This is a genomic window from Empedobacter falsenii, from assembly GCF_019308355.1.
GTDB lineage: Bacteria > Bacteroidota > Bacteroidia > Flavobacteriales > Weeksellaceae > Empedobacter > Empedobacter falsenii_B.
In genome coordinates this window covers 1-57671 of sequence record NZ_JAAGKM010000011.1, presented here as the reverse complement: position 1 = coordinate 57671, position 57671 = coordinate 1, and the positions used below count along the sequence as shown (strand labels likewise).

Sequence of the window (57671 nt, the reverse complement as noted above, 5' to 3'; positions counted from 1 at the left end):
AGTTGACACTATTAAATTAACTTTTGATTCAAAATTTAATAATATTGATGAAGAAGATTTGATACAATCTGAGATTCTTAGACAAATTGATAAATCTATAAACAATTCTATCGGAACTTTTCATGAACAAATTTTAGGTGGAATAAAAGGTTATGAAATTGGAAATTTAAGTGGATTTGATATAAAAGCAAATGATGACACGTTATTTGCAGATATCAAAAACAAACATAATACAATGAATAGCAGTTCTTCGGAAGCTCTTTTTCAAAAATTGGCTCGATATGCAGATGATTACAAGAAAGCTAAATGTTATTGGGTTCAGATTTTAGCGAAAAATAGTTTTAACGAAAATTGGAAAGGCGAAATTAATAGCAAAGAATATAGTCATTCAAGAGTTTTTAAAATCTCTGGAGATCAATTTTATGCTTTACTAACTGGAGAAGAAGATGCTTTCTATCAACTTTATAAAGCGCTTCCTATTGCAATAAATGATTTTTTAGAAACCACAAAAAAAGAACAAAACGAAAATGAAAATTCGGCTTTAGAAGAAATTACTTCAGAAACCGAAAATTCAAAACGTTCTATTCTTGATCAAATTTCCTTTGATAATTATTCTTATTATTCAGGTTTTGACAAACTATAATATTGATTCAAAAAATTAATTATTGAATAACCAACCTCTTTTCCTAAATTAACGGGAACTGCATTACCAATTTGCTTATATTGTTGTGCCATAGGCCCTGAAAATTCCCATTCATCAGGAAAAGTCTGAATACGAGCATATTCTCTTACTGTAAAAGGACGAGTTTCATCTGGATGACAACGCTCTGTTTGTTTTTGAGCAGGGCTGCATGTTAAAGTTAAACAAGGTTCGTCCCAGCCTATTCTTCTTGCCATTCCTGTTTTTCCTCCACCTAAATAAAAACTTGCTCCCATAAATTCTTTCTGAATATCAAGAGGTAAATCTCTCCAATAGCCTTTTGGAGGAACTAAATCTAATACATTTTTCTTGCTTTCAGGATATTTAGCTCCAGTAGATTTCGGAACATTACAATCGAACAATTCTCCTTTTTTCAATGCATCAGAAAGATTATATATTTTTTTATACGGCGTTGGATAATGATAATCTATTGGAATATCTTTACGAATTCCTACTAAAATTAATCGTTCTCTTTTTTGTGGAACATTATAATTAATTGCTTTCAAAACCTCTACTGGAACTACTTTATACCCAATTTCATCTAAAATTGAAATCATTCCACGTAAAGTATTACCATTATCATGATTCAATAAACCTTTTACATTTTCTCCAATACAAATAGGTGGATTAACTTCTTTTACAGCTCTTGCAAATTCATAAAATAAAGTTCCTCTTGCATCTTCTAAACCAAGTCTTTTTCCTGCGTAACTAAAAGCTTGACAAGGAAATCCTCCTGTTACAACATCAACTTTATTATAATATTCAAAAAAATTAAAATTCTTAATATCACCTTCTAAGACATTCCAATTTGGTCTATTTTTTCTTAAAGTTTCACAAGCGTGTTTATCAATTTCATTTAATGCAACACATTTCAACCCTGCTTTTTCCATACCAATTGCCAAACCTCCAGCTCCAGCAAATAATTCTAAGACATGAAAATCTTGCGTTGGCTTTACAAAATTTGAAACAGTTTCTTCAATATCTGTCTGCAAAAATTCAGCAAACAACGTCTCTACATCTCTTCTCCTATAAACTCTATAATAACTTATAGGTTCTCGAACAGCCGATAACTTCCCTTCTTCATCCCAACGACGAAGTGTTTTTGTACTTTTATTAAGTAATTTCGCTGTTTCTGAAATAGTTAAATATTCACTCATAACCAAATTATACAACATTAGACATTGGTTACAAAATAAAAGAAAAAAAATAGAATTTCAAAGAAAAAATTATAAAAAAACAAACCCCAATATTCGATGATATTGGGGTTTGTTTTTTAAAATTATAATCTTCCTTTTTCCGAACTACTTTTTGATTGTTCTATCGTAAATGATTTTCCGAAATTGTATCGAATTCCAACACGATAATAGCGAGCGGATTGTCCTGTATAAACAAATTTTGTATCGTTACTAAAGCTTTGATCTTGCCAAGCTCTATCTTTAAATACATTGTTTACATTAAACGAAACTTCGATTTTTTTATCCAAAAATAACGCTCTCAAACCAAAAGCTGTACTCCAATTAGCGCGACTTCTTGACATGGCATCAATCGTTTTTGTTGTATAATTTGTGGTATGATTAAATAATAATGTTTTTGATTTATTCAGTTCCAAATTATTTGTCAAACGAAATTCTCCATTAAATCCATCCAATACATAATTGTATTCAGGAATAATTCCTTTTGTTTTCTTGTAATACAAATCAATCGTTCCATTGACTTTCCACCATTTTACAAGCTTGAAATTTAGATTTTCACTAATTCCAAAACTCTCCGAATCAGCATAATTATATGGAATCCAATTTTGTGTATTTTCTGTTGGATTTACAACCACAATTTGATTGATTTCATCCGTAGAATTTCTGTAATATAATGTTGTAACTGCCAAATCTTTGTATGCATATTCCAACTCATAATTATACGAATAAGAAGGTTTTAATTTCGGATTTCCTTCGGCAAAAGAATAAGGAGAATAAATGGTACGAAACGGATTCAATTGTCCCATAAAAGGTCGATCAATACGACGCCCAACATTAATACTTAACGAATGATTTTCAGCAGGTTTATACATCAAATAAGCGGTTGGAAATAATCCATCATATTTATAGGTATCATGTTGATTTTCTTGCGGAGAAAAACCTTTTGCATCTGTATTTTCGTATCTCAAACCAACTTTTGCAGACCATTTTTCTGAAATATCTTTTTCAATACTCGCATAAAAAGCCAAAATATTTTCGTCATAATAAAAACCATTACTCAACTTTTCATCATAAACAGGCGACCCAGAAGATGTGTTGTAAAATAAATTATCGCTATTATTTTTCGTCCAACTATAACGTCCACCATAATTTAGTTTCCAAGTATTAACGGGATGTTCCATATCAATATTCAAACTATAATTATTTGCTTTTTGGTCGGACAAACTTTTATTTCCTTGATATTCTGTTTTATTTTCAACATCTTCTGAATTAAAAAATCGGTTTGAAGTTACACTTGTATTGTTATTATTAAAATTTACCCAATCAAAATCAAATGTCAGTTTTTTTCCGATCGTATCCATTTTATAAATCACATGATAATTCAGCGTATTGTATTTCGTGTTTCCTTTGCTTCCATTTCGATCATTCAGAATATAACTCAACAATTCATTTTTATCCAAACTATTTATCGTTGTTTTCGTGCCACCAGTTCCTTTTCGATTTCCAGCATATAAATCAACCGTAAAACCAGTCGTCAATTTATCTGAAACTTTATAATCCAATCCTAATTTTCCGCCAATATTTCTATTTTTTCCACTATTTTTTTCTCTTTCAGTCCAAACTTCATTAGTCTTTCTAAAATAAATATCAGATTGTCCAATTCCATCATATTCACCAAAACCACCAAAAATATTCGAAACTAAAGTCCATTTATTTTTTCGGTAATTAAACGATGCACTATTGTTCCAATATGGTTTGTTATAATGTTGCAATGAAGATGACAAACTCCCATTCCACGAGTCTTTTTTGCCTGATTTCAGTACAATATTGAGAATTCCACTATTTCCTATTGCTTGATATTTTGCGGGTGGATTTGTAATTACTTCAATTTTCTCAATATCATCTGCACGAAGCGTTTTTAAATAATTTGTCAATTGATCACCAGACATTTCCAATAAACGATCGTCCACCATCACACGCAAATTACTTTTACCAATTATCGAAACTACATCATTATCAACCTTTACACGAGGCGCCAATTTTAGCAAATCTAATGCATCTCCACCTTTTGCTCCTTCCGCTAAATCAGCATTAAAAACAAGTCGATCAACTTTCTTTTCTATTAATTTTTTCTGACTCTTTACAACTGTTTCATTTAATGTAATATTTTCAGTTTTAGGAAGAATAATAACGCCTAAATCCTGATTTTTTCCACATAAAATCGTTTGAGTATGAAGCAAAACACCAGCTTCTTCTATTCGAAACATATAACTTCCTTCGGCTAAATCAACTGTAAAACTTCCTTTATCATCAGTTGAAATTTCATCGATAATTTGATCATCTTTCAGAATAATCACATCTGCTAGACTAACAGGTGTTTGATTCGTATATTGTAAACTTCCTTTATATTGTTGTTGCGCAAAAATAGAGGTCGACGCAAATAATAGAATTGGAATATATAATTTAGACATATTAGGTTTGTTTACTATATGACGTACGAATTACAGAAAAGTTACATGGAAAATGAAGAATAACAGAATTTGTCTTAAAAAAATAAATTAACAATGATTTAATATTTAAAGAATTTTACTACATTTCAAAAAATAATTATAACTGATTAAAAAAATATAAATGAATGGATTTTAATGTATTAAAAAACAAATTAGTGCAATCAACCAAACAAGCCTTTTTGAAAATTTATAACGAAAATCCTTCCCAAGACCTTTACGCTTTTGCCTTGTGCAATAACGACACGAAAATAGCTATTCATCCTTCGGCAAATTCTATCGAACATTTGGAAAAAGTATCGGATGAAGACGATTTTTGTTACTACAAATACGAGCCTTCTGAATGGAAATATGATTATTTAGGAGCTGAAAATTCTTTTCAAGAAATCAATCAAATGTGCAAACAAATAGTTGATGAACACGACGATGACGAAGATTGGTTTTATCAATTTCAGAATAAAATTAACGAAAAATGCATCGAAGTGTTGGAAGAATTAAAGAATGAAAATTTCTTTTCTAAATTAATCGGTAAAGATATTTTCTTAAACTTTTCTGTAATTGATGATGATTTGAACAAAGAAAAACAACAAAAAATTATTACTCAATTGAATGATAATTCATACAAAGAAGATTATTTTGAATGGATGACAACTTGGGGTAAAAATAAAAAAAGAGCTTTATAAAAAGCTCTTTTTTTGTTTGATTATATTTCTAAAAATTTTAGATTTCTTTTCTCAATCTTGCAACCGGAATATTTAATTGTTCACGGTATTTTGCAATTGTACGACGAGCAATTGGATAACCTTTTTCTTTTAAAATTTCAGTTAATTTTTCGTCTGTCAAAGGTTTACGTTTGTCTTCATCTGCAATTACATCTTGCAAAATTCGTTTGATTTCACGTGTCGAAACTTCCTCACCTTCCTCATTTGTTAACGATTCTGAGAACAAATCTTTTATCAAAAATGTTCCATAAGGCGTTGTCACATATTTTGAATTCGCAACACGAGAAACTGTCGAAATATCCATTCCAATTCTGTCTGAAATATCTTTCAAAATCATCGGTTTGATTTTCGTTTCATCTCCTGTTAAGAAATATTCTTTTTGAAATTTCATAATCGCTTCCATCGTGTACAAAAGCGTATTACGACGTTGCTGAACCGCGTCAATAAACCATTTCGCAGAATCTAGCTTTTGTTTGACAAACATTACAGCTTCTTTCTGTTGATTCGATTTATTTTCGGTTTTTTTGTATGTATCTAACATTTCTGCAAACGCACTCGAAATTTTCAATTCTGGTACATTACGTCCATTTAACGACAATTCTAAATCGCCATCGTTGATATGAATTGTAAAATCTGGCGTTATTTGCTCTACAATTTTACTACTGCTAGAAAATGATTTTCCTGGTTTTGGATTCAAACGTTCAATCTCCGAAATTGCATCACGCAACTCATCATCATCCACATCATATTTTGCCATCAATTTAGAATAATGCTTTTTCGTAAATGCATCAAACGATTCTGAAATTAATTTTTTGGCTAACTCTACTGCTTCTGTTTGATTTTTATTTTCTAATTGAATCAATAAACATTCTTGTAAATCACGGGCACCTACTCCAACTGGGTCCATTCGTTGAATATAATTAATCAACAAATTTTCAACCTCTTCTGGCGAAGTGTAAATATTTTGCGAGAATGCTAAATCGTCAACCAACGATTTTATATCACGACGCATATAACCATCATCGTCAATATTTCCTAAAATAAATTCAGCAATTTGAAATTGTTCCGAAGTTAATCGATTCGTATATAATTGTGATGTCAAAAACTCGATAAAGCTCTCTCCTTGCGCGTAAGGAACAGATTTATCTTCATCATCATCACTATAATTATTCGTATACGTTTTATAATTTGGGATATCATCATCACTCAAATAATCATCAATATTGATATCACTTGTATCAATAACTTTTTCGTCTCCAAAATCATCACTCTGATTGTCCCATTCATCCTGCTCTCCTCCGTAATCTTCATCATATTCAGAAGATTGATCATCCAAAGCAGGGTTTTCTTCCAACTCTTCCTTTACGCGTTGTTCAAAAGCAACCGTAGGAAGCTGAACCAACTTCATTAATTGGATTTGTTGTGGCGATAGTTTTTGTTGTAATTTTAAATTTAATTCCTGCTTTAACATATTTTTGGGTTTGGCTTATATAAAAAACGGATTTAGCTTAAAGTTACAATTTTTAAGCATAAATCCGTAAAAATATTTTGATTAAAATTCAGCGTTATTCGGTGTTCTAGGGAAAGGAATCACGTCACGAATGTTACCCATTCCAGTAACGAATAATACCAAACGCTCTAAACCTAAACCGAAACCAGAATGTGGCACAGAACCGAAACGTCTTGTGTCGCGGTACCACCATAATTCTTCTTTATCGATTCCGAATTTTTCCATTTTTTCGTCTAAAACTTCTAAACGTTCTTCACGCTCAGAGCCTCCGATAATTTCTCCGATTCCAGGGAATAAAACGTCCATTGCGCGAACTGTTTTTCCATCGTCATTCATACGCATGTAGAATGCTTTGATTTCTGCTGGATAATCAAATAAAATAACTGGTGTTTTGAAGTGTTTTTCAACTAAATAACGTTCATGTTCAGATTGTAAATCTGCTCCCCAACCTTCAATTGGATATTTGAATTTACCTTTTTTATTTGGTTTAGATTCTTTTAAAATATCAATTGCTTCTGTATAAGTTAAACGAATGAATTTGTTATTTAAAACATATTCTAAACGCTCTATTAATCCTAATTCAGAACGTTCAGCTTCTGGTTTTTGTTTTTGTTCTTTGTCAAAACGTTCAGCTAAGAATTTCAAATCATCTTTACAAGTTTCCATTGCATAAGTGATAACAGATTTCATGAAATCTTCAGCCAAATCCATATTTTGATCTAAACGGAAAAACGCAACTTCTGGCTCAATCATCCAGAATTCAGCTAAGTGACGAGAAGTATTCGAGTTTTCTGCGCGGAAAGTAGGTCCAAATGTATAAATTTTTCCTAATCCCATTGCTGCAGTTTCTCCTTCTAACTGTCCAGAAACCGTTAAGTTAGTCGATTTACCAAAGAAATCTTGTGTATAATCTACTTTACCTTCTTCATTTTTAGGTAAGTTTTCCATATCCAAGTTTGTGATATGAAACATCTCTCCTGCTCCTTCAGCATCAGATCCTGTAATAATTGGCGTGTTGATGTAAACGAATCCATTTTCGTTGAAATACTTGTGAATCCCGAACATTAACGCGTTACGAACACGCATAGTTGCAGCAAAAACATTTGTTCTGAAACGTAAATGTGCTTGCTCACGCAAAATCTCTAAACTGTGTTGTTTTGGTTGTAAAATTGTTCCTTTTAAATCATCAGATGGCGCAGTTCCTAAAATTTTGATTTCTTTCGCAACAATTTCAATCTCTTGACCAGCTCCTTCACTTTCTACCACTTCTCCTTTTACTTGTAAAGAAGCTGCTGTAGAAATTTGTTTTATAATTGATTCGTCAAAATTTTCGAAATCTACTACTACTTGAATATTATTAATTGTAGAACCGTCATTCAACGCGATGAAACGATTACTTCTGAACGATCTTACCCATCCATTTACAACTACTTCCTGTAGCAACAAATCCTTGCCTTTTTCTAATAAGGCTTTAATTCCGTACGATTGCATAATTTTTTAATTTATCCTTACAAATTTAGTTATTATTTAAAGTTATAAAAATTATAGGCATAATTTTTGCGAATATTTTTCAACCAACCTAAAAATCCTTTACAATTTCAATGAAAATGTAAAGGATTTTTGATTTTAGTTTATTTTTTGAAGTAAAATTATTCTATTTTTCTAGATTCAAAACGCAAAAGAATTTCATTTATTCTTTGAATAAGATCTTTATCAGAATTATTATCTTGAACTAAATAATCTACATAATTTTTTAATTCATGGAATTGACTCTCTGTTTTGATAAAACCTTTTTCAACTAATTTTTTAATTCTTTTGAAATATGATTCAAAAATATCAATTTCATAATGTGTTGTTTGCTTTAAATATTTATTAAAACCAAAATCTCTATCTTCTATAAAATCAGACGTTAAATCTTTAAACCAGTTTTTTAAAATAGTTAATTTTCTTTTTGAATAATACTCCTCTGTTTGAATTTTTAAACGAATAAATTCATCTTTCATTTCATTATTAAACGCAAGATGAACAATATAATAATCTAAAGTCGCAAGTACTAAATCTCTATATTTTTTAAGTTCAAACTCTTTATTCATAAATTTAAATCAATATATACGATTCTGAAACGAGTCCAGAATGACAAAATCTAAATACCTACAAAAAATTCAAATTTACAGTTAATTTTAAATAGAAATTATCTTGGAATTTTTCTTCTGAATAAGCACCTAAACGGTAAAATGCTCCCAATCCAAATGTTTTGAAAATTAAATTATTTACTTCAACTCCTGTTTCGTGGTAATAATGATTCAATGTTTTGAAATCTAAATTTTGATGATCTGTTTTATCTTTCATATCACCTAAAACTCCACGGTAAACGAATTGTGGGAAAATAATTTTGTTTCCGACTTTAACGCCAGCAAAAATATGTTTCAATTGAAAGGATACAAATCGATCCGAATAAAATTCTCCAGGACGCATTGTTTCGAAATTTGTTAAACCTCCTACTCCAAAGTTTGCAAAATCATTGCGTTTTGCGTTTCCTTGTCCTTCGAACAAGTTCATCAACGGCATTTTTCCTTCAACCCAACCCGCATTTACATTGAAATTTGTTTTACCAACTCGCGTATCGAACACATCAAAATAAGAAATATTGAAACGAAGTGGATCATAATCAGAATTGAAAATATCCCAATATTTCGTCAACATTGCATAGAAAACAGATTTCCCGCTATTCACCGTCACTTTTCCGTAAGGCGTGCGGATAAACTTGTCTTTTGGCGCAAAACGGATCGCTAATTGCGTATTATACAAATCGTACCAACCTATATTATTCAGGAAAGAATAATCAAATTCTGCTTGTTGTTTTTCATAATTTGCCGAAATATTGAAGGTTACATTCTTAAAAATATCTTGCTCATATCCAAAAGAATAATGTTTATACGAAAAATATTCGTGATTATAAATATTACTAAAAGCTCCAGAAATTAGACGTGTATAATTCGATTGTAATAAAATTGGCGTTTTCCCAGAAGCCGAAACATCTTGCGAGTATTTTGCAAAAATTCGACCCGAATAAGGCTTATTTACATAATAATCTCCACCAAATCCAAACTTGAATGTTTCATCTTTGAAACCATAAGCTGAATACGCATTCAACGAATATTTATCGCTCCAATTTTCGTTTGTATTAAACGCGGCACCAAGTCTAAAACCCTCGTAATCATTAAACGCTAAGATTTTTGTTAAATCTAAATCAACTTTTCCTAATGATAATTTCCCACCAGAATTGATGATTCTCATCAATTTCATTTGACGTTCTAACTTATATTTATCGCCAATACTATCAATTGTCGTATAAGTATTTCGTTCTTTGTTCGATAATGATGAATCGCGGTAATCTTCCATCACATTGTCCCATTTCTTTTCGTTCATATTTTGAAAAGAAATTTCGTCTTCGTAACCTAAAAATTCGTTGCGTTTGAAATGTGCTGGATTTTGAATATCCTTGAAAGTTGTTTCAAGATTAATCCAAATTTTTTCTTTTTTATCAATAAAATCATCATCGGATAATTTCTCTGTAATCTTAAAATTACCAGCTTCCATGCGATATTTTTGTTGATTTGGAATCCAAGAACCATTATTCAATTTCCAATCTGCTTCTAATTCTGCAACATAATTTGAAATCGTATTTTCTGCTTCAATTTTGATTAAAGCATACGTTCTATCATCAATCCAAAGTGTTCCTTTAATTTGTCTTTTATCCGTTTTGATTGAAGGGAAAAAGCTAATAACAGCCGTTTTTCGCCCATCAATAAAAATATCCTCTTTGAAACCATAACGGTAATGCGAAAGACCTTCTCGACTTACTGGATTAATAATTCCTTTGAAGAAAAAATTGATTTTATCTTGATCAAAATTGAACGCAATTGGTTGCATCGCCAAATATTCGTACAAAGGCGAACGCATTCCAGAAATACGAGAAGATTGCACGATATTTTTTAGTCCAAAACGCTTCGAAACTTTATGATCCATTGCACGTTCTCCCAAAAATAAATGACTGTTGTCTAACAATTTTTTCCATTGATTATTGACAGAATCTTTGTGATTTTGAGGTTGAATGATAAACGGAATCGAATCGTTATTTACTGTACTCCAAAATTTAGTGTATGATTTTAGGAAAATATTTCCTCCGTTTCTGATTGTATTTTTGGATTGATTGCGAATTGCTTTGATAATCAAATTACGACCAACAGAATCATTTGTCGTAAAACTAACCTCATCCAAACTAATGAAAGAAGGTTTCATCATAATTTCCACCAACTTTTTACCATCAGTCTGAATACTTTCTGAGAAATATCCGTTTTTGATTATATCAATAAAATGAACAGAATCATTGATATCCAATTCTCCTAATTCGTCTGTTTGACCAAGAAATTGTTTGGTATCGCTGTAAACATTAGCACCAGTTAAACGAAATTCGTCTTGAGCATCGAATACTCTCACTTTAATTTGAGCAAATGTGGCAATTGAAATACAGAAATTTAGCAGGAATATATAGTTCTTCATCTTTTGAAATTGATTATGCAAATAAATAAAAAAAGCAGCGAAACGCTGCCTTAAAATATTTTTTTTTCAAGAAAGATTAAACTTTCATGATTTCAGCTTCTTTTTTCGTTAAAGCTTCTTCTAATTTCTTAGAAAACTTGTCTGTTAATCCTTGAACACGTGTTTCGTAATCTTTCACCATGTCTTCAGAAGCTTCTTTTACAGCTTTTAACGCTTTGTTCGCATCTTGACGTGCATTACGAAGAGAAATTTTAGCAGTTTCCATATCCGATTTGGCCATTTTCACCAACTCTTTACGACGTTCTTCTGTTACTGGAGGAATACTGATAATAATTGTATCTCCATTGTTAGAAGGTGCAAAACCTAAATTAGCATTGATGATTGCTTTTTCAATTTCATGAATTAAATTTCTCTCGTATGGTTGAATGCTCAATGTCATTGCATCTGGTGTATTTACATTTGCAATTTGAGTTAACGGAGATAAACTTCCGTAGTAATCAACACGAACTGAACTTAACATTGCAGGAGTAGCTTTACCTGCTCTTAATTTGTCGAATGCAACCTCTAAGTGACTTACAGTTCCCTGCATTTGCTCCTTAGCCGTTTCTAAAATAATATCTAATTCTTCCATTTCGGGATTTATTTATTTGTTACTAGAGTACCTACGTTATCTCCTAAAATTAATTTTTTCAAGTTACCATCTGTATTCATATCAAATACAATAATAGGTAAATTATTTTCTTCACTCAAAGTAAAAGCTGTCATATCCATTACTTTTAAGTTTTTATCGTAAACTTCTTGATAAGAAATTGTTTCGAATTTCTCTGCTGTTGGATCTTTTTCTGGATCTGCAGTATAAATTCCATCAACACGAGTTCCTTTCAAAATAACATCAGCTTGCGTTTCAATTGCTCTCAAAACGGCTGCTGTATCTGTTGTAAAATATGGATTTCCTGTTCCTGCACCAAAAATTACGACACGACCTTTTTCTAGATGACGCGTAGCTCTTCTTTTGATAAATGGTTCTGCGATTTGCTCCATACGAATAGCCGTTTGTAAACGTGTATTAACACCAGCATCTTCCAAAGCTCCTTGCAATGCCATACTGTTAATCACAGTTGCCAACATTCCCATATAATCTCCTTGTACACGATCCATACCAGAAGCAACACCTTGTACACCTCTAAAAATATTACCACCTCCGATTACGATTGCCACTTCGCAACCAAGTTCAGCAACTTCTCTAATTTGTTGCGCATATTGTTTCAGCATATTTGGATCAATACCATATTGTAAATCTCCCATTAATGCTTCACCACTCAATTTAAGTAATATTCTTTTGTATTTCATCTTGTCAAAGGTTTTCTTTTGCAAATATAATTTTTCTATTCTGATTTATCCTAACGTTCGAAAATGTCAAACGCATTTTTTGTTGTAATTGCTGCAATTTCAGCTGGTGTTTGATGGTAAATATCAACCAACTTATCGCAAACATGTGTCAAATAACTACTTTCATTTCGTTTTCCACGAAACGGAACTGGCGCTAAATAAGGTGAATCTGTTTCGAGAACGATATGTTTGATATCAAAATCACCTAAAAATTGATTTATTATACCATTTTTAAAGGTTACAACTCCACCAATTCCTAATTTCAAATTGAAATCAATTGCGCGTTGTGCATCTTCTTTTGTTCCTGAAAAACAATGAAAAATTCCGAATAATTTTTCATCTTTCACTTCTTCTAACACTTCAAAAACTTCGTTGAATGCATCTCGACAATGAATGACAATTGGTAAATTCTTTTCTTTTGCCCATTCAATTTGCATTTTAAATGCATCTTGTTGCGTTTGTAAAAATTCTTTTTCCCAATACAAATCAATTCCGATTTCGCCAATTGCTTTAAATGGTCGTTTATCAATCCATTCGCGCACATGAGCCAATTCGTCTTCTATTGTATCTGGATGAACCGAACACGGATGCAAACCCATCATCGCAAACATCGAATCTTGGTGAGCAGCTTCTAACGCCAACATTCTATCCGTGTAACTTTTATCAATTGCTGGCAAATAAAATCGCTCTACTCCATTTTGCTTTGCTCGCGCAATTACTTCATCTATATCATTCTCAAATTGCTCCGAATATAGATGTGTATGTGTATCAATTAACATGTTTTATTTTTGATTTCAAAAGTTAATTTTTCAACTGAAAAATCAAGTTGATTTCCTTTTTCTAATTCATTCATCAATGTAATCGTTTTTACTAAAAATTGTTGATAATTGTCTGATTCTTCATTAAAAGGGCGATGATTAATTGCTGAAATAACTTTATTTATTTTTTGAATAATTGTTTGCGTTGATTGCTCGAAATAAGTTTCTGAAAACTTTTCCCAAATATAATCAACGGCTTGTTTCGATGGATGAATCAAATCTTCTTTGAAAAAACGATAATCTCTCAAATCATCTAAAACTAATTCATATGACGGGAAATATTCAACTTGATTATTTTGAAGACTTAATTGATATAAAGCATCCAACAGTCTAGCTTTACTTACATTATTTTCGATCATTCCATCTTTTGTATGACGAACAGGACTAACTGTTGTAATGATGCGAATAGTTGGATTAATTTTCTTCAAATCTGAAACAATCAATTTCAACGATTTTAGATTATCTTCTGTTGTTAATAATCTTTTTTCAAATTGTTTTGCCTCAACTTTATGACAATTCGCGACAACTTGATTTGAAGTTTTCCATTCATAAATCCACGATGTTCCCAATGTAATCATCAACACATCACAAGAATGAATGTAATCATGAACCTGATTGATTGTTGAATTTAATTCCTCTAAAACAGCTTCTTTCGTCAACGCATTAAACGACGAATGTACATCGAAACAGAAAAATTCTTCTCCGTTTTGATGTACATCAGTTATTGTAAAATATTTTTTATGAATGCTTCTTTCTATTAAATTTTGAATGGAATATGAATTAAAAATCACTCCAAAAGGATTAATTAATCCATCAAACTTTAAATCGGTCAAACGCTTTCCAATTTCATCTGAAAAACAAGAACCTATCGTCAATATTTTGTGTTGATGATTGAGTTTAAAATCAGAAGATTGAATTTGAAAAGACGTTCGAAATTGCATTTTTTATCTTTGTCGATCAATTAAAACTTCGCTTAATTCTCTCAAATAAGATTTACGTTCTTCTGGAACATCAATTTGATCCAAATAGCTATGCGCTTTATTCGTATATTCTCTAATTAACGTTGAAAGTTTACGGTTAACATTCAGTTTTCTGAATAATTTTTCTACCGCATATACCTTATCGATATTATCTGTATTTGAACTATACCAATATAATAATTCCTCTTTTTCTTCTTCGTTTGCCGCTTCTAAAGCAGAAATGTAAAGAATCGTTTTCTTATTCTCGAAAATATCTCCAGCGTGTTTTTTACCTAAATGTTCAAGGCTACCAAAAACATCCAAATAATCATCTTTCAATTGATACGCGATTCCTAAATTCAAACCATATTGGTACAATTTATCTGAATCCTCCTCCGAAGCATTTCCAATCATTGCGCCTAATTTCAAAGCACAACCAAGTAAAACACTCGTTTTTAGAGAAATCATTTTGATGTAATCTTCGTATGAAACATTCAATTTTGTTTCATAATTCACATCCAATTGCTGTCCTTCACAAACTTCTAAAGCAGTTTTAGAAAATAATCTTGTCGAACGTTTAAATAATTCTGGTTCTAAATCTTCTAAATATTGATATGCTTTTACCAACATCGCATCACCAGAAAGAATCGCTGTATTTAATCCAAATTTTTCGTGAACTGTTGGTTTACTTCTTCTTAATGAAGCATTGTCCATAATATCGTCGTGCATCAACGAAAAATTATGAAAAAACTCAATCGCTAACGAAGGTTTCAACGCTTTTTCAACTTCACCATCAAACAAATCAGTTCCCAATAAAGTCAAAATTGGACGAATTCTTTTACCACCAATATTCAAAATATAATCCATCGGTTCGTATAATTCTTCTGGATTTTTAGAAAATGGATTTTTATCGATTGTTTCGGCAATTAATTCGTGAAATTTATCAAATGAGTACATAGTTTGATTTTTGTAAAAATTAAGTTTTGGCAAATATAACTAAGAATGATTGATTTTGGGTTGTTTTCTTTTATTTTTGATTGAACCTAAAAATTCGTTTCCGACAATCAAATACAAAAGAATTTGACCAATAATCGCCGCAATAAAATAAGGATGACCTTTTTGTAAAACAATCTCAGCACTTTGCAGCAAAGGAATTGTCCAAAAATAAGTGGAAACAATTACTAAAAGCAACGCATTAAGCCTAAAAATCCAGATTTTATTCATTTTATATGTTCCGAAATGGATAAATAAAGCGCCCAAAAAAGTATAAGCCAATACCTCAAAAAATTCATTCAGCACAAATTGTTCTCTAAATAAGCCAAAAATATCTTTGTGACTTACAAACAAAAATTCTTCAGGAACAAGATAACTCCAATGGTTTGCAATAAAAAATAAAACAAGATTTAGCATCAAAACAATCGTCAATTGATCTTTGAATTGATCAACAAACATTGAATAATACTTGAACTTTGAGATTGATTTCTTTGATTTCATTTAACGAAATAATTCACTTACAATTTGATACGATTTTCGTTTTGCTTTTTGATCAAAAACATTCGTCGAAACCATAATTTCATCAATTTTAGATTCAAAAATAAATTCATCTAAACTCTGCGCCAGAGCACCTTTACTTCCAATAAAAGACAAAGCTGTCATTCCTTTTAGCATATATTTTTGCTCAGGCGAAGCCAATTCTAACTGTGTTTTTTCGGGTGGAACAATTGGTTGGCGTTTATCGGTAATAATATTCAAGAATCCTTGGTACATCGACATCGATAAATAATGCGCTTCTTCGTCTGTATTCGCCGCAATTGCATTGACGCAAGCAATCGTATAAGGTTCTTGCAAAAATTCTGAAGGTTGAAATTGAGAACGATAAATCTCTACCGCATTATAAAATTGTTGTGGCGCAAAATGCCCCGCAAATGCATAAGGTAAACCTAATTTAGCCGCCAAAAAAGCAGAATCTGTACTTGATCCCAAAATATAAATCGGCACATTTGCTCCTTCTCCAGGAATCGCACGCACTTTACTTTCTTTATTATCTAAACTAAAATAGTTTTGTAGATTTTTGATTTCAGCTTCGAAATCGTAATTCATAAAATTATCTCCTCTACGCAAAATAGAAGCTGTTAATTGATCAGTTCCTGGCGCACGACCTAAACCTAAATCGATACGATTTGGATAAAGCGCATCCAAAGTCCCAAATTGTTCTGCAACTGATAAAGCAGTATGATTAGGTAGCATTATTCCTCCCGAACCAACTTTAATTCTTGAAGTTCCATTTGCTACATAGCCTATTAATAAAGAAGTTGCCGCGCTCGCTACATTCTGCATATTATGATGTTCAGATAACCAATAACGGCTATACCCTATTTCGTCTACAAATTTTGCGTTATCTAACGTGTTTTTGAACGTTTGATTTAATGTATCTCCTTCTCTTACATAAGCCAAATCCAACACTGAGTAGTTTATTTTTCTCATCCGTTCTTTTCTAATTAAAATATTAAACTAAATTACAAAGAAAAAAATTCAAAAAAAATTCCCCCATAACATACATTATGGAGGAGATAATTTTGTAATTGGATTTATAAATAGGTTTAAGTAGTTGAAGAGTCTAAAATTTTTAATTAATAGTTTGATGATAGATTAGTAATCTTTCGAGATACTTAATTCAAAAATAGATAATTAAAAAAATAAATACTCAATTTAGAGGGGGACAACTGGGGGGACATTTCATATTTATCTAAATATCAATATTTTGAAAATAAAGTGAAACATAAAAATAATTCAATTTTTTGTTAAGATTTACAATTTTTTCGGTCTATATTTGAAAAAATAATATATTGAAAGTTTCTATTTTTTTTACGCTCCTACTCTTTCCTTTTTTATTTTTATCATCATTTAGTTCTATTAGTAAAAATGATGAACATATTCTTATTGAAAAAATCATCGAACAGAATAAAAATGTGACAGATTCTATTCAATTGCAAAATAATTTCAAGAAATTAGATATCTCATCAACTTCTTTTTTATCAAAAAGTCTAAAATCAATTTATCAAGTTTATTTAGCTAATCTTTATGCACAAACCAACGATAAATTAAACAAAAAAAGTAATTCGTTATTTGAGTCTGCATTAAAAGTTTCAAAAAATGTTAACTCACCAGAATTACAAATTTGGGTGAACACACAATACGGGTATTACTATTATAATTTTAGCCAATATCAAAATGCTTATCCATATTTTATGGAAGCATCAAAACTTCTCGACTTAACAAAAGATGAGGATATTTTTTCTAAAAGTGATGTTTACAAAAAGAATGCATTTTACTTTATGAATGTAAAAGAATTTGATAAAAGTGAAAAATATCTTTTGTTAGCTTTAAAATATACCAACAAAAAGGACCACGAATATGGAACAATTCTGAATGCGATTGGTCATGTTTTTATGAATAAAAATAATATTAATAAAGCAAATAATTACTTCGAATTAACAAAAGAATATGCAATTCAAAATAAGGACGAAATTCGATATGCAAAAGCTTTAGGTGATATTGCCTCTATAAATATTCTCAACAAACAGTACAATTTAGCGATTGATAATTTGAAAAAAGATATTGAAATTTCTAAAAAATTAAAAAACGCTCGAAATTTAATGTACGCTAATATTCAATTGGGAAAATTGTACTTGCAATTAAATCGAATTGATGATGCTAAAATAATTTTGAATGAAGCAAAAGAATATGCTTCTCAGAAAATTTATTTGAACAGTTTTGAATATGACATTTATAAAATCTTATTAGAAATTGCTGTAAAAAACAATAACACCAATGAGGAGTTAATTAGTCGAAGAAAATTGGATGAATTGGAAATAGAGTTGCAAAAAACAGATGGTCAAAATGTGATTAATGAAATTAATTGGAAAATTCAACAAGATAATTTCAACTTTAAATATGAAGCAGAAAAAGCAGAACAAGAGAAAACAACCATCCTAAAAAATGCATTATTTCTTATTTCTTTTCTATTAATCATCATCATTTTATTTGTAATTATTTCTTATCGTCGAAAAATAAAAATACAAAATTCTACTTACGACAATAAAATATTATCTATTCAAAATGAAAAACTTAAATCTGAAAATAAATTAAATAAGACCGCTCAAACTTTAGAATCTTATAAAACTTATTTGTCTGAAAAGAATAAACAAATAATTACATTAAAAAATGAAATCAATTCTATTTCTAATTCAAGTACCATAAACAAAGAAAAACAATATAACGAATTAGTTAATCTCTTAGATTCGCATTTAATGACAGACGAAAGTTGGGGGAATTTCAAAAATATTTTTGCTCATGAGCAAAACGATTTTGTAAAATATCTTTCTCAAAATTTTCCATCTTTAACCGAATCTAATTTGAGAACTATTTATTTGTTAAAATTAGGCTTGAACAATTTAGAAATTTCGCAAATCTTAGGAATTTCGGCTGATTCAGTCAAAAAAGCGAAACAACGCTTAAAAAAGAAATATAAAAATTTTGATCAAATTTTTCAAGATTAAGAAAATAGGAGATAAAAAAGATGATTTACTAAATAGTAAATCATCTTTTCACTATTACTTCAACTCGAAGAAATCTCGTTTTCCTATTTTAATTTTAGTTTCGGTTTTTAATTCAAAATCATCAAAAGCATCCATTTTTTTCTCTCCATTAATTTGTACTGCACCGCTTTCTATCAAACGTCTGATTGCATTTCTCGATAAATCTTTCTTTAATTGATGACAAACATCTAACAATGTAATATTATCATTCTCAAAGTTTAAAGAACTAATTTTAACAACTTCGAAAACTCTATTTTCATCATTTCTTTTCTGAAATTGATTGTTAAAAAATTCTTCTGCTTGTTCAGCTTCATTTACAGAATGGTATTGAATAATAATATTTTTTGCAACTAATTTCTTAATTAACATTGGATTATCTGTTTTTAATCGCTCATTCAAATTCATTTTTTCTTCAATAGAAAAATCCGTTGCTAACGCAATATATTCTTCTAATAAATCATCTGGAATAGACATTGTTTTCCCAAACATTTCATTTGGTTCATCCGTCAAACCAATAATATTATTCAACGATTTACTCATCTTTTCTTTTCCATCGGTTCCTCTCAAAAGTGGCATACACATTACAATCTGAGCAGCTTCTCCATTGGTTTCTTGCAATTGTCGTCCCATTGTACAATTAAATAATTGATCCGTTCCTCCCATTTCGATATCAGCACTTATCTGAACAGAATCGTATGCTTGTAAAATCGGGTAAACCAACTCATGCATTGCAATCGGCGTATTTTCGGTGAAGCGTTTATTAAAATCATTTCGATGCATCAGTTGTGCAACCGTAACTTTTGACAACAACTGAATAATATCCGAAAAAGGTAAATGATCTAACCAGTCTGAATTAAACACAATTTCAGCCTTATTCACATCAATAATTTTTGACAATTGATTAATGTAGGTTTCCGCATTGTTCTGAACTTGTTCTGCATTCAGCGGTTGACGACTTTTATTTTTTCCTGTTGGATCTCCAATCTGAGCTGTAAAACTCCCAACCAAAATAACTATTTGATGTCCCAAATCTTGAAATTCTTTCAATTTCTTCAATACAACGGCGTGACCAAGATGTAAATCTGGTGCGGTAGGATCAAAACCTAATTTGATTCGTAATGGTCGATTTTCTTTTTCAGCTAATTTTAATTTTTCTTCCAATCCATTTTCTGGTAAAAAAATAGCTACATTTTCCTTTAAACTTTTTAAATTTTCCATGATTTTTTTTTTAAATAAAAAAAGCCCGAGCAAAACTGCTCGGGCTTGTAGATTATGATTAAATTTTTGACGTACAAAATTAATACGAAGTATACACATAGTCTACCCGAGCAAATATTGTACGATAATAAGTGCTAAAAAACGGTAAACGTAATATGTGTTGCAAAAACTTCATTTATAATGCAAAGGTAAGAATAGTTTTGAGAATAGAAATTTTCGTTCAAAAAATTATCTTAGACAATAATTCTATAGAAAAACCTTTATAAAAGTTTTTCGTAATAACTTTGTGTAAATTATTATAGAATGAGCAATAAAACTGCTAAAACAAATGTAGTACGAATTTTAGACACACACAATATTTCGTACGAATTGCGCGAATATGAAGTTGATGAAGAACATATTGATGCTTTGCATGTTGCAAATTCATTGAACGTAAATCCGGAAGGAATTTATAAAACTTTGGTTTTGAAAGGAAATATAGAACCATTTTTAGTTGCCGTAATTCCTGCAAACACACATCTTGATATGAAAAAATTTGCGAAAATTTCTGGTAATAAAAACTGCGAAATGCTTCCTTTGAAAGATTTGCTGAATGTTACAGGTTATATTCGTGGTGGTTGCTCACCTATCGGAATGAAAAAGCAATTTCCTACTTACATAGAAGAACTGGCTGTTTTGCAAGATCAGATTTGTATTAGTGCAGGAAAAAGAGGTTTACAAATTATTCTAAACCCCGAAGATTTAAGAAATTTGATTGAGGCTAAATTTGAAGATATTACACAATTTGATTCATAATTTATTTACTATTCAGAATGATTTTTTCTAAAATAGTTGGAAATTTTGCTTCATCTTCAAACGTCAAATCTGGATTTGCATACACAATAATTCCATTTTTATCAATCACATAAGTTGCTCTATTATTGTAACCTAAACGATTATAAGAATTATACATCAACGAAATTGCATAGTTTTCGTCATTCAGATACGTAATATTATTTGTTCGCAAAGCTGATTTCCATAATTCTAACAACGGATTTGTAGAACTAGAAACTGCGTAACTTTTTACATTTTGTAACAATGGATTATGATCGATTAATTGAATTTGAGCAGCACAAGTCATTGCTGCTTTCGTATCAATTGACGTAAAATCAGGCAAAATTTGTCCACTAAACGCCGCAGGATAAAACGTTAAAACTTTAAAAGTCGATTTATCATCCAAAAATTTATCTGTCGAATTAGTCTTATAATTCGGTCCATTCAAAATAAAATCTGGTGCTTTATCACCAACCTTCAAGGTTTTATTTTCTGTGATATTTACTTCTATGTTATCGATTTTAGACGTTCTTTTAATCAATCTTTCCAAAGGTTTCAGATGTTCGCCTTGCGCACGATAATCATTATCTCGCATCAAAATTTTATTGTTTTGATCCACTAGAAAAAGAATCGAACTTTCTACTAAAACATTGTTAGAATTTGACGTTGGAATTATACTCGAAATTGAATTTTGCTTAAAAGGTTTCAACCCTATTGCATTGTAAATTTTTCCAACTTCATCATAAATTACCTTCGTTCCATCCAACTTATTTTGATTAGTCGTTTCATTAAAAGCAAACGTTTGCTGCGGTTCTTTACTCCATTTATTATCTTCATTTACAATATAAATCACATCAATTTTTGGTGGATTTTGAGACGAAAATGCCAAATTCTTCACAAAATAATAATTCAGCGAAGTTGTCATCATGCTCGCATACGGATTCGTTTTGTATAAACTTGGCGTAAATACAATAATTTTAAAGTTTGAAGATTGATTGATATTTTCAATTTTATTAATCGGAAACTGAGCGCCAACATTCAAATTTTGAGCTTTTGTAAAACAAAAACCACATATAATTAGTACTATCGAATAGATTCGTAACATAAAACGTTTATTTTAAATAAACTAATAAAAACTACCACAAGATAACTAAAATTCTACTTTCTCAAAAAAACTATTCATTAAATTCTCATTAGAATTGACGATTAACTTTTGAAATTATCAAGTTTTTTTTGCAGTAAATCAGTTACCTTTGTGTTGATTTTTAATTTAAAATTTACACAAATGGAATTCAATGTTAGCAATGCTTTGAAACAATTAAATAATGATTATTCAGAAGATAAGGCGTCAGAAATTATCGAAAATCTATTGTATAATTCAACTGATTTTTCTGATGAAGACCATGAAATAATCGATCAATTGGGTGATAAATTTCTACGAATTGCTGCACAAATTTTTGTGGAAGATTTGGCGTATGATTTCAATACTTTGGTGAATTATTGGGAAGCTTTTATTGGACAATTAACAGAAGAACAATCTCAAAACTTATTGAATTTCGCTATTGAACAAACAGATACAGAATTTGTAGAAGATTTTATTATTGGATACCGAAAATTTTATTCAAATCCCAAAGAAAGTATTACATTTTTCAATAAACTGAATGAAGACGAATTTTACGAAATTAAATTCTTCAAAGCACGTTGTTATGAGGTTTTAGGTGAAAATGAAAAAGCTGTGGAAGCTTATAATAGTTACTTAAATTTTGCACATTTCAAAAAAGAAGAAAATGCTGAACAAGCTGCTGTAAACGAGTTTTATATTAGTCATAGCATTGCGCCTTTGTTAGTGAGCATGAAAAAATATGATGAAGCCAAAACTTACTTTGATCGTGTTTTAGGAAATATCGATTTCGAAGATTATTTAGCTAATTTTGAAGGTTCTAATCAACAAGAAATCAAAAGTTTCTTAGAGGATTATGTAACAACTTTGGAAGAAACTGAAGATAAAACAACTGCTGAAAAAATTTCAAAAAAAATAATGCAATATTTTTCTTAGAATTACAACATTCGGAAATGTAGTATTGATTTTTTAGCAAATATTCATAAATAGGTAAATTTAATATTTTCTTAACATTAATATAAATTCTATCTATTTGAGTATAAAAAAATAAATATAAATTTATTTATCAAATTAAGAAATCTACCTACCTTTGTACCATAAATAATTTATTCATAGTTGTTAAGGATAATGAAGTTGATTTTCTGAAGAAGAATATCCTTAATCAAATAGAGTTTTTTATAGTATTTTTAGGTTGGTTAGTGGTTCAATGTAAGTTGAACCATTTTTTATTTCTTATAACCATAAGCACAATGTCTGCAACCATTTTGGCAACATTTTCCTTTCTGATAATGGAAAAATTCTGTAAAAACCCAATACCCATTTTCGATATAATAATGTATATGAGGAACAAACTCCGAAGGCATTGTTGGATGTGGATATTCTTGATCTAATTCTACAAAATAATTCAGTTTTTCTATACAAGAATTACACAAACATTTGTAATGCGTTTTCTTCAAAAACTCTTTTATTTCATCTTTTATAACAATTGTAGTACAAGCACAATTCGAAATATCATCTACCTTACACTCCATTGTTTCGTTACAACGCGAACAATTTTCGATCATTTTTTTGGATTATTTTTTTGATTTTTCAAAATACGAAAAATTCATAAACTTATCTTAAATCATGTGATTGAAATTCTCTATAACCATCATAAATAAATAGTTATAAATTAATTCTATCTAGACATAAAAGAAATCATTTAAGAATAATAGATTTAAAGTCAAAACTTTAAGAAATTTGTAAAAGAATAAAAGATAGACATTATCATTATTCAATTAGTGTTTTTATAGTAGTTTTGATTGGTTAAAATCCTCGGAATAATTTTCCGAGGATTTTTTTTTATTTTCTTAATCTATCAACTAATAAACCAATTACAAAACCGATAATCGAAGGTGCAATCCAACCTAAATCGTATTCGAAAAATGGAATTTTATTCAGATTCTCTATAGTCGATTCATCTAACTTTCCTAATAATTTCAATAATCCTAAAATTGCGATGATTGTAGACGCTATTAATGCAAAAATATAAGGTGTTTTACTTTTAATTGTTTTTCCAAACAACACTATATAAATAACTAATGTGATTGTAATTGGATATACGAAAGCCAAAGGTGGATATGCAAAATTAATAATTTCGTCTACACCTTTTATTGATAAACCAAACGATATTACTGTACATAAAATCACTAAAACAGTGTAACTTACTTTTCCATTTGTTAAACGTCCAAAAAATGTACCTACCGCAGATGTTAATGCGATTGAAGTTGTAAGACAAGCAAACGCCATACATAACGCAATTGCAATTAACCCATACTGTCCTAATGTATTTCGAGAGATTTCTATTAATAATTCTGCACGAGAAATTTCTGGATTTGTAATTCCAGAAGTAGCACCTAAATAAATCAATCCACCATATACAAATAACAAACAAGTTGTAGACAATAAACCTGATATAATTACAATTTGAGATTTACTTTTTGTATCAATATACCCTTTATCTCGTGCTGCTGAAATAATAATTCCAGCAAAAATAACAGAAGCCAAAACGTCTAATGTTTGATAACCTTCTATAAAACCTTTCGAAAAAGATTGCATCATCGTTAAGTCTGAAGGTAAGAAATCAGCGGTTGGGTATATAATTCCAATGACTATTAATAAGGTCAATAAAATCAATAATACTGGTGTTAAATAATTTCCAATAACGTCTACCACTTTTGAGGGACGAATCGCTAAAATAAGTGTTACTGCAAAAAATAGTAACGATCCCCACATCGGATCCAATGTTGGAAAAAATGGTTTCAATCCCACTTCGAATGTTGTTGCAGCAGTACGAGGAATCGCAATTAACGGTCCGATACAAATCATAATAATTGTACCTAAAATAGCCGCCAAATGTTTGTTCACACGATGCCCTAAATCATTAAAATTATCACCCGAAAAAACAACAGATAAAATACCAGTAAATGGCAATAAAATACCAGTTAACCCAAATGCTATCATCGCGACGAAATAATTTGAGCCCACTTCTAATCCTATCAAAGGAGGTAAAAGAAGGTTTCCTGCACCAAAAAACATCGCAAACAACGCAAATCCAAGTGTTAATACATTGGTTAACTTTTTACTTTTCATATATTTAATAATTCTATCTGTTTTAAAAAACGGTTCGCAAATTACTACAATTGCATTTTCAAGCCTTAAACTTAGTAGAATTATTCGATAATCACACAGCTAATTTATAAATTTGACAGAATTGAATAATAATTTTTATATTTATCAGAATTTAATCTTTATATATTATGAATGTTTTAATCATCAATATCAAATCTTAATTGATTTGAAATTTTATCTAAAGTGATAATTCGATTCGTTGGTGTATAACCTTCTCCTTTTGGCTGAAAATATTGAATATCTATCTTCATAGTTTCAAAGTAAACATTCATAACAAAAATTTTTAAGCTTTTAATTTTAAAATTTTTGTAATAATATTTATGAGGTAAATATTAAACATCATAAAACAGATTGATATTGAAGGATACTCAAAAACAGCGAAAAGTATTATAATCAAACTAAAAAATAGTATTAAAACTACCGCTAAAAAAATCGAAAAATAATTAAGATAATTAAAACCTATCGTTTCTTCATCATCAAAATTAGTGTAGAATATTGCTGCAAAAAAATCGACTATAATTAAAAGAAACAATAAATAACCTAAAAGCGGCAAATAAAAACTTAAATCATGAAATCCTCGAATAATTGTTACATCCAAAACAAAAGCTACTGGAATACAAAGCCATGTAATGTTGGTCCAAACAAATATTTGTCCAGAATTAGAGAAAATTTTTCCTAAAAACAACTCCGAAATCTTATCAATTTTCAAATAAAATGACATTGCAAATAAGCAAATCACAAGCTCTAAAATAAGAATAGAAAAGCTGAAAATTGTATCATTATTTTTAATCACAATATCCGTAAAGGAAATTGCCATCAGTACAAGACCGATGACAAAAATCCCAAAAAATAAGTGTGCAAATGTTATTTTGTTTTGTTCCATTCGATGTTTTTTGAATAGTACATTAGGATTGCAACAATGATAAATAATCCTATACTTCCTACTAATAACGCGTGTTCTTTGAGTTGTAAAACACTGTAAATAAATGTGTATAATAAAATTAACATTAATGTAATTTTGAATGTGAAACCAAAGGATTTTAGGAAAGAATTAACGAAAAATGTAATCAATAAAATAGTTGCACCAGATGAAATAAAGTAAGCGATGTCAAATCCTAAATATTCTGACAACGATAACAATAACACAAAATTGACACAGATTGCAAATCCAACTAACGCATATTGTACCAAGTGAATATTAAAATTATTTCGACTTTCGATAAAGAAAAATGCCACAAATGTTAATCCAATGAACAGAATCGCATATTTTGTCGAACGATATGTTTTGTCATAATGATCGTTCATCTGTAAGAAATTAACGCCAAAACTATAATCAGAAAAGTTAGAAGCGTCTTGCCAAATCTGTCCTTGCAAAGGATTTTGTTGATAAATAGACCATTTTACATTGGTTTTTCCATTCTTTGTTTCGGGATCAGAATTAGGTAAAAAATTTCCATCATATTTCAAATCTTTCCAATTTGTAGTCAAATCAACTTTTGTATTAATCGCCGATGGAATGATATTCAACATTTGTGAACCTTTCATCACCAAATTGATTGAAACTTGATTAAAATCGAATGTAGAAGGATCTATTTTTTGAGACATCATTTGCACAGGCATCACTTTTTTAGTGGTACTCACTTGTTCCAAATATTCTCCATTTTCTACTCTAACTTTTGGTTGAATAGTAATTGTAGAAGTTATATTATCCATATTCAATGGATAATTTTTGTTGTTAGATTGTACAATTACTTTGTTCTCATATCCTTTAGAATCAGAGATTCCAAAAACAATTTTAGTCGAAACTACATTTTCTGCACTTACTTCCACTTCATTAAGCATATCGCTATAATTCTTAAATTTCGAATTGATATTCAGTTTCGAATTGTAAACTACTGCTTCATAAATACTACGACTTTTTAACTGCGTATCAATCGTTCCATTTATATTTAAATCATTAGCAGAAATATACTTTTTCACTTGTTGCTTCACAACTTTTCCTTGTCCATCATTTACATTTTCCATGTAAGTAACCTCGATAAAAGGACCATAAATCGTCTGTTTCCCACTCCATTTATCTGAAATTTCGGTAATTACTTTTTCCTTGTTTCCTTGTCGTTCTTCAATTAAATTTAATATGAACGGAATCGGAATTAAAAGTCCTAAAACTAAAAGACATACCAAAAATCCTTTTATCATTGTTTTGTTTTGTGAATAAACTGATTGATTTTCAGGTTGATATTCATTTTTTAAATCATTGTTTTCCATAAGTTTGAATTTTATTATTTATTTTAAAAAGTACTTTGTTTTTCAAAGTTTAAATGCAAAAAAAATTATTTTATATTCTTTATTAATTTTTCAAGATAGTTCAAATGCTCCTGAAAAGCTTGTTTTCCAAGTGCTGTTATCGAATAAGTTGTATTCGTTTTTCGACCTATAAATCCTTTGTGTACAGTAATATAATCGTTTTCTTCTAGGTTTTTTAAGTGCGAAGCCAAGTTACCATCAGTCAAATCTAAAAAGTCTTTCAAATCCTTAAAAGAAATTTCTTCATTCATGACCAAAGCACTCATAATTCCCACACGAATACGATTATCAAAGACTTTGTTTAATTTATTAAGATTAAAATCCATGTTGCAAATTTAAGCTTTGTAATCATATTTTCGTACCATCCAAATCCCAAAAATTAGATGTAAAAGCCCGAAACCGATAAACCAAAACAATAAACCATTGAAAATAAAATAGAAAGCCAATAACCCTAAAAATATTTCGCACATTGCCAAATATTTTATTTCTACAATTGTGTCACGTTCTACCGTATACAAAGCTAAGCCGTAAAACAAAAGCGTTGCTGGAGCTACATAAGCAAAACTAAAATTATTGATAAAAATCAAACTTACTATTCCTCCAACGATTAAAACAAAAAGAAATTTACGCAATATTCGTTTTGTAACTGGATTTATAAATTTAACGTCATCTTTTGTCGATTTTCTGGTCATAAAAAAGAAACCTCCAATACATGCAACCATTAAAGTTACAATTCCTAAAATGAATAATTTAATTTCTAAATTATTCATTAAAATAGGTGTCAATGTCCCTCTATAATTTACTTGAAGTGCATCTTGTAGAATCAAAACATAAGCGATAAAAGCAGAAATCATTCCCACTACTCCAACCCAAACACCACTCCATCCACTAATACTTGTGAATTTTGATGTGCGTTGCATCATTGATTTGATTTCGTTTAAACTTTCTACAGGATTATTTGTGCTCATATCAAAAGTACTTTGTAATTCAAAGTTAATATAAAAAATGATTCCTCAAAATATTTTTTCAAAAAAAATCCAATTTCTAAATGAAATTGGATTTTATAAATATGATTAATTAATCAATTTTTAAGGATTTGTAGACCACAAAGAAGCTGAAGCCAGCATTGCGCGTTTATCTAATTTTAATAAATCGACAATTAATTGAGCAAAATCTTCAGGCTGAAGCACTTTTTCTGGATTTCCATCTGTGATTTTCAACACATCTTTTGACATCTCAGATGCAATTGTACTTGGAGTTAAAGTCGTAACACGAATGTTTTTCTTTCTCAATTCAAACATTAATGATTCTGATAAACCTATCAATCCCGCTTTTGAAGCTGAATAAGCAGAAGTTACTGCGTTTCCTTTTAATCCTGCTGTTGAAGATACATTGATAATATCACCACTTCCTAACTCTACCATCGAAGGAATTACTGCTTTAGAAACATAATATGGTCCAAATAAATTCGTACGCACAATCTCTTCCCAATCATTTTCTGGCATTTCCAAAAAACTTCCGAAAGCCGCAATACCGGCATTATTAATCAAAATATCAAACGCTCCAAAACTCTCAATTAATCGTTCAAGTTGCATTTTCACTTCAACTTTTTCGACTACATTAAAAATCGAATAATCCGCTTTTACTCCAAAACTTTTGATCTCTTCTACAGTTTCTTCTAATGTCTTTGTATTTCGTCCTGTCACAGCTACATTAACACCTTCTTTAGCCAATGCCAAAGCAACAGCTTTTCCTAAACCTCTACTACCTCCTGTGACTAAAGCATTTTTCCCTTTTAAATCTTGCATAATTATTTTATAATTAAAATTTTACAATTTATTTTTTTGAAGATTTTTTATGATTTTGAAGTACAAAGATAAACAACACAGATTTCTAAAAAAATATTTTTTATCTACTTAATTATAAGTATTTTTACTACTTAATCACACACTGAATGGATAAATATTTATTTTTTACTCTACTCCTTATCAACGTTCTCTCTTTTTTTTTATTTAAAATAGATAAAAAAAACTCAATTATTGGTAAAAGACGTGTATCTGAATTAGCACTTTGTTTTGTGACTTTGATTGGTGGAACAATTGGTTCTCTTATGTCAATGCAGATTTATCGTCATAAAATAAGAAAAAAGTCTTTTATTTTTAAAATAGTAATGATTATAGCAATACAATGTAGTTTATTATTTTTTTTAGTTGATCGAATTTAATTGTTCTAAAATTTAAATCTACGACCGTCTTTTTTCTCAGCTTGTTGTTTCTTTTGATTCAGTCTTTTTTGTTGAGAAGCTTTAGTAGGTTTAGTCTTTTTTCTAAACTTTGGAATAATCAATGCTTTTTCAACTAATTCTAACATTTTCTTTGTTGCAGATTCTTTATTGTCCAATTGAGAGCGAGATTCTTGCGAATTGATTTGTAAAAATCCTTCTGAATTAATCTTATTTTTTAGCTTTTCTGTGATTAATGCTTTTTCTTCATCAGAAAAAAATTGGGAAACTTCAACGTTCCATTTTGCTAAAACCATCGTTTCAACCTTGTTTACATTTTGCCCTCCTGCACCGCTACTTCTCGCTGTTTTATATGTTATTTCATAAGAAAAATCTTTCATCACTTATTATTTTTATTGAATAAAATATGAGAAATCAAACAGATTAAAGTAAAAAAAACGCCAACAGCAACCACTCCATTCCATTGAAATTTATCCCACGCATTTGCTGCAATAAATGTTCCTAAAGATCCGCCAATAAAATAACTCGTCATATAAACTGTATTCACTCGATTTCCTGCTTTGGCATCTAATCCAAAAATAATGGTTTGATTAGAAACGTGCATTGCTTGTAAACCTAAATCGATCAAAATTACACCAACAATTAATCCCCAATATGTATAGCCAAATTCATAGAAAAATCCCCAAGAAATTAGCATGATCATGATGGAGTAAAAGATAATTTTCGAGGTTGATAATACTTTCGAAACTTTTCCAACTAACGCTGCAGCCAAAGCACCTACAGCTCCAATTAATCCAAATGCGCCAGCAACATCGCTTCCTACAAAAAATGGAGCTTCTTCTAAATGAAAAACCAATGTTGTCCAAAATGCACTGAATGCTGCAAAACCTGTTGCTCCACGAAAAGAAGCTAATCTTAATTGCGGTTGAGTTTTCACTAATTCCACAATAGATTTCATCAGATTACCATAAGTTCCTTTGAAATTTGGCTGTATTTCTGGTAAAAATATATAGATGAATATCCATAGTACAAACATTAAAATTGCACCTATCAAATAAACTTCTCGCCATCCTAAATATTCGCCAATAAAGCCACTAAAAACGCGAGAAAGTAGAATACCAACAAGCAAACCACTCATAACCATTCCGACAGCTTGTGCTTTGTTTTGAGGTTCTGCTAATTCAGATGCCATTGGCACAAAAACTTGCGGAATAACTGAAGTGAAACCGATAAGGAAACTTAATGGAAAAAGCCAACTTACAGATGGTGCAAAATACATTCCCAAAAGAGCTGCAATAATAAAAACAAAATCGATTAAAATCATTCGTTTTCGTTTCAATAAATCTCCTAAAGGAATAATAAATAACAATCCACAGGCATAACCTATTTGTGTTAGCATTGCAATATTAGAGACTTTACTTTCGGAAACATTAAAATCTTTTGCAATTAATGACAATAAGGGCTGATTGTAATAATTATTCGCCACAACCAAACCACTCCCAATGATCATTATCCATAAAATGATTGGAGTTAATTTGGGTTTCATTTGTAAATTTTCCATTCTAATATTCGCTTGCTTCGGTCAAAAGTTTCACATCATCATGAGATAATTGCACATTTACAGCTTCTACAAAAGCATCAAGATGTTGTTCCTTAGTCGCACTCGCAATAGGAACTACAACTGTTTTCTGATCCATTAACCAAGCCAAAGCAACTGCTGAATAAGAAATATTATATCGCGTAGAAATAGTTTGTAAAGCGTCCAAAATTTTGAATCCTCTTTCGTTCAAATATTTTTTGATTCCTTCTCCTCGTAAACTTTGTTGTAAATCTTCTTCAGTTTTATATTTACCTGATAAAAATCCACTCGCTAAACTATAATAAGGAATAACAGCTAAATTGTATTTCTCAGCAACAGGTTGCAAAAATTCTTCAAAATGCTGACGATCATACAAATTATATTCAGGTTGCAAGGTTTTGTATTGCGGCAAATTGTAAAGTTCTGATTTATCCAACGATTCAATCAATCGCTCCGAAGAAAAATTAGACGCACCAATATATCTCACTTTCCCTTCTTTTATCAATTGATTATAAGCGGATAAAGTTTCTTCAACAGGTGTATTTACATCATCATAATGTGTTTGATACAAATCAATATAATCTGTTTGTAAACGGATAAGTGATTCTTCTACTTCTTTTAAGACATGAGCTTTTGTAGTATTTGGCTTATCTTGAATCATATTTCGTCCACCAACTTTCGTTGCCAAAACGATTTGATCTCTCACTCCTCTCGATTTTATCCAATTTCCGATAATTCGTTCAGATTCTGTTCCAACGTTACCATCCACCCAATACGAATAGTTATTTGCAGTGTCTATCGCATTAAATCCTCTGTCCAAAAATCCATCTAAAATTCGAAAAGATTCTTCTTCATTCAATGTCCAACCAAAAACATTTCCTCCGAAAAAAATTGGTTTTATCTCTAAATCTGTATTTCCTAATTGTACATTTTTCATGGGTATAAAGATAAAAAAAAAGCTACTTTGCAGTAGCTTCTTGTTGTAAAATTTTTTGACTCACACGTCGAAAAATGTAACTTTTAAGATACTTTATGGTGTCTTCATAGGTTTAGAAAACAAAGCATCAAAGTTTAATACTTAGTTTGAAATCGATACTGCAAATATATATACTGAATAATATCTATCATTAAAATAGAGTTTAGATTTCGTTAATTCACGTTTCAGCAAGGTGAATTGTAAATTTATTCAGGTGAAATTTTAATCAACTTTCAAAATCATTCGAACTTTTGTTCCTTTTTCATGAAAATCTATAAAAATATTTTCTTCAATATTATGATTAAGCAATTGTAAACGCTCATTAATAATTTTAAGTGCTTTCGAATCGTGAGTTTTATTTTGCGTAATTTGTGTTGTATTTCCTTTTCCGTTATCTTCAATAATTATTTCTAAATAATCAATTTTTATTCTAATAATCAATTTGATAATCGGTTGCAAATGGTTTTGATCAAATGCGTGAACAAAAGAATTTTCGATAATTGGCTGAATCAACATTGGCGGAATTTTGATACGATAAATATCCAATTGGCTATCAATTTGAACATCAAATTCTATTTTATTTTTCCATCTAAAATTCTCAACTTCAACATATAATTTCAAAAAATCAATTTCATCTTTCAAACTAATTTCATCTTTTGTTGAAAGATTTAACATCTGACGAATCAAATGAGAAAAACGTCCCAACGAATTTAACGCATTATCAATATCATTATCCAAAATATAAAACTGAATAGAATTCAACACATTGAAAATAAAATGCGGATTCATTTGAGATTGTAAGGCTGTTAACTTCGTTTCGGTTAATTGTCGCTCTAATTGCAAACGTTGATTTTCTTGTGTATTTTTCTCATTTAATTGACTAATTTTTAATTGATTAAATTTATTTAACGTCTTGATTTTATTTGTATTATAACGATAAACAATCAAACCTAAAGTTAAGACTGACAACAAAATAAAATAAATGTTCAAGTAAAAAGGTTCGTCAACATTCAACGAAACCAAATCAATAATTTGTTTTTGTCCATTGCTTGTATCTGTTATTTCTAATTGAATACGATATTTACCATATGGTATATTCCGCAAATAAATAGATGGGTTATAAAAATACTCATTCCACTTTTCATCAGGATTTACACGATATCTGTACTTATAACTTTGAGCGAAATTAGCATCAACGACAGCAAAATTTAGTGTAATATTGTTCTCATTATTTTTTAAATTCAAATCTTTATCAATCAAATCAAACCACATAAATTTATCTATCCCAAAAGATTCATCATTAATTTTAAAACTTGTAATAATAATCTCTTTCGACTGATTTTTTTGCTTTAATAAATTCTCGAGATTTAACTTATAATAACCATTTTCAACACCAATTGTAGCCGTTTTTCCGTCAAAAATAGACGAATGTATATCCTTATTCACAAAACCTTGTTCATTGCCAATCATATATGTTTTACCATTATTGAAAACGAGTAAATTACGATTGGTTCCAATTAAAATTGAGTTCCCAAAAATGTCAATTGAACTAATATTTTCTCCACCAATTTCACGAATATTAATTACTTTTTTTGTGATTAACTCATCTCCCTTTATCTCTAAAATATAAACTTTCGCAAATTCTGTTGCAACCAACAACTGATTATCTCCAACACATTTTATCATTTTAATTTTAGATTCTTTAAACTGATTATTTTGCAAATACGAAATAAAATTTCCATTTTCATACTTGAATAATCCATCTAAAGAAGATCCAAAAAATACAGCTTTTTTATTTTGACAAATCGAAACAACATCTTTCGGAACATTGGCTTGCGCAGCGGAATATGCGTGATATTTTAGGTTATTCAAATCATCAAAAACCAAAATTCCTCCAAAAGGATTTGTTTGAATAAATTGATTATTAAAATACGTAAATTGACTTGTTCGATTAGGTAAATAATCTTTGAATTCTCCATTAAAATCTAACTCGAAAAGTCCTAAATTAGTTGCTATAATGAACGAATTGTGACGGATAATCATTTTATAAAAACGAAGGTTTTTTTCTTTCAAATCAAAATCAATTTCATAAAAATCTTTATTTGATTGACTTAAAAAATCTTTGAATTTTGACTTATTTCTAAGCATATATTGATAAAAAGCATCTCTCTTTATCTGCTTATTGAATATATTATTCTCCTGAAAATAAAGTCCATCTGGCGTTAAAAAATATTGTGTATTCGCAACTTTTAAAATTTCAATAACCCTTTTATTATCAATCGTATAAAAATCTAAGAAATGATTAAAATGAACTTCAAAAAGTCCTTTATCAGCACTTCCAACATAAATTAAATCATCGGTTTTACTACTAAAAACTCGATATGGATAATCCGAAGTGATTTTAAAATTTTCTGTTTGATCTGTTATTTTATTATTCTTTAACTCCGCAACCATACCATTTCCCGCACCCGTTTCGTAACCAGCTAATAAAAGAGAATGACGTTTATCTGAAATGTTGTGATTTCTAAAAACTGGAAAATCATACGTTTTAAAATTCAATTTTTTATTCAAGAAATCGTTTATCGGAATAACATTAAGACCTTTAGACGATGACAAATACAAATCATTATTATACAAAAAACTATAGTTAATTCGATTGAAAGGATTGACCAACTTCAACTTATCACGATGAACTTCATAAACACCATGATCGATTGTTGCAACATAAACCTTATTTTGATATTCGAAAAAAGATACCGTTTCGAACACAATATTGTTATTTTTTTCGAAAGAAGGATTGTAAATTTTCTTTGATTTTGTATCAATAATCGAAACGCCTCCTTGCGCTGCAACATATATTAAATCATCTAAGTAAAATAAATTTCGAACACGATCCGAAACCAACCCTTTCGCTGTATTAATTTGTTCAAAACGTTGACCAGTAAATTTCAATATTCCTTGTCCATAACTTCCAAACCAAATATTATGCTGACTATCTTCTATTATTGTCCAAACATTATTGTATTGTACTTTCTCGAAGCGTTTCATCATTTTGAAATTATCCATGTCCTTCACAAACACGCCAAAACGAGTTCCAACCCATAAAATTTTGCGAGAATCTTTGTAGACACTCAAAATCTCATTGGCAGGCAAACCATTTTCGTACGTGTATTGTTTTGTCAAAACATATTGCGCAGAAAGTTGATGTGAACAAAGAAATAAAACAAGTAAAAAAATGAAGTTACGCAACCACATTCGATAAGATTTTATACCCCAAAGAAGTCACAGGAAGATTTGATTCGCCGTCTTTTGGATGACAATTAAGAATCAATAAATTGTTTCGTTTATCAAATTTTTTAGCAAAATTAATGTTGACTAAATATGATCTATTGACACGGAAAAAATTGGTTTGATCAATCAAATTTTCTACCTCTTTCAGTGTTTTAGTTACCATGTACGCCTCTTTTTCGGTAAAAATTGTACAATAACTATCATCTGCTTTACAGTAAATAATATCTTCAATTTTCAGTACCAAAACCTCTGTTATAGATGGAATAAAAATAATTCCATGCTCGTTTTTGAAAACATCTTTCAGATTATCAGCTTCAACTTCATCTTCAAAATCATCTGCAATATTGACAATCTTTTTTGTTGTTTTTGTTTGATTTTGACGTTCTACAAAACGATTCAATAATACTTTTAAGTCAGAAATTGAAATAGGTTTCATCAAATAACCCAAACATCCCCATTGATTTACGGCTTCTAAAATATAATCTGAATGAGCTGTTGTAAAAATGACATCAAACGTAATATCATCAAAATAATCAAATAATTTAAACCCAAATTCCTCTGGCATCTGAATATCCAAAAAAACTATATCTGGTTGATTTTCCTTAATTTTTTCTACACCTTCTTTTACAGAATTCGCAGTATCAATGGAAACAAAAAAATCTGGCAAAGCATGTTGAATAATTTTCTTTAAACCTTGTTGAGCAAAGTGTTCATCGTCTATAATAAGAGCTTTGTAATGATTCATTTTGAGTTTAATTTGTTACAAATATAAACTAAAAAAGGATGCTCTAAGCGAACATCCTTTGATTATGATTGAAGTAATATTTTTAAACTCTTTTCGATTTTAATTGTAAAAAGATTGCTGCAATTATTGATCCGACCGAAGCCATAATAAAGCCAACCCATAATTGCGAATTAAATCCTAATCCCATTGCAATTGGAATTCCTCCTAAAAATGCACCTAAAGCATTTCCGATATTAAAACTTGCTTGACCAGCCGCTGCTGCTAAAGTTTCTGATCCTTTTCCATTATTAATCAACATCATTTGAATTGGCGAACCAATTGTAAACGCAATTAATCCTGTAATAAATGACATGATGTACGCCATAATTTGTATGTGAGAAGTGAAATAAACAATCACTAAACAAACCGCCATCGACGCAAAAGAGATGATTGCAGCTTTATTTGGCGACATGGTATCTGCCAATTTTCCACCTATAAAATTACCGACAAACATTCCTAAACCAATCAAAGTCATAATTATTGGAACTTTTGTTTTAGGTAAATCTGCCACATTTGTCATTAATGGAGAAATGTAACTTATCCACGCAAATAATCCTGAAGTTCCAATAGAAATCATCACAATTAATACCCAAGCTTCCCATTTTTTGAAGAAACTTAATTGTTCTACTAAACTTCCTTTGTTTGTATTTTTAAGATTTGGAACCCAAAGCGAAATTGCTAACATCGTGATTAATCCTAAACTCGCAATAATCCCAAACGTTAATCGCCACGAGAATACTTGTCCTAATTTTGTTCCTAATGGAACACCGACCAAATTCGCAAACGTTAATCCTGCAAACATAATCGAAATGGCTTGCGCTTCTTTTCCTTTTGTTGCTAATTGTGCAGCCACAACAGATCCTACACCAAAAAATGCTCCGTGAGGTAAACCAGACATAAAACGAGCAATTAATAAGGTATTGTAACTTGGCGCAATGACAAAAAGTGAATTAAAAATGGTAAACAATAACATAAAAAAGATTAATACTTTTTTAGGCGAATATTTACTTGTAGCCATGATCAATGTTGGAGCTCCAACCATTACGCCCATTGCGTACATTGATATAAAATTCCCTGCTGTTGGAATTGAAATATTCAAATCTTTTGCAAAATCTTCTAAAACTCCCATCATCGAAAATTCCGTCATTCCGATGGCTAAACCTCCCATTGCTAAGGCAAGTAAACTCTTTTTTACCATTTATTCTTCTATTCTTCGTATAATTCTATCGGCAAACCATCGGGATCTTCAAAAAAAGTGAACTTCTTTTGCGTGTATTCATCCACACGAATTGGCTCTACCGTTACATTTAACTGCGTTAGTTTTTCTACTTCATTTTCTATATTTTCCACAGCAAAAGCAATATGTCTCAATCCAGAAGCTTCTGGTCGAGAAACACGTTTTGGTGGATTAGGAAAAGAAAATAATTCGATGCAGTAATAATTTTGCAAAGCTAAATCTAATTTATAAGAATCACGTTCTTTTCTATAAACTTCTTGCACAATTTCGAAACCTAAAATTTCTGTGTAAAAATGTTTTGATTTTTTATAATCTGAACAAATAATTGCAATATGATGGATTTTTTTTAATGCTAACATGGTTTATGCGTAATGATTATTTTTTGCTCTTTCATATTGTGGCAACCACTTAATATCTTCGTTTAACTCTTTTGCAGCACGCAACGCAAAATATGGATCACGTAATAATTCTCTTCCTAAAAATATTAAATCAGCTTCATTATTTTGAAGAATTTCTTCGGCTTGTTTTGGTTCAAAAATTAATCCAACAGCTCCAGTAATTATTTCAACTTGATTTTTAATTTCATTTGCGAATGGAACTTGATAATTTTTTTTGACATCAATTTTTTGATGACTTACTCCACCTCCAGACGAAACATCAATCACTTCTACTCCATTTTGTTTTAAAATCTTACATAATTTGATCGTTTCATCCAAATTCCAACCATTTTCTGCCCAATCCGAAGCTGACAAACGAACCCAAAGCGTTTGAGTTGTAATATTTTTTTGCATTTCAGCAACAATTTCCAACACAAAACGAATTCTATTCTCGAAACTTCCACCATATTCATCAGTTCGATTATTAATTAAAGGCGAAAGAAATTGATGAACCAAATAACCATGCGCTCCATGAATTTCTAAAATTTCAAAACCAGCTTTTATGGCACGTTCAGTTGCTTTTCCCCATTCTATTATAACATTTTCAATTTCAGAAATTGTTAATTGATGTGGAATTTCATCTGATTCATTAAAAGGTAAATTAGAACTCGAAACTGTTTTCCAACCATTTTTTTCGTTAGATTTTATTTGATTGTGTCCCAACCAAGGCTTTTCTGTACTTGCTTTTCGTCCTGCATGCGCTAACTGAATTCCAGGAACGCAATTGTATTTTTTGATTTCGGAAGTTAATTTTTGATACACTTCAATGTGCTCATCTTTCCAAATTCCTAAATCACCATATGAAATTCGACCTTCTGCAACAACCGCGGTAGCTTCTTGTATAATTGCCGAAACATTGCCCACAGCACGCGAAACATAATACTGAAAATGCCAATCATTTGGAAAACCATCTTCCGAAGAATATTGGCACATTGGCGACATAATAATTCTATTTTTTAATGAAATAGATTCATTTATATTGATTGATTCAAATAATTTGCTCATTACTTGTTTTTTTGACTTGATTAATTTGGAATAAAATTCGTGAATTTGATTGATTTCTTAAAATGATTCAGCTTAAAAATAGTTTAAATTCTAATCTTTCAGAAAAATTAAAAAAGCGTCGAAATACACAAAATCATAAATAATTTTAACAATTTATTTAAAACTGACAAAAAACATAAATTTAAAAAAATCTAATAATCAATCCGATATCATAGTAAATATCTAAGGTTCAGAATAATTTTTAATAAATCTTTCATTGTTTCTTAATTTGTTCGTAATTTTACAAAAAAGTGAATTTTGGAAAAGAAAAAGATTGTCATTTTAGGTGCTGGATTTGCCGGACTTAAATTAGCCCGTAAATTAAATAATAACCCACACTTTTCTGTTACACTTATTGACCGCTATAATTACCACCAATTTCAACCCTTATTTTATCAGGTTGCAACTGCAGCGATTAACGCAAGTGATATTTCGTTCCCTATTCGAAAAGTATTTCAAGGGAGTAAAAATGTGAGCGTTCGTTTAGCCGAAGTTACAGCAATTAAGAAAGATCAAAATATTGTTGAAACCACAATCGGGGATTTTTCCTACGACTATTTGGTTGTTGCCATGGGATGTACCACAAATTTCTTCGGGAACAAACAAATTGAGGAATTATCATTCCCAATGAAATCGACAAATGAAGCTTTAACGCTTAAAAATCGATTATTAACAAACTTCGAGAGTGCATATTCTGCAGAATCTCCAGAAGAATTGGAAGAAATTATGAATATTGTCGTTGTAGGTGGAGGACCAACAGGAGTTGAGCTTTCAGGTGCAATTGCGCAAATGAAAAAATTCATTCTTCCGAAAGATTATCCAGATTTAGATTTCTCTAAATTGAATATTTATTTGATTGAAGGAGGTCCAAATTTATTAGGTCCAATGTCTGAATTGGCGCACAAAAAGTCTTATGAATATTTGACAAATATGGGCGTAAATGTTTGGACAGAAGGTCGCGTAACTGACTACGATGGAAAAACAATTTCTTTGGCTGATGGTCGTACAATCAATACTCGAAATTTGATTTGGGCTGCTGGAGTTATGGGAAATGTGCCTGAAGGAGCAGTAAAACAAGAAGATTTGCAACGAGGAAATCGTTTGAAAGTAGATCGTACTTCTAAAGTTTTAGGAACTGAAAACATTTATGCAATTGGAGATATTTCTTCGATGGAAACACCGAAGTATCCTCATGGACATCCACAATTAGCACGTGTTGCAGGAGATCAAGCTGAACAATTGGCGAAAAACTTTGACAAATTAGGACAAGGTTTATCTGAAGATAAATTGACATTGTTCGAATACAAAGATCCAGGTTCTATGGCAACAATTGGTAAACGCAAAGCAGTTGTCGATTTACCTAAATTCTCTTTCTCTGGACGTTTGGCATGGTTTACATGGATGTTTTTGCACTTGATGTTAATCTTGACTGTACGTAACAAATTAGCTATTTTCTTAAACTGGGCACAAACTTATTTTACAAATGATTCATCATTACGTATTATTGTTCGTCCAACGAAAAAAGATTTTAGATTTAATTTGAAAGGTTATCGCCGTTTCCCAAAGAATCGTGATAAAGAAGTAGAAGCTTAATCAAAAAAGTATATCAATAAAAAACACCGCTAAAAATTTAGCGGAGTTTTTTTTATCTATAAATTGAAATTTTATTTTCTTGCAGAAGGTCTTCTCACTCCTGTTTTTACTCTTTCTGTTGTTGCTGATTTTGCATTTACAGCACCTTTTGCAGATTTGTTGTATAATTGAATGAAATCAAACAATCCGTCAAAATCACCCGTCAATGTTTTACCATTCGAAACTCTCAAAGCAAAGTTTGTAGACAATAAACTTCTGTTATAAGGATCAAAATAATTTTTTAAGTTAATAGATCCTGAAGAGAAATCTGTATCTAATAATGCAAATGTTCCTGAATTAAGAACTGGTACATAATTTTGCATAATAGGATCTTCGTAATATTCGATATAATCCAATCCTCTATCATTATTTTCTGTTACGTAAGTTCCATTAAAATTTAAATCACCTCTTTGAAAGATTTCTAAATACAAATAAGAGCCATATAATTTTCCATTTTTAGGAACCGGATTCGTCGATAACTCTACACTATAATAATATCCTCCATCTGCTTTTTCAATATCAGCTACAACTGCATTTCGAAGCGGAAAAGAAACGCCATCATAATTGATTTGTCCAACATTTACAATTTCTGGTCCGTTGTCATAGTATCCATCATCATTATTCACACAAGATGTTAATGATATAGACGAGACCGTTAACATTGCTAAAAATATAATTTTTTTCATAATTTCTAAATTTTCAAACTAATTATAATGCCAATATTACAAATAGCGTGCTAAAAAATAACAACAACCAGTTTTGGCATAAAAAAAGTGTCACACAAACGTGCAACACTTTGATATTAAATAAAATATTTTTTAACAGAAAATTATCCTTTGATAACGATTTCCATTTTTTCTTGCTCTTCTAAAGCCAATTCCAAATCAACCAAGATACGTCCTGAATGTTCATCAGCGATAATTTTTTTACGTTGAGCGATATCCATCTGTCTTTGTGGTGGAATTGTAAAGAAAGATCCCGCAGAAGCTCCACGTTGTACAGGAACAACAGCTAAACCATTTTTCACAGAATTTCTGATACGGCTGTAAGCATCTAATAATCTTTGTTCGATTTTAGCAGAATATTCAGAAGATAATTTCAATAAATTACTTTCTTCTTTTTCTGTATCTTTTACAATTGTATCCAACTCAGCTTGTTTGTGAGATAAATGCTCTTTCATTGAATTTAATTTTGCATTAAATTCTTCAACTTGTGCATTTTTTTGAGAAATTTTAACTGTAAACTCGCGAATACGTTTTTCAGATAACTCAATTTCCAAACCTTGATACTCAACTTCTTTAGCTAAAGCATCAAATTCTCTGTTATTTCGTACGTTATCTTGTTGTTTCGTGTATTTTTTAATTAAAGCTTCAGCATTTTTGATTGCTTCTTTCTTCAATTTAATTTCTTCATCCAAACCTTTAGTTTCGTCAACTATTTTTTGGATTCTCGTTTCTAATTGTGCAACATCGTCGCTCAAATCTTCAACTTCTAAAGGTAATTCACCTCTTGTGTTTCTGATTTCATCTAAACGTGAATCAATTAATTGCAAGTCGTATAACGCGCGAAGTTTTTCTTCTACGCTTAGTTCTTTGATATTTTTTGTTTCAGACATAGTTAACAATAATTAACAGGATTGGTATTAATTCCAGAATTAAAGACCACAAAATTAGTAAATTTTTCTTTAAGATACGAAGTTATTAAGTTTTTTGTAAACTGTTCCGATTCAAAATGCCCAATATCTGCCAAAACAAGCTTATTTTCAGCAGTAAAAAAATCGTGATATTTCAAATCTGCCGTGATATAAATGTCCGCTCCAGCCGAAATTGCATTTTTTATTCCAAATGCGCCAGAACCTCCAAGTACAGCAACCTTCTTTATTTTTTTGTTTAATAATTTCGAATGACGAATAACGGGTGTATTCATTTGAGTTTTTAGATAATTGAAAAAATCGAGTTCTTCCATTTCATTTTCCAACTCTCCAATCATTCCAATTCCAATATAATTATTTTGATTATTCAACGAAATAACAGAATAAGCAACTTCTTCGTACGGATGATTTTTGAACAAAGCATTCATCACATCACCTTCCAAATGTTGCGGAACAATAACCTCTATTCGCGTTTCGTTTACTGCTTCCAATTTCCCTATTTCGCCAATAAACGGATTTGCACCAGCAGTTGGTCGATAATTTCCTTCGCCTTCTATCGCAAAACCACACGAATCATAATTCCCAATTTTTCCTGCACCCGCTTCATACAACGCAAATTTCAATTGCTCAGCATGTTCTGTTGGTACATAGGTAATTAATTGTTTGATAGTTTGCAATTTTGGAATAAGAATTTTCGTATTCAATAAAGCTAATTGTTCAGAAATTTTGAAATTAACTCCAACTTTCGAATTATCTAAAGCTGTATGCGTTGCATAAATATTAATTCCATTTTTGATTGCTGTCATCACAGCTTTTTCAACATAATTTTTTCCGTTCAATTTCTTTAAACCAGAAAAAATAATTGGATGAAAACTCACAATCAAATTACAATTTTTCTCAATCGCTTCTTCCACAACTTCTGGTGTTGTGTCCAACGTTACCAAGATCTCTGTTACCTCATTATTGTAATCACCAACTAGCAATCCAACATTGTCAAAATCCTCTGCATACGCCAAAGGCGCTATTTCTTCCATCGCCAAAGCGACATCTTTTACTCGTATCATTTCTCTTTTAAAAGCAATTTTTCTGTAGGCAAATCATTTTCGATGCCTTTCCAATACGATTCAAAATTAAACTTTTCTAACAACTTTCTTGAAGCAACATTATCAGGATCGATGACAGCCATTACTTGCAAATCAGGAAATTTTTCTTTTGATTCTGCTAATAAATGTTCGCAAATCATTGATCCAAAACCTTTTCTCCAAAATTCTTTTTTCAATAAATAACCTATTTCAAGTGAATTTTCGATATGTTTGTTATACACCAATTTACAATCACCTAAAAGTGTGTCGTTTTCGTCATAAACCTTAAAAAAACCAAGGTTTTCGTTAACGCTACCTTTTTCTAAGATTGATGTAAATTTGTGATTTGCTTGCTCTTCATTCAAACCTTTTCCAGAGATATATTTCATCACTTCGTCGTCCTGAACAAGTTTAAAAAAGTTATTAAAATCTATAGGTTTATATTTTTCGAACCGAATTTTCTTCATGAAATTTTGTTAATGCTTTTAATAAATTGATTTGATTAATCGTACGATTTAGATTTTGTTTTGGATAAGAAATCGAATAATAAATATCGTTTTCTAAATAATCTGCCAAAAATCTAACCGCCTGAATATAAATCACAATATACGCAACAAAATCCATATTTTCGATCTCTATTGGTTGTAAATCATATTTTAAATGTTCTAAAAACCCATTTTTAACCGCTTTATAATAATCAGGTTCAAACAATTTTTCAGGATTAGGATCGTCTTCAGCTTTCAGGTTTGCGTATGTACGAATCATATCTCCAAAATCGCACAAAATATTCCCTGGCATTATTGTATCCCAGTCTATCACAGCGATTGCTTGCGAATGATTATCATTATTAAATAAGAAATTACTGATTTTAGCATCAGCATGAACGACACGCTTTGGGAAATCTATTTCTAAATACTTTTCAACTTGATACAGATTATCCAAAATATAAGCAACTTCTTCTTTCGTTTCTTCTAAACGCTCTGTTGAAGCATTTTTCAATGCATTTTTGAAATCATTTACACGTTTATGATAATCTAAAAACCCGACAATCGAAGGATAAATTTCATCAACATTAACATCTAACAAATACGAATGAAATTCACTAATTGTTTTCGCCGCTTCATACGCTTGTTCCGCAGATTCCACTTTCTCAAAACAAATAGAATTTGGAATAAAAGAAGTCATTCTCCAAGTTTCTCTATCTTCTTTTGCTAATAAATTTCCTTGCAAATCTTTTACAATTTCGATTACCGAATTTTGATAATTCTTTGCTTTTAGATGGCGAGAAATGATGTCAATATTGTTCGAAATTACTTCTGGTTGAGGAAAAACGTGCGTGTTTATTTTTTGTAAAATATATTTTTTTCCTTCATACTCAACTTCATAAGTAGAATTAATCCAACCAGAACTGATTGGATTAATACTAACTTGATCTATATTTTCGAAATAATGTTTTAATATTTTCTCCATTATATTTTATGTCCAAAGAGAATTTGGATATTTTTGATCATTGATTAAATTGTGAATAGAATTTACTACAACTTCTCTATCTTCTGGATAAGTCATTCCGAACCAATTGTCATCCGATTTTTCTACAATCACTTCCAATTGATCTTCTTTGATCATATCATTTACAACTTTCGGCAAGAAAAATTCTGCTTTCAATTGAGAAGCATTTTCGTGAAGAAATTCCTCAAATTTATCTTCTAATTTTCTGAAAATAGAAGGATGTAAAACAAAGAAATTCATCGATACAGCCGTATCTCCATCTAATGGTAAAACGTTATCATCTTCTTCGAAAACAATTTCTCCATTTTCGTTAGAATAGATATTTGTACGTTCTACAACATTCTCCAAATGACCGTTAGTTACAGTACATACTCCGCGAGAAACAGAACCATTTTCGCTAATCGTATTGGCCAATTTGTACGCAACCATACCATAAGTATTTGCAGTGATTTTTTCGTTTTGAACCAATTCACTTGCTTTTTCAAATGCTTTACGACCATAAAAATCATCTGCATTAATTACAATAAATGGATTGTTTAAATGATTTTTTGTAATCATTAACGCATGTCCAGTTCCCCAAGGTTTTTCACGTTTTTCTATTGTATCATAAATTCCTCTCGGAACAGATGTATACGTCGTTTGAAGAACAAATTCTACTTTACCTCCATTTTTTTCAATTAAATTTTGAAAATATTTTTTAGTTTCTGCATTAAATTGTTCATTAATAATGAATACAAAATGTTTTATTCCGCAAGAAAAAGCATCGAAAATTGAATATTCCATCAACGTTTCTTTACTTGGTCCAATTGGATCAATTTGTTTTTGTCCTTTGTAGCGGCTTCCCATTCCACCTGCTAAAATGACTAATGATAAGGTTTTAGAATCCATAATCTTCTGTACCAAAAACTGGTTTTCTTGTTTTATATTTTCCTCTTGTAAAGTCTGGCATTTCTTGAGAAGTACCATTTCCTTCGATAGATTTTTCACTTAATGGTGTTACTGCATACCAAGTTGCTAAATCATATACATCGAATGGGAATTCTTTGTTTGCTTTAATACATTCGATAAAATCATTCATTAAGAAGAAATCCATTCCTCCGTGCCCAGCACCTTCTGCCTGAGTTTCGTATTTTTTCCAATATGGATGATCGTAAGTTTTTAAATGATCTTCTGAACTTGCCCATTTGTGAGAATGTTTCATTTCATCTTCGAAATAAATGAAACCTTGACTAAATCCTCCTGAACCGATATCTTGCCAAATACCATCAGTTCCTTGAATACGGAAACCTAAGTTATATGGACGCTGTAAAGATGTATCGTGCGTTAATAAGATTGTTTCTCCGTTTTCACATTTTAACATTGTTTGAACGATATCTCCTTGTTTGAATTTAACTTTTGCATTTGGATGATCTGCACCTCCATTCTTCACGATATAATCAGTTAAACCAGCTTGTTGAGAAGCCATAGAAGTTAAATGTGTAATTCTATTTCCACGGTTAACATCCATCATTGTACCGATTGGTCCTAAACCATGCGTTGGATATAATTCTGCATTACGTTTTACATAATGATTTGTACGCCAAGCAGCTTCAGAGAAACCTTTGTCTCCAAATTCAACTCCACCACCATAAGGTTGTTTACCATCATTAAATAATACATTTCTTAAATCGTGTTGGTAACCACCTTGTCCATGAACAATTTGACCAAACATTCCTTTACGAACCATATTCATTACAGCCATAACATCGCGACGGTAACAAACATTCTCCATCATGAATACAGGAACTTTCGTTTTTTCGTATGTATCTACGTAATCCCAACATTCTTGTAAATTCATCGCTCCACACACTTCTAAACCTACAATTTTACCCGCATTCATTGCTGCAATTGTTTGCTCAGCGTGAAATTCCCATGGCGTAGCTATAATTACAGCATGAATTTTCTTATTCTTATATAATTTTTTATATCCATCTAAACCTTTAAAATACTCTACAGGTTTTTTATTATGTTTTGCAAAAATTTTGTTTGAACGATCAATCATTCGTTGATCTGGTTCAGCGATCCCAACAACTTCTACATCATTTCTTTTTAATAACTCATCTAAATGTACCTGCCCTCTCATTCCACAGCCAACAATTCCTACTTTCACCTTATCAATTTTTGATGAAAAATCAAATAATGAATCTGGTGATACTAATGCTACCGTAGATGCTGCAGCAGTCGATTTAATAAAATTTCTTCTGTCCATAGTTGTATTTAATTGTTTGCTTTATTTTTTAAAAATGCAAAATATGAAAAATAATCAATAAAACTTTCTGCTTATCAGTAAAATTAGTAGGTTTTAGGCGAATCCTTAGGAAATACTATAATAAATTCTGTCGTAGTAACATTTTCGTTTTTTGATTTAATTGCAGATAATTTTTCATTTAAATCTTCACTTTCTAGAATTTCAATTACAGCGATTTTGAGCTCAGGTCGAAAAAATTTCAAATACCAATAAATTCCGCCATAATTTTTAGAATGATAATCACCATTGTAATGAATGAATAGATTATTTTTCTTCAAATTATTCAAAATTGATTCTGCCATTGTTGCATCCTTTGTAGCTTGTGCTGCAACAAACTGTTTTGCCTTCACTCCAGCATGATCTCCCATCATTTTAATCATCTCAGGATAACCAGGCGCATCATAATCTATCGTAATAGGAAGTTTCGCAATAAAGACTTTCTCATTATTTGGAACTGTATCCAAAGCTTCAAGTCCATTCTTAGCGACATACGAAGCATATTTGCGTGATACATTAGTTGCTACAAAATCTAAATTCTTTTCTTTCGCAAAATCAACAAGCGGTTTGTAATCTGTTTTGTAATTATTCCAAAGCTTTGTACTCTTTTGAAACTCATCATCCGTCGTTTTGCTTTTCAAATAATTCGTTAAATCATTTTGTTGATGACGCTCGAACATTTCTGCTCCAAGAATCAGTTGTTTTCCTTTTATCTTATACAATTCTTTTGTCGTTTGCAATTGCAACCAATGATTTACCGCATTATTATGATGTTCACCAAATAAAACAACATCATATTTTGCTAATTCTTTAATCATTTTATCAAAATCAACTTTCTTTTCTTGTTGATTATAAATTTGATAAGTTTTTCCGTTTTGCGCTTTAGCCTGGATTGTTAGTACAATTAATAAGGTATAAAGTATCGTTCTCATGTTATTTAAATTAATTCTAAATTGTAACAAATTAACAAAAAACTCTACATATAAAGAAAACAAATTCAACTACTATGAATAAAGTTCTTGAAATTAATCAACTTACTAAAAAATTTGGCAGTTTTACAGCGGTCAACAATGTCTCTTTTTCGGTAGAAAAAGGAAACGTTTATGGATTACTTGGTCCAAACGGAAGTGGAAAATCGACAACATTAGGAATGATTCTTAATGTAATCAATCCTACAGCGGGTTCGTGGAAATGGTTTGATCAAGAACCAGATAACGATTCATTAAAAAAAATTGGTGCAATTATCGAAAGCCCAAAATTCTATCCTTATTTATCAGCAGAAAAAAATCTTGAAATTGTTGCTGATATTAAAGAAGTTAATTATGGAAAAATTGACGAAAAACTTGAATTAGTTGGATTACTTTCTCGTAAAAAAGATAAATTTCAACAATATTCGTTGGGAATGAAACAACGTTTGGCAATTGCGGCTGCGTTATTAAATGATCCTGAAGTGCTGATTTTAGACGAACCTACTAATGGTTTAGATCCACAAGGAATTATTCAGATTCGTGAATTGATTATTAAAATTGCTCAACAAGGAACTACAATTATTCTAGCAAGTCATTTATTAGACGAAGTCGAAAAAGTATGTTCGCATGTAGTGGTTCTGAATCAAGGAAAAATGCTTTATGCGGGTTCTGTAGATCAAATGAATTCAAGTTTTGGAAGTATAGAAGTTGCTGCGCAAAATATGGAAAGTTTGGAATATACACTAAAAACGTTCTCATTCGTTTCAAAAGTTACCAAAGAAAACAACAAACTTTTTGCTGTTTTATCAGAAGAGAAAGATCCAGCAGAAATTAACAAAATGCTTTATGAACAAGGAATTATCGTGAATCATTTGGTAAAACGTAAAGAATCTTTAGAGCAACAATTTTTCCAATTAATCCAAAAACAGAACTAACATGAAAAGATTATTTAGCATAGAATGGAATAAATTATTCTACAACAAAGGAACACGAATTTTCATCATTTTATATTTTGTGATGATTCTGTTAATGGGAATTACGTTGCCGAATTTCAAACCAAATATGAATGGAATCGAAATTGATTTAATCAAATTAGGTGCATTAGAGTTTCCTGTAATTTGGCATAATATCACGTGGTTAATTGGTTTTGGAAAATTCTTTTTAGCTATTATTGTTATTAATAATATTACAAACGAATACTCTTTCGGAACTTTCAAGCAAAATACAATTGATGGTTTATCTAAAACTGAATTTTTAAACACAAAAGTTTTGATGAACGTTGTGATAACTTTGATTTCTACACTTTTAGTTGGCGTTTTAGTTTTTGCATTAGGTTCTATTTTTAGCGAAAAGTTTGATTTTGTAAACGGAATCGAATTCTTAGGAGGATATTTCGTCGAAATCTTCGCTTATATTGTATTCGCCATGTTTTTATCATTCCTATTAAAGAAAAGTGCTTTTGCGATTTTATCTTTAATTGTTTTGAATATTATAGAATCTGTTGCTAAAGTTGTTGAATTTTTAGTTCGTTTTGGTAAAAATCCTCCAAAAAATCCTAATGAAATTAAAATCTTAACTAATTATTTACCACTTAACTCGAACGGAAAAATAATTGATTATCCTTCTGTAGATATACAAAAAGCAATTATGGAAGGAAAATTATTTGTTGCGGATCATGTACAATGGGAATATTTTGCTGCAAATGTTTTCTACATCATTTTATTTCTTGGTTTATCCTTATTAATTATCAAAAAAAGAGATTTATAAATTATAAATATTTCATAAAAACAAGAAAACCTCCAAATTTGGAGGTTTTCTTGTTCAAAGCAATTTACAATATCACTTGTTTGTTTATCTTTGCAACTATGCAAATGACAAATTTCGAAGAGCTAAAAGCTCTGTTAAAATCAACCCCAAAGAAAATTGCAATTCTACCGCACAAAAATCCTGATGGAGATGCGATAGGTTCTACATTGGCGATGTTTCATTATTTGAATAAATTGGGACATACGTGTAACATTGTTTCACCAAACGATTTTCCGAAGTTCCTAAAATGGATGCCTTCAGCAAAAGATATTGTAATTGCAGATTACCGACCAAAAGTTTCTGAAGCAATTATACATCAAGCTGAGTTGATTTTTATCTTAGATTTCAATACTATAAAACGAATTGATGACTTAGGAAACTGGGTTGAACGTTCGAAAGCTCCAAAAATATTAATCGATCATCACCGCGAACCAGATACATTTGATTTTATGTATTCGGATATCGAAATGCCTGCGACTTGTCAAATGGTTTATAATTTTATCGAAGCGATGAATGATTTAGATAAAATTGATAAAGGCATTGCTGAATGTATTTATACTGGAATAATGACGGATACAGGCGGATTCCGTTTTCGTAATACATCGGCAGATACGCATAGAATTGTAGCAGAGTTAATTGATAAAGGTGTAGAAGTAGATAAAGTTACTTCTTATGTAAACGATTCACAAACACAAGGACGATTAAAGTTATTATCATTAACTCTAAATAATCTAACTTTTTTACCAGAATATCGAACAGCTTTCATGTTTTTAAAACGTGAAGATTTACTAGCAAATGGTTTTCAAAAAGGAGATACAGAAGGTTTTGTAAATTATGGTTTGAGTGTAGAAAATTTTATCTTTTCTGTAATTTTTATTGAAGACACACATCATAATTTCATTAAAATTTCGTTACGTTCGAAAGGTGATTTTGATGTGAATGAATTCTCTCGCAAACATTTCAATGGCGGCGGTCATATGAATGCTTCTGGAGGTCGTTCGGATATGAATATGGAAGAAACAATTGCTTATTTCCAATCCCTTTTACCAGAATATCAAGAAAAATTAGCTAGTATCGTTATCTAATGAAAAAAGTTATTTTATTCACTTTCGCTGTTTTTGCGTTAATGAGTTGTGATCAAAAAGTCATACAATATCCCGTTTCATATTCCAATGACGATTTTATGAAACGTTCGCAAGAACGTGGAAAATTATTGCATCAAGAAGAATTACAATGGTTTGATGATTATATGAAAACATCTGACCTAAAATTTGTTAAAACGAGTTCGGGCTTTTGGATTTCAAATAGTGGTCAACGAACAGCTTCTACAGCAAATAATGGAGACTACATCGAATTTGAATACCAAGTAACTGATCTTGAAAACAACATTTTATATTCGCTTAACGATAATAAAGTTCAGAAAATAATTTTAGGAAAAGCTGATGTTGTGAGAGGTTTACAAGCTGGTTTACAATTAATTCCTGAAGGTGAAACTGCTAAATTATTGTTACCTTCGTTTTTAGCTTATGGAGGTTATGGTGATACGCAAAAAATTGCGCCAGACTCGCCTATTATTATGGATGTAAAAGTTTTAAAAATAAAAAAACACTAATAAACACAAAGAATGTAAAGTTAAAATGAGAAAAATATTATTAATCTTAACTGTCATCACTACCCTTGTTAGTTGTGGCGTTAAAATTCCAAAATCGATGAGTAAAGAAGAATTTAAAAGTTTAGAAGATGGATTGTATGCAAAAATGACAACAAATCATGGTGCAATGACAATCAAATTATACGAAGAAGAAGCACCAATGACGGTTGCTAACTTTGTTGGATTAGCAGAAGGTACAAAAGAAAATAAAGCAAAAGCAAAAGGAGTTCCTTTTTATGATGGAATCATTTTTCACCGTGTGATCAAAGATTTCATGATTCAAGGAGGTGATCCAGACGGAATTGGTACAGGAGGACCTGGTTACGATTTCGAAGATGAGTTTGAACCAACTTTAAAACACGATAAAAAAGGTGTTTTATCTATGGCAAATTCAGGACCTGCTACAAACGGTTCTCAATTCTTCATCACAGAAGTTCCTACACCATGGTTAGACGGGCGTCACACTATTTTCGGACAAGTTGTAGAAGGTTTAGATGTTGTTGATTCTATTGCAAATGTAGAAAAAACACCAAGTGATAAACCAGTTGTTCCTGTTGTAATTGAAAAAGTAGAAATCGCTCGTAAAGGTGATAAATATGCTAAATACAACGGAGCTGAAGCATTTGAAGCTGCAAAAGCAAATCACGCAAAAAAACAAGCTGAAGCTGAAGCGAAAGCAAAAGCTGAAAAAGATGCAGAAATTGCTCGTCAAAAAGAATTAGAAGCAAAAGCTCAATCAACTCCTTCTGGATTAAAATATGTAATTTTAGAAGAAGGAAACGGAGCAAAACCTGTACAAGGAGATCCAATTCAAGTACATTATACTTTACGTTTAAATGATGGTGAAAAATTAGATTCATCTTACGATCGCAATCAACCACTAGACGCAACAGTTGGTGTTACAGGATTAATCCAAGGTTGGATGGAAGCATTAACAATGTTCAACAGAGGTTCTAAAGTTTTCTTAATTATCCCTGCCGAATTAGGTTACGGATCAAGAGGTGCTGGAGGTGTTGTACCACCAAATGCAACTTTATATTTTGATATGGAAGTTTTAGATAAATAATCTATCATCAATATATAATACAAAGCCACTCAATTGAGTGGCTTTCTTTTTGCTTATAAAAATAGATTACTTAATTTTACTTCTTATCAAAACTCACATGAAAAATTTAACTACTCTTATTTTACTAATCCTAAATTTGCAAATAGCGCATGCAAGGGAAATAGTAAATTTTAATTCTAATTGGAGCTTCAAAAAAGGACCATTTACTACCACAGAAATCAACTACAATTCTATTTTTAAAGGAGATTGGCAATTAGTACAAATTCCGCACACTTGGAATGCGACAGATATGCAAACCAACGAAATAACAGCTGGATTCTACAGCACAAATGAACGCTTTTATGTTGGTGATTCATATTACAGAAAAACCATTACGCCAAAAGCAGACTGGAAAGGTAAACGAATCTTTATAAAATTTGAAGGAGTTGGTGCAAACGCAGAAGTTTACATTAATAATACTCCACTAAAATCGACACAAACAAAAAACAAAGTGAGTTACCAAAATGATGCAATTAACGGAAATTACAATTTTGTAGGTCGTCATCAAGGTGGATATTCTGCTTTTGTATTGGAATTGACTGGAATGCTAAAATTTGATCAAGAAAATGAAATTTTAGTCAAAGCCAACAACGAGTCAAATCCGGCAGTAATTCCTGTTAATCATGTTTTATTTCCTGTTTATGGCGGAATTTATCGTCCTGTTTCGTTGATTGTTACTGATCCTATCAATATTGCTGTAAATGATTTTGCTTCGGCTGGAATTTTTATTTCTCAGAAAAATGTTAGTAAAAAATCGGCTGATATTCATGTTAAAGTCAAAGTTGATAATAAATCAGCTCAAACAAATAACATCGAAATTTTCACTTCGATCATCGATCATAACAATAAAACTGTAAAATCTATCAGCACTCCTTACACTCTATATCCACAAGGAAGACAAGAAATTATTCAAGATATTAAGGTTAATAATCCACGTTTATGGAATGGTTTAAAAGATCCATATTTATATAAAGTAGTGACACAAATCAAACAAAATAATCAAGTTTTAGATGAAGTAACACAACCTTTGGGTATTCGTAAATTTGAACTAAAAGCGAACGAAGGTTTCTTCTTAAACGACAAAAAATATCCACTTTATGGCGTGACAAGACATCAAGATCGATGGGGAAAAGGTTCGGCTTTATCAAATGAAGATCACGATGAAGATTTAGCAATTATAAAAGAAATTGGTGCAACTTCTATTCGATTAGCTCATTACCAACAATCTGATTATTTTTACTCTAAATGTGATAGTTTAGGATTAATTATTTGGGCAGAAATTCCTTTTGTTAATCAAGTAACAACTTTAGAAGAAAATAATGCATTACAACAATTAAAAGAATTAATTCGTCAGAATTACAATCATCCATCAATTTATACTTGGGGATTACACAACGAAGTTTATACACCAAATAATTACACAACCGAATTAACAACAAAACTAAATGATTTAGCTAAAACAGAAGATCCATACCGTTACACAGTTCAAGTAAATGGATACAACACAGTAGATCATCCTGTGAATAACAACGCAGATATACAAGGAATTAATCATTATTTTGGATGGTACAATGGCGAAGTAGAAAATTTATCTGACAAAGAAGATGTTGAAACTTGGGCAAATGATATTTCAAAAAAATTTAAAGATTATAAAATTATTTTCTCTGAATATGGCGCAGAAGCAAAACCTGAAGATCAAGTTGAAGTTGCTGGGAACTATGGAAATCAATGGAGTGATCCTGCATTTTTTCCAGAAGAATTTGCAACTAAATTTCATATTGTTCATTGGGCAACAATAGAAAAACATCCAATATTTTTGGGATCTTATGTTTGGAATACTTTCGATTTTGCAACGCCTATTACACGATTGAATGTTAATCCAAGAAATTTCAAAGGTTTGGTTTCATTTGATCGAAAAATTAAAAAAGATCCTTTTTATTGGTATAAAGCAAATTGGAGCAAAGAACCTGTTGTTTATTTAACGCAACGTAGAATGGTAAATAGAGGAAATGAATTTACAACTGTTACAATCTTCTCTAATCAAGGAACGCCAACGTTAACTGTCAATGGTAAAAAGATTGAAAATGTAAAAAATGGCTATAATAAGATTCATTTCGTTGCTGAAAATGTTCAATTGCAAAAAGGTGAAAACATAATCATTGCAGAAACTAATCTTAATGGAAAAACCATTTCAGATAAGATTATTTGGAACTATGATTCAAAATATAAAACTTCTCAAAAAGAAGCCACTACGAAAGATATTCATGTTGGACTTTAGTGAGAAATAATATCATTAAAAAAGGCTTAAAAATTAATTTTTAAGCCTTTTTTAATTGTAGTTTACTACTTATTTTTCAAAATCTCGTGGAAAACAGTTTGAGCTGAGAAAATTCGGTTCGTTGCTTCATCAATTACGATAGAACGATCAGAATCTAAAACTTCATCAGATACTACTACATTGCGACGAACAGGTAAACAATGCATAAATTTTCCGTTATTTGTCAAATTCATTTTTTCCATTGTCACTTCCCAATCCTTATCACCTTCATTCGGTTCACCATAATTTTCATAAGAAGACCAGTTTTTTGCATAAACAAAATCAGCATCTTTCAACGCTTTATCTTGATCATAAGCAATCGTTGCTCCATCAGTAAATTTTGGATCTAACTCCAAACCTTTTGGTTGTACAACTGTAAAATCTACCCAATCTACTTTAGAAAACCATTGCGCAAAAGAATTCGGAACAGCTTGTGGCAAACGACGTGGATGCGGCGCCCAAGTCATCACAACTTTCACTTTCTTTTCAGGTTTTGTCCCAGGCGTATAACCCGTTTTTTCTGCAATTGTAATTAAATCAGCAAAAGATTGTAATGGATGTAATGTTGCACTTTCCAAAGACACAACAGGAACAGAAGATAATTCTTTTACTTTATTGAACATGATTTCGTTATAATCTTCATCACGATCTACTAATTTCGGAAAAGTACGAACGCCTAAAACATCACAATACGCACTCATTACCTGAATTGCTTCTTTGATATGTTCTTGCGAATCTCCGTTCATCACAGCACCATCAGCCATTTCCAATGTCCAAGAATCTGCTCCAGCATTCAAAACCCAAGCATTTGCTCCAAGATTATAAGCCGCTTTAATAGAACTTAGACGTGTACGTAAACTTGGATTAAAAAAAATTAAACCAACTGTTTTATTTTTACCAACTTCTTGTTGAGCAAAAGGATTTGCTTTAATTTCTAAGGCTGTTTTTAGTAATTCGTCGATGTTTTCTACATCATAAACCGAAGTAAATTGTTTCATAATTGAGAAGAATCTTTTGTTTTATTTGTTCTGCAAAATTAGTTGAAACAATCGAGGTTTAAAGAATTATTTGTATATTTTTGTGAGAATTATATACTAATCTTTTTCAAAAAATAGAATGAAATACTTTATACTTTTCTTCTCTTACTTATTATTAATACAATCTGTTTATCCACAAACAAAGGAATTAGATTCTAAGTATATTAAAAATATAAAATCAACTCTTAGTAATTTCAATTCAAAAGAAGAAAGAAAAGAATATGAAAATTATTTTGAATTTTTAGAACATCGAATTTCTCTTAATTATACTAAAAATAATTACGTATTAGATAATGATTATCAGAAATTTACTCAAAATATTTTTAATCAAATCATTTCTAAAAACGCTGAATTACAAATAAATAAAAATAAATTTTATATCATAAAATCTAATATTCCAAATGCTTCTTCACTTGGTTTTAATGTATATTTTATAGAATCTGGTTTGTTTAATTTGTTAGATAATCAATTTCAATTTGCAGCAGTAATCTGTCATGAGATTGCTCACAATCAATTAAATCACACAAGATTAGCAATAGAACAAGATGCTGAATTTGAGAAAGATTTTAAACGTGAAATTAAGTCAATCAAGCGACAAGATTTTTTAAAATTGATTAAATCTCAAAATGAAGTTATTCAAAAAAAATATGATTTAGCAGAACAATCACGCAAGAAAGAGATTTCTGCTGATAGTTTGGGATACATTTTATATAAAAATCTTAATTATCCTAAAAGCGAATATTTTCATCTTTTAAAGAAAATTGAAGAATTTGATCAAAGCGATAAATTTATACTTGATGATTCTATCTATGCTTATTTATTTGATTTGCCTGAACAAAAATTCAATCCTAAATCGATTAAAATAGAAAAAAACTCATTGTTCGAAGGATTAAATTTTACTGAATATATTGATAAAGATTCTATTCGTACACATCCAAATTTGAAAGATCGATTAGATTGGATTCAGAATAATTTTCAAGAAGATTTTACGAAACAAAATGTAACTCCTTCGGCAGAATTTGAAAATATTAAAGCAAAAGTAATCCAAAATTATTACGAAAATTATATTCACAATAAAGAATATACAACTGCACTTTTGGAGTTGATGTATGAGAAGCAAAATCATTCGAATAGAACATATTTAGACAAATATATTGGAATGATTTTCAGTAAACTATATGAAAGTCGAAAATCGTTGAAGTTTAATAAACATGTTGCTCAAGTTGATGCAAATGATAAAAATATTAATAAGCAAAAGTTACTCAGTTTCTTATGGAGTTTGACTAATGACGAATTAAAAAATATTGGTGAACATTATACAAAAAGAATCCGTCTCACAACAAAATTTGAGGCGGATTTTTTTGTTATAAAAGTTTTTCAATATTTTAAGAAAAAGTGAAAAGTTGTTCTCTTCAGGCAACTTTCTTTCTTAAATTGTGTGCTAAAGCGTG

At 30.4% G+C, this 57671-nt stretch carries 53 protein-coding genes (1 of these 53 running past the window's edge); 14 read left to right on the top strand and 39 right to left on the bottom strand.

The window, feature by feature from the left end; genetic code table 11:
• Positions 1–643, top strand: the 3' portion of a protein-coding gene (locus G0Q09_RS06650) for an Eco47II family restriction endonuclease (protein ID WP_219034353.1). It extends 122 nt beyond the left edge of the window; 643 of the gene's 765 nt are visible here — the last part of the coding sequence; its start codon lies off the left edge, out of view; the stop codon is at positions 641–643.
• Here G0Q09_RS06650 and dcm read toward each other — a convergent pair.
• Together dcm and G0Q09_RS06640 are read right to left on the bottom strand one after the other, a co-directional pair.
• On the bottom strand, positions 619–1857 hold the full coding sequence (dcm, locus tag G0Q09_RS06645) for a DNA (cytosine-5-)-methyltransferase (protein ID WP_371875731.1): 1239 nt from the start codon (positions 1855–1857) through the stop codon (positions 619–621). The genes G0Q09_RS06650 and dcm overlap by 25 nt on opposite strands.
• 122 nt (positions 1858–1979) lie before the next feature.
• Complete coding sequence (locus G0Q09_RS06640) at positions 1980–4364, bottom strand: outer membrane beta-barrel family protein (RefSeq protein ID WP_219034352.1); 2385 nt, start codon at positions 4362–4364, stop codon at positions 1980–1982.
• 164 nt (positions 4365–4528) lie between these two features.
• On the opposite strand from G0Q09_RS06640, the gene G0Q09_RS06635 reads away from it, so the two are divergent.
• Positions 4529–5083, top strand: coding sequence for a DUF4303 domain-containing protein (locus G0Q09_RS06635; protein WP_219034351.1), 555 nt, complete (start codon positions 4529–4531; stop codon positions 5081–5083).
• Between the two features lie 37 nt (positions 5084–5120).
• Here the strand turns inward: G0Q09_RS06635 and rpoN are convergent, their stop codons facing one another.
• The 11 genes from rpoN to G0Q09_RS06580 all read right to left on the bottom strand — a co-directional run bounded on the left by rpoN (position 5121) and on the right by G0Q09_RS06580 (position 16845).
• Positions 5121–6593 (bottom strand): RNA polymerase factor sigma-54, encoded by a 1473-nt coding sequence (rpoN, locus tag G0Q09_RS06630; RefSeq protein ID WP_219034350.1) that lies wholly within the window; start codon positions 6591–6593, stop codon positions 5121–5123.
• Positions 6594–6674: 81 nt separating this feature from the next.
• Positions 6675–8123, bottom strand: coding sequence for an asparagine--tRNA ligase (gene asnS / locus G0Q09_RS06625; protein ID WP_219034349.1), 1449 nt, complete (start codon positions 8121–8123; stop codon positions 6675–6677).
• Between the two features lie 158 nt (positions 8124–8281).
• Positions 8282–8725: a hypothetical protein gene (locus tag G0Q09_RS06620; protein ID WP_038335898.1), complete on the bottom strand. Its 444-nt coding sequence runs from the start codon at positions 8723–8725 to the stop codon at positions 8282–8284.
• Between the two features lie 58 nt (positions 8726–8783).
• Entirely contained in the window at positions 8784–11195 is a 2412-nt protein-coding gene (locus G0Q09_RS06615; RefSeq protein ID WP_219034348.1) for a DUF5686 family protein, read from the bottom strand.
• A 76-nt stretch (positions 11196–11271) separates the two neighbouring features.
• Positions 11272–11826 (bottom strand): ribosome recycling factor, encoded by a 555-nt coding sequence (gene frr, locus G0Q09_RS06610; RefSeq protein ID WP_115000990.1) that lies wholly within the window; start codon positions 11824–11826, stop codon positions 11272–11274.
• 8 nt (positions 11827–11834) lie between these two features.
• Complete coding sequence (pyrH, locus tag G0Q09_RS06605) at positions 11835–12545, bottom strand: UMP kinase (RefSeq protein ID WP_115000992.1); 711 nt, start codon at positions 12543–12545, stop codon at positions 11835–11837.
• A 50-nt stretch (positions 12546–12595) separates the two neighbouring features.
• Entirely contained in the window at positions 12596–13363 is a 768-nt protein-coding gene (locus tag G0Q09_RS06600; protein ID WP_219034347.1) for a TatD family hydrolase, read from the bottom strand.
• Positions 13357–14343: a GSCFA domain-containing protein gene (locus tag G0Q09_RS06595; RefSeq protein ID WP_219034346.1), complete on the bottom strand. Its 987-nt coding sequence runs from the start codon at positions 14341–14343 to the stop codon at positions 13357–13359. Before G0Q09_RS06595 ends, G0Q09_RS06600 begins: the two co-directional genes overlap by 7 nt.
• Positions 14344–14346: 3 nt before the next feature.
• Entirely contained in the window at positions 14347–15318 is a 972-nt protein-coding gene (locus tag G0Q09_RS06590) for a polyprenyl synthetase family protein (protein WP_219034345.1), read from the bottom strand.
• A gap of 39 nt (positions 15319–15357) precedes the next feature.
• The gene (locus G0Q09_RS06585; RefSeq protein ID WP_115001000.1) at positions 15358–15855 is read right to left on the bottom strand and encodes a hypothetical protein; all 498 of its coding nucleotides are present in this window, start codon (positions 15853–15855) and stop codon (positions 15358–15360) included.
• Positions 15856–16845 carry an LLM class flavin-dependent oxidoreductase gene (locus G0Q09_RS06580; RefSeq protein ID WP_219034344.1) on the bottom strand — a complete coding sequence of 330 codons (990 nt, stop codon included), beginning with the start codon at positions 16843–16845 and terminating at the stop codon, positions 15856–15858.
• Between the two features lie 362 nt (positions 16846–17207).
• Between G0Q09_RS06580 and G0Q09_RS06575 the strand changes: the two genes are divergently transcribed.
• The gene (locus G0Q09_RS06575) at positions 17208–18920 is read left to right on the top strand and encodes a transcriptional regulator (protein ID WP_219034343.1); all 1713 of its coding nucleotides are present in this window, start codon (positions 17208–17210) and stop codon (positions 18918–18920) included.
• Between the two features lie 54 nt (positions 18921–18974).
• Here G0Q09_RS06575 and tyrS read toward each other — a convergent pair whose 3' ends face one another.
• Positions 18975–20177 carry a tyrosine--tRNA ligase gene (gene tyrS, locus G0Q09_RS06570; RefSeq protein ID WP_125349288.1) on the bottom strand — a complete coding sequence of 401 codons (1203 nt, stop codon included), beginning with the start codon at positions 20175–20177 and terminating at the stop codon, positions 18975–18977.
• A gap of 303 nt (positions 20178–20480) precedes the next feature.
• Between tyrS and ybaK the strand changes: the two genes are divergently transcribed.
• On the top strand, positions 20481–20972 hold the full coding sequence (gene ybaK / locus G0Q09_RS06565; protein WP_125349287.1) for a Cys-tRNA(Pro) deacylase: 492 nt from the start codon (positions 20481–20483) through the stop codon (positions 20970–20972).
• A 1-nt stretch (position 20973) separates the two neighbouring features.
• Here the strand turns inward: ybaK and G0Q09_RS06560 are convergent, their stop codons facing one another.
• On the bottom strand, positions 20974–22095 hold the full coding sequence (locus G0Q09_RS06560) for a redoxin domain-containing protein (protein ID WP_219034342.1): 1122 nt from the start codon (positions 22093–22095) through the stop codon (positions 20974–20976).
• Positions 22096–22275: 180 nt separating this feature from the next.
• On the opposite strand from G0Q09_RS06560, the gene G0Q09_RS06555 reads away from it, so the two are divergent.
• Complete coding sequence (locus G0Q09_RS06555) at positions 22276–23046, top strand: hypothetical protein (RefSeq protein WP_219034341.1); 771 nt, start codon at positions 22276–22278, stop codon at positions 23044–23046.
• Between the two features lie 290 nt (positions 23047–23336).
• Here the strand turns inward: G0Q09_RS06555 and G0Q09_RS06550 are convergent, their stop codons facing one another.
• The 7 genes from G0Q09_RS06550 to G0Q09_RS06520 form a co-directional block, all read right to left on the bottom strand.
• Complete coding sequence (locus G0Q09_RS06550) at positions 23337–23675, bottom strand: cysteine-rich CWC family protein (protein ID WP_038331257.1); 339 nt, start codon at positions 23673–23675, stop codon at positions 23337–23339.
• 277 nt (positions 23676–23952) lie between these two features.
• Positions 23953–25242 (bottom strand): branched-chain amino acid transport system II carrier protein, encoded by a 1290-nt coding sequence (brnQ, locus tag G0Q09_RS06545; protein WP_219034340.1) that lies wholly within the window; start codon positions 25240–25242, stop codon positions 23953–23955.
• Between the two features lie 322 nt (positions 25243–25564).
• The gene (locus G0Q09_RS06540; RefSeq protein ID WP_219034339.1) at positions 25565–26164 is read right to left on the bottom strand and encodes a hypothetical protein; all 600 of its coding nucleotides are present in this window, start codon (positions 26162–26164) and stop codon (positions 25565–25567) included.
• Positions 26146–27549, bottom strand: coding sequence for a cell envelope integrity protein CreD (gene creD / locus G0Q09_RS06535; RefSeq protein WP_219034338.1), 1404 nt, complete (start codon positions 27547–27549; stop codon positions 26146–26148). The genes G0Q09_RS06540 and creD overlap by 19 nt, the downstream gene beginning before the upstream one ends.
• A 65-nt stretch (positions 27550–27614) precedes the next feature.
• On the bottom strand, positions 27615–27914 hold the full coding sequence (locus tag G0Q09_RS06530) for a winged helix-turn-helix domain-containing protein (RefSeq protein ID WP_038331250.1): 300 nt from the start codon (positions 27912–27914) through the stop codon (positions 27615–27617).
• 9 nt (positions 27915–27923) lie between these two features.
• A complete protein-coding gene (locus G0Q09_RS06525; RefSeq protein ID WP_219034337.1) occupies positions 27924–28556 on the bottom strand; it encodes a hypothetical protein in 633 nt (210 codons plus the stop codon).
• Between the two features lie 120 nt (positions 28557–28676).
• Positions 28677–29396 carry a 3-ketoacyl-ACP reductase gene (locus tag G0Q09_RS06520; protein ID WP_038331245.1) on the bottom strand — a complete coding sequence of 240 codons (720 nt, stop codon included), beginning with the start codon at positions 29394–29396 and terminating at the stop codon, positions 28677–28679.
• A 146-nt stretch (positions 29397–29542) separates the two neighbouring features.
• Between G0Q09_RS06520 and G0Q09_RS06515 the strand changes: the two genes are divergently transcribed.
• Positions 29543–29812, top strand: a complete 270-nt coding sequence (locus tag G0Q09_RS06515) for a DUF1294 domain-containing protein (protein ID WP_038331235.1) — start codon at positions 29543–29545, stop codon at positions 29810–29812.
• A gap of 5 nt (positions 29813–29817) precedes the next feature.
• Here the strand turns inward: G0Q09_RS06515 and arfB are convergent, their stop codons facing one another.
• From arfB to G0Q09_RS06475, 8 genes are all read right to left on the bottom strand, one after another.
• Positions 29818–30210: an alternative ribosome rescue aminoacyl-tRNA hydrolase ArfB gene (gene arfB, locus G0Q09_RS06510; RefSeq protein ID WP_219034336.1), complete on the bottom strand. Its 393-nt coding sequence runs from the start codon at positions 30208–30210 to the stop codon at positions 29818–29820.
• Complete coding sequence (locus tag G0Q09_RS06505) at positions 30210–31391, bottom strand: MFS transporter (protein ID WP_115000880.1); 1182 nt, start codon at positions 31389–31391, stop codon at positions 30210–30212. The genes arfB and G0Q09_RS06505 overlap by 1 nt, the downstream gene beginning before the upstream one ends.
• Position 31392: 1 nt before the next feature.
• Positions 31393–32346, bottom strand: coding sequence for an aldo/keto reductase (locus tag G0Q09_RS06500; RefSeq protein WP_115000882.1), 954 nt, complete (start codon positions 32344–32346; stop codon positions 31393–31395).
• A 261-nt stretch (positions 32347–32607) separates the two neighbouring features.
• Positions 32608–35640: a sensor histidine kinase gene (locus tag G0Q09_RS06495; protein WP_219034335.1), complete on the bottom strand. Its 3033-nt coding sequence runs from the start codon at positions 35638–35640 to the stop codon at positions 32608–32610.
• On the bottom strand, positions 35627–36421 hold the full coding sequence (locus G0Q09_RS06490) for a LytR/AlgR family response regulator transcription factor (RefSeq protein WP_219034334.1): 795 nt from the start codon (positions 36419–36421) through the stop codon (positions 35627–35629). Before G0Q09_RS06490 ends, G0Q09_RS06495 begins: the two co-directional genes overlap by 14 nt.
• Before the next feature lie 82 nt (positions 36422–36503).
• A complete protein-coding gene (locus G0Q09_RS06485) occupies positions 36504–37658 on the bottom strand; it encodes an MFS transporter (RefSeq protein ID WP_038331221.1) in 1155 nt (384 codons plus the stop codon).
• 8 nt (positions 37659–37666) lie between these two features.
• Positions 37667–38056 (bottom strand): SMU1112c/YaeR family gloxylase I-like metalloprotein, encoded by a 390-nt coding sequence (gloA2, locus tag G0Q09_RS06480; RefSeq protein ID WP_219034333.1) that lies wholly within the window; start codon positions 38054–38056, stop codon positions 37667–37669.
• 3 nt (positions 38057–38059) lie between these two features.
• The gene (locus tag G0Q09_RS06475; protein ID WP_219034332.1) at positions 38060–39139 is read right to left on the bottom strand and encodes an NADH:flavin oxidoreductase/NADH oxidase; all 1080 of its coding nucleotides are present in this window, start codon (positions 39137–39139) and stop codon (positions 38060–38062) included.
• A gap of 297 nt (positions 39140–39436) precedes the next feature.
• Between G0Q09_RS06475 and G0Q09_RS06470 the strand changes: the two genes are divergently transcribed.
• The gene (locus G0Q09_RS06470) at positions 39437–40771 is read left to right on the top strand and encodes an NAD(P)/FAD-dependent oxidoreductase (RefSeq protein ID WP_115000890.1); all 1335 of its coding nucleotides are present in this window, start codon (positions 39437–39439) and stop codon (positions 40769–40771) included.
• 71 nt (positions 40772–40842) lie between these two features.
• Here G0Q09_RS06470 and G0Q09_RS06465 read toward each other — a convergent pair whose 3' ends face one another.
• From G0Q09_RS06465 to G0Q09_RS06430, 8 genes are all read right to left on the bottom strand, one after another.
• Positions 40843–41496 (bottom strand): hypothetical protein, encoded by a 654-nt coding sequence (locus G0Q09_RS06465; protein ID WP_219034331.1) that lies wholly within the window; start codon positions 41494–41496, stop codon positions 40843–40845.
• Between the two features lie 143 nt (positions 41497–41639).
• Positions 41640–42425 (bottom strand): zinc ribbon domain-containing protein, encoded by a 786-nt coding sequence (locus G0Q09_RS06460; protein ID WP_125349270.1) that lies wholly within the window; start codon positions 42423–42425, stop codon positions 41640–41642.
• 2 nt (positions 42426–42427) lie between these two features.
• A complete protein-coding gene (locus tag G0Q09_RS06455) occupies positions 42428–43525 on the bottom strand; it encodes a Nif3-like dinuclear metal center hexameric protein (protein WP_257468097.1) in 1098 nt (365 codons plus the stop codon).
• Positions 43522–44010 (bottom strand): GNAT family N-acetyltransferase, encoded by a 489-nt coding sequence (locus G0Q09_RS06450; protein WP_219034330.1) that lies wholly within the window; start codon positions 44008–44010, stop codon positions 43522–43524. Before G0Q09_RS06450 ends, G0Q09_RS06455 begins: the two co-directional genes overlap by 4 nt.
• Entirely contained in the window at positions 43982–45013 is a 1032-nt protein-coding gene (locus tag G0Q09_RS06445; RefSeq protein WP_115000898.1) for a phosphotransferase enzyme family protein, read from the bottom strand. Before G0Q09_RS06445 ends, G0Q09_RS06450 begins: the two co-directional genes overlap by 29 nt.
• 6 nt (positions 45014–45019) lie before the next feature.
• Complete coding sequence (locus G0Q09_RS06440; protein WP_038331209.1) at positions 45020–45940, bottom strand: nucleotidyltransferase family protein; 921 nt, start codon at positions 45938–45940, stop codon at positions 45020–45022.
• Complete coding sequence (locus G0Q09_RS06435) at positions 45930–47300, bottom strand: Gfo/Idh/MocA family protein (RefSeq protein ID WP_115000900.1); 1371 nt, start codon at positions 47298–47300, stop codon at positions 45930–45932. Before G0Q09_RS06435 ends, G0Q09_RS06440 begins: the two co-directional genes overlap by 11 nt.
• A gap of 83 nt (positions 47301–47383) precedes the next feature.
• Positions 47384–48268, bottom strand: a complete 885-nt coding sequence (locus G0Q09_RS06430) for a ChaN family lipoprotein (RefSeq protein ID WP_115000902.1) — start codon at positions 48266–48268, stop codon at positions 47384–47386.
• A gap of 74 nt (positions 48269–48342) precedes the next feature.
• On the opposite strand from G0Q09_RS06430, the gene G0Q09_RS06425 reads away from it, so the two are divergent.
• From G0Q09_RS06425 to G0Q09_RS06400, 6 genes are all read left to right on the top strand, one after another.
• Entirely contained in the window at positions 48343–49239 is an 897-nt protein-coding gene (locus G0Q09_RS06425; RefSeq protein WP_219034329.1) for an ABC transporter ATP-binding protein, read from the top strand.
• 1 nt (position 49240) lies between these two features.
• A complete protein-coding gene (locus G0Q09_RS06420; RefSeq protein ID WP_115000906.1) occupies positions 49241–50071 on the top strand; it encodes a DUF2705 family protein in 831 nt (276 codons plus the stop codon).
• Between the two features lie 98 nt (positions 50072–50169).
• Positions 50170–51195 (top strand): DHH family phosphoesterase, encoded by a 1026-nt coding sequence (locus G0Q09_RS06415; protein WP_219034328.1) that lies wholly within the window; start codon positions 50170–50172, stop codon positions 51193–51195.
• Complete coding sequence (locus tag G0Q09_RS06410) at positions 51195–51722, top strand: FKBP-type peptidyl-prolyl cis-trans isomerase (RefSeq protein ID WP_219034327.1); 528 nt, start codon at positions 51195–51197, stop codon at positions 51720–51722. The genes G0Q09_RS06415 and G0Q09_RS06410 overlap by 1 nt, the downstream gene beginning before the upstream one ends.
• Positions 51723–51747: 25 nt before the next feature.
• A complete protein-coding gene (locus G0Q09_RS06405) occupies positions 51748–52827 on the top strand; it encodes a peptidylprolyl isomerase (RefSeq protein ID WP_244957946.1) in 1080 nt (359 codons plus the stop codon).
• A 97-nt stretch (positions 52828–52924) separates the two neighbouring features.
• Complete coding sequence (locus G0Q09_RS06400) at positions 52925–55144, top strand: glycoside hydrolase family 2 protein (protein ID WP_219034326.1); 2220 nt, start codon at positions 52925–52927, stop codon at positions 55142–55144.
• 65 nt (positions 55145–55209) lie between these two features.
• On the opposite strand, the gene G0Q09_RS06395 is transcribed toward G0Q09_RS06400, so the two are convergent.
• The gene (locus G0Q09_RS06395; RefSeq protein WP_219034325.1) at positions 55210–56181 is read right to left on the bottom strand and encodes an N-acetylornithine carbamoyltransferase; all 972 of its coding nucleotides are present in this window, start codon (positions 56179–56181) and stop codon (positions 55210–55212) included.
• A gap of 118 nt (positions 56182–56299) precedes the next feature.
• Between G0Q09_RS06395 and G0Q09_RS06390 the strand changes: the two genes are divergently transcribed.
• Positions 56300–57619, top strand: a complete 1320-nt coding sequence (locus G0Q09_RS06390; protein ID WP_219034324.1) for a M48 family metalloprotease — start codon at positions 56300–56302, stop codon at positions 57617–57619.
• Positions 57620–57671: the final 52 nt, after the last annotated feature.

Excerpts from the sequence above, each read along its gene's own strand:
- dcm (WP_371875731.1), bottom strand. The coding sequence starts at position 1,857 with ATGAGTGAATATTTAACTATTTCAGAAACAGCGAAATTACTTAATAAA.
- G0Q09_RS06640 (WP_219034352.1), bottom strand. The coding sequence starts at position 4,364 with ATGTCTAAATTATATATTCCAATTCTATTATTTGCGTCGACCTCTATT.
- G0Q09_RS06635 (WP_219034351.1), top strand. The coding sequence starts at position 4,529 with ATGGATTTTAATGTATTAAAAAACAAATTAGTGCAATCAACCAAACAA.
- rpoN (WP_219034350.1), bottom strand. The coding sequence starts at position 6,593 with ATGTTAAAGCAGGAATTAAATTTAAAATTACAACAAAAACTATCGCCA.
- asnS (WP_219034349.1), bottom strand. The coding sequence starts at position 8,123 with ATGCAATCGTACGGAATTAAAGCCTTATTAGAAAAAGGCAAGGATTTG.
- G0Q09_RS06620 (WP_038335898.1), bottom strand. The coding sequence starts at position 8,725 with ATGAATAAAGAGTTTGAACTTAAAAAATATAGAGATTTAGTACTTGCG.
- G0Q09_RS06615 (WP_219034348.1), bottom strand. The coding sequence starts at position 11,195 with ATGAAGAACTATATATTCCTGCTAAATTTCTGTATTTCAATTGCCACA.
- frr (WP_115000990.1), bottom strand. The coding sequence starts at position 11,826 with ATGGAAGAATTAGATATTATTTTAGAAACGGCTAAGGAGCAAATGCAG.
- pyrH (WP_115000992.1), bottom strand. The coding sequence starts at position 12,545 with ATGAAATACAAAAGAATATTACTTAAATTGAGTGGTGAAGCATTAATG.
- G0Q09_RS06600 (WP_219034347.1), bottom strand. The coding sequence starts at position 13,363 with ATGTTAATTGATACACATACACATCTATATTCGGAGCAATTTGAGAAT.
- G0Q09_RS06595 (WP_219034346.1), bottom strand. The coding sequence starts at position 14,343 with ATGCAATTTCGAACGTCTTTTCAAATTCAATCTTCTGATTTTAAACTC.
- G0Q09_RS06590 (WP_219034345.1), bottom strand. The coding sequence starts at position 15,318 with ATGTACTCATTTGATAAATTTCACGAATTAATTGCCGAAACAATCGAT.
- G0Q09_RS06585 (WP_115001000.1), bottom strand. The coding sequence starts at position 15,855 with ATGAAATCAAAGAAATCAATCTCAAAGTTCAAGTATTATTCAATGTTT.
- G0Q09_RS06580 (WP_219034344.1), bottom strand. The coding sequence starts at position 16,845 with ATGAGAAAAATAAACTACTCAGTGTTGGATTTGGCTTATGTAAGAGAA.
- tyrS (WP_125349288.1), bottom strand. The coding sequence starts at position 20,177 with ATGGAAAATTTAAAAAGTTTAAAGGAAAATGTAGCTATTTTTTTACCA.
- ybaK (WP_125349287.1), top strand. The coding sequence starts at position 20,481 with ATGAGCAATAAAACTGCTAAAACAAATGTAGTACGAATTTTAGACACA.
- G0Q09_RS06560 (WP_219034342.1), bottom strand. The coding sequence starts at position 22,095 with ATGTTACGAATCTATTCGATAGTACTAATTATATGTGGTTTTTGTTTT.
- G0Q09_RS06555 (WP_219034341.1), top strand. The coding sequence starts at position 22,276 with ATGGAATTCAATGTTAGCAATGCTTTGAAACAATTAAATAATGATTAT.
- G0Q09_RS06550 (WP_038331257.1), bottom strand. The coding sequence starts at position 23,675 with ATGATCGAAAATTGTTCGCGTTGTAACGAAACAATGGAGTGTAAGGTA.
- brnQ (WP_219034340.1), bottom strand. The coding sequence starts at position 25,242 with ATGAAAAGTAAAAAGTTAACCAATGTATTAACACTTGGATTTGCGTTG.
- G0Q09_RS06540 (WP_219034339.1), bottom strand. The coding sequence starts at position 26,164 with ATGGAACAAAACAAAATAACATTTGCACACTTATTTTTTGGGATTTTT.
- creD (WP_219034338.1), bottom strand. The coding sequence starts at position 27,549 with ATGGAAAACAATGATTTAAAAAATGAATATCAACCTGAAAATCAATCA.
- G0Q09_RS06530 (WP_038331250.1), bottom strand. The coding sequence starts at position 27,914 with ATGGATTTTAATCTTAATAAATTAAACAAAGTCTTTGATAATCGTATT.
- G0Q09_RS06525 (WP_219034337.1), bottom strand. The coding sequence starts at position 28,556 with ATGAGCACAAATAATCCTGTAGAAAGTTTAAACGAAATCAAATCAATG.
- G0Q09_RS06520 (WP_038331245.1), bottom strand. The coding sequence starts at position 29,396 with ATGCAAGATTTAAAAGGGAAAAATGCTTTAGTCACAGGAGGTAGTAGA.
- G0Q09_RS06515 (WP_038331235.1), top strand. The coding sequence starts at position 29,543 with ATGGATAAATATTTATTTTTTACTCTACTCCTTATCAACGTTCTCTCT.
- arfB (WP_219034336.1), bottom strand. The coding sequence starts at position 30,210 with ATGAAAGATTTTTCTTATGAAATAACATATAAAACAGCGAGAAGTAGC.
- G0Q09_RS06505 (WP_115000880.1), bottom strand. The coding sequence starts at position 31,391 with ATGGAAAATTTACAAATGAAACCCAAATTAACTCCAATCATTTTATGG.
- G0Q09_RS06500 (WP_115000882.1), bottom strand. The coding sequence starts at position 32,346 with ATGAAAAATGTACAATTAGGAAATACAGATTTAGAGATAAAACCAATT.
- G0Q09_RS06495 (WP_219034335.1), bottom strand. The coding sequence starts at position 35,640 with ATGTGGTTGCGTAACTTCATTTTTTTACTTGTTTTATTTCTTTGTTCA.
- G0Q09_RS06490 (WP_219034334.1), bottom strand. The coding sequence starts at position 36,421 with ATGAATCATTACAAAGCTCTTATTATAGACGATGAACACTTTGCTCAA.
- G0Q09_RS06485 (WP_038331221.1), bottom strand. The coding sequence starts at position 37,658 with ATGGTAAAAAAGAGTTTACTTGCCTTAGCAATGGGAGGTTTAGCCATC.
- gloA2 (WP_219034333.1), bottom strand. The coding sequence starts at position 38,056 with ATGTTAGCATTAAAAAAAATCCATCATATTGCAATTATTTGTTCAGAT.
- G0Q09_RS06475 (WP_219034332.1), bottom strand. The coding sequence starts at position 39,139 with ATGAGCAAATTATTTGAATCAATCAATATAAATGAATCTATTTCATTA.
- G0Q09_RS06465 (WP_219034331.1), bottom strand. The coding sequence starts at position 41,496 with ATGAAAAAAATTATATTTTTAGCAATGTTAACGGTCTCGTCTATATCA.
- G0Q09_RS06460 (WP_125349270.1), bottom strand. The coding sequence starts at position 42,425 with ATGTCTGAAACAAAAAATATCAAAGAACTAAGCGTAGAAGAAAAACTT.
- G0Q09_RS06455 (WP_257468097.1), bottom strand. The coding sequence starts at position 43,525 with ATGATACGAGTAAAAGATGTCGCTTTGGCGATGGAAGAAATAGCGCCT.
- G0Q09_RS06450 (WP_219034330.1), bottom strand. The coding sequence starts at position 44,010 with ATGAAGAAAATTCGGTTCGAAAAATATAAACCTATAGATTTTAATAAC.
- G0Q09_RS06445 (WP_115000898.1), bottom strand. The coding sequence starts at position 45,013 with ATGGAGAAAATATTAAAACATTATTTCGAAAATATAGATCAAGTTAGT.
- G0Q09_RS06440 (WP_038331209.1), bottom strand. The coding sequence starts at position 45,940 with ATGGATTCTAAAACCTTATCATTAGTCATTTTAGCAGGTGGAATGGGA.
- G0Q09_RS06435 (WP_115000900.1), bottom strand. The coding sequence starts at position 47,300 with ATGGACAGAAGAAATTTTATTAAATCGACTGCTGCAGCATCTACGGTA.
- G0Q09_RS06430 (WP_115000902.1), bottom strand. The coding sequence starts at position 48,268 with ATGAGAACGATACTTTATACCTTATTAATTGTACTAACAATCCAGGCT.
- G0Q09_RS06425 (WP_219034329.1), top strand. The coding sequence starts at position 48,343 with ATGAATAAAGTTCTTGAAATTAATCAACTTACTAAAAAATTTGGCAGT.
- G0Q09_RS06420 (WP_115000906.1), top strand. The coding sequence starts at position 49,241 with ATGAAAAGATTATTTAGCATAGAATGGAATAAATTATTCTACAACAAA.
- G0Q09_RS06415 (WP_219034328.1), top strand. The coding sequence starts at position 50,170 with ATGCAAATGACAAATTTCGAAGAGCTAAAAGCTCTGTTAAAATCAACC.
- G0Q09_RS06410 (WP_219034327.1), top strand. The coding sequence starts at position 51,195 with ATGAAAAAAGTTATTTTATTCACTTTCGCTGTTTTTGCGTTAATGAGT.
- G0Q09_RS06405 (WP_244957946.1), top strand. The coding sequence starts at position 51,748 with ATGAGAAAAATATTATTAATCTTAACTGTCATCACTACCCTTGTTAGT.
- G0Q09_RS06400 (WP_219034326.1), top strand. The coding sequence starts at position 52,925 with ATGAAAAATTTAACTACTCTTATTTTACTAATCCTAAATTTGCAAATA.
- G0Q09_RS06395 (WP_219034325.1), bottom strand. The coding sequence starts at position 56,181 with ATGAAACAATTTACTTCGGTTTATGATGTAGAAAACATCGACGAATTA.
- G0Q09_RS06390 (WP_219034324.1), top strand. The coding sequence starts at position 56,300 with ATGAAATACTTTATACTTTTCTTCTCTTACTTATTATTAATACAATCT.